A 57,671-nucleotide genomic window follows, 5' to 3' on the forward strand; every position below is an offset into this window, starting at 1 on the left:
AACGCGATCCAGTACCTGAAAAAGCGCGGCTTGACGGGGCCGATCGCGGCCCATTTCGGCATCGGTTACGCGCCCGACGGCTGGCAGAATCTCGAGGACGCGTTTCCCAATTATCGGGACGAAGCGCTGGTGGATTCGGGGCTTGTGATCGTCAGCGAAAAGGCCGACGCGCAGGGGCAGAATCGCCGTTACGACCGCTTTCGCGAGCGGATCATGTTCCCGATCCGCAATGTCAAAGGTCAGGTGATCGGCTTCGGCGGCCGGGTGCTGGATGGCGGCGAGCCCAAGTATTTGAATTCGCCGGAAACGCCTCTATTTAACAAGGGCAGCGAGTTGTATGGGCTGTTCGAGGCGCGCCTGGCCATTCGTGAACAGCACTACGTGCTGGTGGTCGAAGGGTACATGGATGTGGTCGCGCTGGCTCAATTAGGGTTCCAGAACGCTGTCGCCACGCTGGGTACCGCCTGTACGCCGATTCATGTGCAGAAATTGATGCGGCAGACCGATACGGTCATTTTCAGCTTCGACGGCGACTCCGCGGGCCGGCGGGCCGCGCGCCGGGCGCTGGACGCGTGTCTGCCGCATGCGGCGGACAACCGGACGATCCGCTTCCTGTTCCTGCCGTCCGAGCACGATCCGGACAGCTACGTGCGGGAATTCGGCACGGAAGCGTTTGCCGAACAGGTCGAGCGGGCCATGCCGCTGTCGCAGTTCATGCTTAACGAAGTGCTGGCCGGCAAGGAGCTGGACCAGCCGGAAGGCCGGGCGCGCGCCCTGTTCGACGCCAAGCCGCTGCTGCAGGCGCTGCCGGCCAACGCGCTGCGCGCCCAGATCATGCATATGTTCGCCGACCGGCTCGACGTGCCGTTCGACGAGGTGGCCGCGCTCTGCGAGGTGGATTCCCGGATCGCCGCCGCCGCAAGGCAGGCGCCGGCCCGCAAGGACCGCCGCAGCGTGACCGGGATCGAGGAAAAGACCCTGCGCAACCTGGTGATGCATCCCCGGACGGTCGCCGGGCTGGACGAAGACTCGGAGCAAGCGTTACTGACCATTACACGCCACGGCGAGCTGTTTGAGGAAGTTACGACGCATGCCCGCGCGCTGGGCGACGCCGCGGAGTTCCAGTTGCTGTCGGATCTCTTGAGAAACGGCGCCAATGCCCCGACTTTCGAGGAAATCTTTCGCAAAATTCTGGACTATGATGAAAACGTTCGGGATTTGTTGCTGAAGGATCCGACGGATGCGGCCGTCATAGAGGAACGGCGCGAGCAGGAACGGATTGTCGGCGAGGAGTTGAAGGCGGCGATCCTGAAGATGCGTTACGACGCCTATTGCGAGCGGCTCGAGCAACTGTCGCGGCAATCCAGGCATACCGCCGAGGAATTTGCGGAATTGACGGATCTGAATCAGAAACGGGCTGACATGAAGCGTCAGCTCGGGCTGTAGCAGGGGCGGGCTGGACCTAAGCTATAATAAAAGGTTTTCAGCGGTTTGTTTTCCAGGCAAAAGGCGAAAGGCGATTGCAATGGCAAAGACTACAGGCGGAAAGAAAGCGGCAGGCACAGGCTCTGATGAGCCGACCACGAAGGTCACTGGGGCCAGGTCCGTTTCTTCCGCGAAAAGAGGGTCTGCCGAGGTCGCCGTGAGCGTGACACCTGTTGCCCGGAAGAAATCCTCGACTTCTTCCGCTGCGAAAGCGGCGTCGGTGAGTACGGTGAAAGCCGCCAAGCCGGTCACGAAGCAGCCGAGTACCAGAAGCGCAAGGGAAGCGGTTGCCGCCCAGGACGATGCGGTAGCGCGCGAGTCTTCAGTATCCACGGTTCTACCGGCTGTTGTCCAGCAGCCGCGAGTCGAGACTACAGCCGGTACGGCGAACTCCATGACGAAAAAGCTGAACGAAGTATCCGTCGATGACGACGCAACCCCGAGCGAGGAAACTACTGCAGCTCCGGGCAAAGGCGACAAGGCCAAGGCACGCGACCGCCGCGCGAAGGAAAAAGCGCTGCTGAAAGACGCGTTCGCGTCCTCCCAACCGGGCACCGTCGAAGAGCTCGAAGAGCGCCGCTCGAAACTGCGCGCGCTGATCAAGCTCGGCAAGGAGCGCGGCTTCCTGACCTACGCCGAAATCAACGACCACCTCCCGGACAACTTCACCGAGACCGAGGCGATTGAAGGCATCATCAGTACGTTTAACGACATGGGTGTGGCCGTCTACGAACAGGCCCCCGATGCGGAAACGCTGCTGCTGAACGACAACGCGCCGGCGGCTTCGTCGGACGACGAAGTTGAAGAGGAAGCCGAAGTTGCGCTGTCCACGGTCGATTCCGAATTCGGCCGCACTACCGACCCGGTCCGCATGTACATGCGTGAAATGGGCACGGTGGAACTGCTGACGCGCGAAGGCGAAATCGAAATTGCGAAGCGCATTGAAGACGGCCTGAAGCACATGGTGATGGCCATCTCCGCATGCCCGACGACAATCGCGGACATCCTGGCCATGGCCGAGCGTGTCGCGAACGAAGAGATTCGTATCGACGAACTGGTCGACGGCCTGATCGACGCCAACGCGGAAGACGCGGACGGTTTCTCCGCGCAGGAAGCGGAAGCGATCGAGAGCGAAGACGAGGAAGTCGAAGAGGAAGAAAGCGAGGGCGAGGAAGACGACGACGGTGCTGCGCAAGCCACCGCCAACGCCGCGCAAATGGAAGCGTTGAAGCGTGCCTCGCTCGAGAAGTTCGCCATGATCAGCGAATGGTTCGACAAGATGCGGCGTGCTTTCGAGAAGGAAGGCTACAAATCGAAGTCGTATCTGAAGGCTCAGGAAACGATCCAGAACGAGCTGATGACCATCCGCTTCACCGCACGCACGGTCGAGCGTCTGTGCGATACGCTGCGCGCCCAGGTGGATGAAGTGCGTCAGGTCGAGCGTCAGATCCTGCATACGGTGGTCGACAAATGCGGCATGCCGCGTGCCGAGTTCATCGCACGTTTCCCGGGCAGCGAGACGGACCTCGAATGGGCCGACAAGATCGTGGCCGAGGGCCATGGTTACAGCGGGATTCTCACGCGTAACATCCCGGCGATTCGCGAACAGCAACAACGTCTGCTGGATCTGCAGGCGCGCGTCGTGCTGCCGCTGAAGGACCTGAAGGAAACCAACCGCCAGATGGCGGCCGGCGAACTGAAGGCGCGTCAGGCCAAGCGTGAAATGACCGAGGCCAACCTGCGTCTCGTGATCTCGATTGCGAAGAAGTACACGAACCGTGGCCTGCAGTTCCTGGATCTGATCCAGGAGGGCAACATCGGCCTGATGAAGGCGGTGGACAAGTTCGAATATCGCCGCGGCTACAAGTTCTCGACGTACGCCACGTGGTGGATCCGTCAGGCCATCACGCGTTCGATCGCGGACCAGGCGCGCACGATCCGGATTCCGGTTCACATGATCGAAACGATCAACAAGATGAACCGCATCTCGCGTCAGATTCTGCAGGAAACCGGTCTCGAGCCGGATCCGGCGACGCTGGCTGAGAAGATGGAGATGCCGGAAGACAAGATCCGCAAGATCATGAAGATCGCGAAGGAGCCGATCTCGATGGAAACGCCGATCGGTGACGACGACGATTCGCATCTGGGCGACTTTATCGAAGACACCAACACGGTGGCGCCGGCCGACGCTGCATTGCACGCCAGCATGCGCGATGTCGTGAAGGACGTGCTCGACTCGCTGACGCCGCGCGAAGCGAAGGTGTTGCGTATGCGCTTCGGTATCGAGATGAGTACGGATCACACGCTCGAAGAAGTCGGCAAGCAGTTCGACGTGACGCGTGAACGGATCCGTCAGATCGAGGCTAAGGCACTGCGCAAGCTGCGTCACCCGAGCCGCTCTGACAAGCTGAAGTCGTTCCTCGAAGGCAACTGATCGAGGGGCATCCGGCTACTGCCGCGGATACAGGGGCTTTCCGGTCGTTTTGCTGACGCGAAGCGGTCACGAAAGCCCCTTTTTCGTGTAGTATGTCGGCCAATCAGCGAATAGGCCCGGCCTTTTTTAGACCGGGTCTTTTTGTTGGTTTCAAATCATCTTAGGGCCGGACGCCGTGCTGGTTGCAGGCAGCGGACTCATAATCCGCCTCCGAAAGGACACCGTGGGTTCGACTCCCACCCGGCCCACCAGGGCATTCAGCGGCTTTCGATCTTAAAGTCTGCCCGCACATTACCCTCCGCTTCGCAATTCACCTCTATCGGGTCGGTCTGACCTTGTCTTCGCGGCGCTTCCAAACGTAGTGCTCCGTCATCACGAGCGCCCTCTGCCTGATGTCGCGCCCGTCATGCGTCGAAATACCCACCCCAACTCAACCACGACCATCACAGGTAGGGTTATCGCGGATAGCAACCATCGAACAGGTGGCTATAGTTCGTAAACTGAAAAAAAATACAGAGAGCGAAAAAAATATCACTTCGCTCCTGGATGTGGAGAAGACATGACGAAACCCGGTGCCAAACGTGACGCCGAAGACAGTCTCGCCATCCGTGCGGCGTGGTTGCACTACGCCGCGGGCATGACCCAGGCGGATGTCGCTGCGCGGCTTGGTGTCAGCAATGTCAAGGCGCATCGGCTCATCACGCGAGCCAATGAGAGCGGCGCCGTGAAGGTCACGATCGATGGCGACGTGGCCGAATGCATTCTGCTGGAAGCGGCCCTTTCTCACCGCTACAGCCTGTCCCAATGCGAAGTCGTGCCGGAATTGCACGAAACCGGCCTGCCGTTGCGCGCACTCGGCATTGCCGGCGCGCACTTTCTGCAACGCGAGATCGCCGCCCGTCAGGGTGGAACCATCGGTATCGGCCATGGCCGCACGCTGGCCGCGCTAGTGGCCGAGATGCCGCGCATGGACGCCGGCAAGGTCCGGTTTGTTTCGCTGCTGGGCGGCGTCACACGCGATTACACCGCAAATCCCTACGACGTGATCCACCGTCTGGCGGAGCGAACCGGCGCGATGTCGTATGTGATGCCCCTGCCGTTTTTCGCCAATACGGCGGAAGACCGCGAAGTCCTGCTGGCGCAACGCGGCGTGCGCGAAGTGTTCGATATCGCCGCGCATGCGGATCTGATGATCGTCGGCATTGGGACGGTGTTGCCCGACGCGCAGCTCGTTGCTTCGCAGATGATCGCGCCGGATGAAATTCGCGAGGTGCGCGATGCAGGCGGCCACGGCGAGGTGCTCGGTCACTTCTTTGATCAGCACGGCAAGTCGGTCGAAACCTCGCTGGCCGCGCGCACCGTGGCGCCGCAACTTGCCGATCTGACCGGGCGGCGCATCGTCGCCATCGCCGGCGGCCTCGAAAAAGTGGACGCGATTCGTGCTGTTCTCAACAGTGGCCTGCTCAGCGGCCTGATTACCGACGAGGCCACCGCGCTCGCCCTGAACGACGGCGCTATCAAGGTGGGGGCGTCATGATGGCCAACCCCGGTGGTGATCTGGTGATCGGCATCGACGCCGGCACTTCGGTGATCAAGGCTATCGCATTCGATCTCGCAGGACGGCAGATCGCGGCTGCCTCGGTGCCCAATCATTACACGACGCATGCCGATGGCGCGGCGTTTCAGTCGCTCGACCAGACATGGACCGATTGCGCGCAGACGCTGCGCAATCTCGGCGCCAAAGTCGAAGGACTCGCGCAACGCACGAGGGCGATTGCCGTGACAGGGCAGGGCGATGGTACGTGGCTCGTCGGCGCTAACAACCGGCCTGCCACCGACGCCTGGCTGTGGCTCGACGCGCGCGCTGCGGATACCGTGCGGCGGTTGCAGCAAAAGCCGGCCAACCGGGCCCGCTTCGAAGCCACCGGCACAGGACTGGCGGCATGCAGCCAGGGCGCACAGATCGCCCATATGGCGGTCACCATGCCCGAGGTGCTGGACCGCGCCGAAGTCGCGCTGCATTGCAAGGACTGGTTGTACCTCAACCTCACCGACGTGCGAGCGACGGACCCGTCGGAGGCGAGCTTCACGTACGGCAACTTCCGCACGCGCCAGTACGACGACGTCGTGATCGACGCGCTCGGACTAACGGCGCGGCGCGGGCTGTTGCCGGAGATCGTCGACGGCACCGAACTCATGCATCCACTGACGTCCGAAGCGGCTGCGGCCACGGGGCTTCTGGCCGGAACGCCGGTGTGCCTCGGATTCGTGGATATCGTGATGACGGCGCTCGGCGCGGGCATTCACACCGCCAACGCCGATGGCGCGACCTGCTCGATCATCGGCTCGACCGGCATGCATATGCGAGCGGTGCAGAACACCGCCGTGCGTCTGAACGACGAGGGCACAGGCTACGTCATCGCGTTGCCGGTGCCGGGCATGTCGGCGCAGGTGCAGTCGAACATGGCGGGCACGCTGAACATCGACTGGATCCTGAATCTTGCTTGCGATCTGCTCGCGGAATTCGGCACGGAGTTGTCGCAAAGCGACCGCGTGAAACGCATCGACGGATGGCTGCAATCCAGCCGGCCGGGTGCGCATCTGTACCACCCCTACATTGCCGATGCGGGCGAGCGTGGACCTTTCGTCAACCCCAATGCGCGCGGCAGTTTCATCGGCCTCACCAGTGAAAGCCGTTTCCCCGATCTGTTGCGCTCGGTGGTGGAAGGGCTCGGGATGGCCGCGCGGGACTGTTATGCGGCCATGGGCGGCGCGATGCCTGCAGAGTTGCGCCTGACAGGCGGTGCGATGCGTTCGCGCGCAGTGCGCTCGGTGCTCGGGGCGGTGGTGGGTGCGCCGGTTCGTATCTCGCAGCGCGAAGAGGCCGGCGCGGCGGGCGCGGCGATGATGGCGGCGGTCGCGCTCGGCGCGTATCCCGACATGCAGGCGTGTATCGCCGAATGGGTTACGCCGCTGCTGGGACAACCCGAGGCGCCGGATCCCGCGCTGATGCAAACCTACGCGCGCGCGTTTCCGGCGTACCAGAAGGCGCGACGCGCTCTGGAACCGGTGTGGGAGGACATGGCGCAGCAGGCTAAAGCCAGGTGCAGTCCCGAAGCCTGTGCATCCGACAACGCGGTCGAACTGAGGGCGGTGCAATGAGTGACAGTCAGATGATCGACCTCGTCGTGGTGGGTGGCGGCATCAACGGCGCAGGCATTGCACGCGATGCAGCCGGTCGGGGATTGTCGGTGGTGCTGTGCGAGAAAGACGATCTTGCGCAGGGCACCTCGTCGCGTTCGGGCAAACTGGTGCATGGTGGGCTGCGTTATCTTGAGTACTACGAATTTAGACTGGTTCGCGAAGCCTTGATCGAACGGGAAGTACTCCTCAACGCAGCGCCGCACATCATCTGGCCGATGCGCTTTGTCCTTCCGCACAGCCCTGATGATCGCCCGGCCTGGCTCGTGCGTCTGGGCCTGTTCCTGTATGACCATCTTGGCGGCCGCAAGAAGCTGCCCGCCACACGCACCCTCGATCTGCGGCGCAGTCCTGAAGGCGCGCCGATCAAGGACCAGTTCCGCAGAGGCTTCGAATACTCGGACTGCTGGGTCGATGACGCACGTCTTGTCGTGCTCAACGTCGTCGATGCAGCGCAGCGCGGCGCACAGATCCTCACGCGTACGGCGTTCGTGTCGGCTCAACGCGAAAACGGCGCGTGGCGCGTCGAGTTGCGCGATACGCGCAACGGTAAAAGCCGCATTGTGATGGCGCGTGGGCTGGTGAATGCGGCCGGGCCGTGGGTGGCGGACATCATCGGTCGCGTGACCGGTGGCCAGTCGACCCGCAAGGTGCGCCTTGTTAAAGGCAGCCATATCGTCACGCCGAAGTTCTGGGACGGTCCGCACTCGTACCTGGTGCAGAACCACGACAAGCGTGTGATCTTCGTCAATCCGTACGAAGGCGACAAGGCGCTGATCGGCACCACGGACGTTCCGTGGGACGGCGCGCCGGAGAGCGTGTCGATCGACGACGCGGAGGTCGATTACCTGCTGGCCGCGGTGAACCGCTATTTCAAGCAGCCATTGCGACGCCTGGACGTCGTGCAGAGCTTCTCCGGGGTACGCCCGCTATACGACGACGGCAACGGCAATCCCTCGGCGGTGACGCGCGACTATGTGTTCGATCTCGACGCCAACGGCGGCGCGCCGCTGCTCAATGTGTTCGGCGGCAAGATCACCACGTTTCGCAAGCTGTCCGAGGCGGCGATGCAACATCTGCGGCCGACATTCCCCGCCATGGGACCTGACTGGACCGCGACCGCCACCCTGCCCGGCGGCGAGATCGAGGACGGCGACGTGCCGCGGTTCATCGCGCGTCTGCAACGCGAGTATCCATGGCTGCCGCGCGAATTGACGGGCTACTACGCGCGGACCTACGGTGCACGCACGGCTCAGGTGATCGACTCCGCCCAATCTCTCGCCGATCTCGGCCGTCAGTTCGGGCCGAATTTTTACGAAGCCGAAGTGCGTTACCTGGTGGAGCAGGAGTGGGCCGAAACGACGCAGGACATCCTGACGCGGCGGACCAAGCACGGACTGCATATGAACGCCGAGCAGACGGCAGCGTTCGGCGCCTGGTTCGAAGGACTCGACCGGAAATCCGCTTAAGCCGGACCACGACGAACCCACATCAACACGAGATAAGAGACACGAGACGAACATGGCTTTCACGCTCGCACTCAACACGAATCCGCTGGTGAACCGCTTCGCGGAACCGGACGATCTCATCGACGCCATTGCGTACCAGATGAAGATCCGCGACGTGCAGCTCACGCACGAGTTCATCAACCCGTCGTGGCCCGCGGCAGTGACGCGGCGTCTGACGCGCCAGATGCGCGCAGCGATGGCGCGCACCGGCGTGCGCATCACGTCGGGCATGACCGGGCCGTATGGGCGGCTCAACCATTTCGGCCATCCGGACGCTGACGTGCGGCGCTATTACGTCGACTGGTTCAAGACCTTCGCTGATATCACAGCGGAGCTTGGCGGCCACTCAATCGGCACACAGTTCGCCATTTTCACGTATCGCGACTACGACGACGCAGTGAGGCGCGAAGCCTTGATCCAGACCGCGATTGACTGCTGGTCGGAAGTGGCGGAACACGCGAAATCGGCGGGATTGCAGTACGTATTCTGGGAACCGATGTCGATCGGACGCGAGTTCGGCGAGACGATCGCCGCGTGCCTTGCGCTGCAAAAGCGGCTGAGCGCCGCCGACATGGCCGTGCCGATGTGGATGATGGCCGATATCGATCACGGCGACGTGACGAGCGCCAATCCCGACGACTTCGATCCCTACGCCTGGGCGCGCGCGGTGCCGCGCGTCTCGCCGATCATCCATATCAAGCAGTCGCTGATGGACAAGGGCGGGCACCATCCTTTCACCGCCGAGTTTAATGCTCGCGGCCGTATTCAGCCTGAACCGCTGATCGCCGCGCTTCACGACGGCGGTGGACGGCACAACGAGATCTGCCTCGAGTTGTCGTTCAAGGAACGCGAACCGAAGGACCGGCAGGTGGTCGAGCAGATTGCCGAGTCGGTCGCGTTCTGGGCGCCGCATTTCGACACCGGCGTGTCCGATCTGAACCTCTAACGGAACGAGGCTGCGATGCACGGAGCAATGATCGAAGACGCGGACCAAGGCATCGCACTTCGGCCACCTGACGCGGCGACGTCACCGGTCAAGGCGCGTGCATCCGGCCCGCTTTCGTTGTGGTTTCGTAGTTCTGAAGTTCAGGAGGTGTCCTCATGAGCGCAGTTGCATTTACGGTGAATAAACGGCCCCGTCACACTGCTCGCGCAGTGACCGCCGTCGTGGCGCTGGTGGCCGTGGTCGTGGCGATGGCTTTCAGCGTCAAAGTCGTGAAGATTGGCGCAAGCGGCGATGCGGAAGCGAAGGTTTTCGATCCCGCTGCCTATGGCACGGCGCAATTTCCGAAGACGCAGGCGGCGATCGAGAGCCGCGCAGTCAGTGCCGATACGCTGGCCGCGGCAATTACCAAGGATCAGGATGCGGCGGGCAAACAATACGGTGTGGCAGGCGGCGGCGTAGGTCCCGAAATGTCGGTCAAGTTCACCGGCGTGGCGGATAAGGACGATTCCGGCATCTATACCGTCAAGGTGCCGAACCTGCCCGACTCGCTGAGCATCCGCGTGCAAACCGGTCCGGCCATCAACGGCACCGATCTGCGCGACGCTACCGGCACCATCAGCTTCGAGCAGTTCACCAATCAGATCGACTACCAGAACGCCGGTTACGCGATCAACACGGCAATGAAGAAAGCGGTTCTGGCGAAGATCGATACCAGCAAGCTGGCGGGCAAGACCATCTCCGTGGTGGGCGTGTTCCAGCTGGTCAACCCGAATGGCTGGCTCGTGACGCCGGTCAAACTGGACGTGAACTGATGAGTGCGCTCCAGAGTGAACCGCTGGCGAGCGACGTGTTGCTGTCGGCGCGTGACGTCGTCAAGTCGTACGGCGGCGTGCATGCGCTGAAGGGCGTCAACTTCGATATCCATCGCGGCAAGGTCACCACGCTGTTCGGCGAGAACGGCGCGGGAAAATCGACCTTGATGAAGATTCTCGCGGGCGTGGAAACCCCCACGTCGGGAACGATCGAACTCGATGGCGAGCGCGTAGCGTTTGCTTCGGCGAACGATGCGCGCGATCACGGCATCTCGATCATCCATCAGGAACTGAGTCTTGCGCCCAACCTGAACGTGCGCGACAACATCTTCATGGGACGCGAGCTGCGCGCCGCGACGGGTGTCAATTTTGCCGAAGAGGCGCGCCAGGCGCGTGCCCTGATGGCAGACCTAGAAGAAGAAATCGATCCATTGACGCGCGTCCACGACTTGCGTCTTGGTCAACAGCAGGTGGTTGAAATTGCACGCGCTCTATCAGTGCAATCGCGCATCCTGATCATGGACGAACCGACTTCTGCGCTGAGCGCTTCCGAAGTGGAAGTGCTGTTCAAGGTGATCCGCGACCTGACGAGCCGTGGCGTGTCGATCGTGTATATCTCGCATCACCTCGAAGAGGCGTTGCAGATCACCGACTACGCAGTCGTATTGCGTGACGGCAGGATCACGGCCACGGCCGAAGCCAAAGACATCGACCTGGCGTGGATCGTGCGCCACATGGTCGGAGAAAATTTCGATCTCGGTTCGCCGCCGACCGGCTACACGTTTGGCGATGTCGCGCTGTCGATCAAGGACGTCAGCGTCGCCGACGCATCCGGCTCCGATATGTCGGTCGTCGATCATCTCTCGCTCGATGTGCGGGCCGGCGAGATCGTGTGCATCTATGGCTTGATGGGCGCAGGGCGCACGGAACTGCTCGAGGCGGTCGCGGGCCGTTTTCCGACCCGCGGCGGGCAGGTTTTGCTCGAAGGCGAGGACGTCGCGTCGCTGAGCATTGCGGGGCGCATTGCGAGAGGTCTCGTGCTGGTGCCCGAGGATCGTCAGCGCGATGGACTGGTGCCGACGATGAGCGTCGGCAGCAATCTGTCGCTTGCGAGCATCGGTACGTTCGTCCGGGGCATGCTGCTGTCGTTCCCACGCGAACGTGAACTGGTCGATCAGTCGATCCGCAATGTCCGCGTCAAGACGGCCGGCGCGGGCGCGAAGATCGGCTCGCTGTCGGGTGGCAATCAGCAAAAGGTCGTGATCGGCAAGATGCTCGCCACGCACCCGAAAGTCATTTTGCTCGACGAACCTAGCCGCGGCATCGACATTGGCGCCAAGGCCGAAGTTTTTCGCCTGCTGAGCGAGAGCGCCAAACAAGGCCTCGCGGTGGTGTTTTCCACGTCTGAAGTAGGTGAATGCCTGAGCATCGCGCACCGGATCGTCGTCATGCGACGCGGCAAGATTTCCGCAGAATTCGGCACCGATGCCACCAAAGACCAGATCATGGCTGCCTCGGGCGAAGCCGTGGTGATCTGATCGTCGAAATGCCTGGAGACCTGAACATGAATCACTCTGCCAAAACTTCCCCATCGCACCGCACCGGCTGGTTCGGCGACGGTTTCGACCTTGGCAAGATGCTGCTCGAAGGTCGCGCGTTCTTTGCGCTGATCGTGATAGTCACCGTCTTTTCGTTTCTGTCACCCTATTATTTCGCACTGGAAAACTTCCTGACGATGGCCTCGCACGTGGCTATCTACGGCATTCTCGCCATCGGCATGCTGCTTGTGATCATCAATGGCGGCATCGATCTGTCGGTGGGTTCGACGCTCGGGCTTTCCGGGGTGGTCGCCGGCTTCTTTCTGCAGGGTGTGACGCTGAACCTGTTCGGTGTCGTGCTGTATCCGGCGGTGTGGGTCGTGGTCGTGCTGTGCTGTCTGCTCGGCGCGTTCATCGGTCTCGTCAATGGTGTGCTGATCGCGCGTTTCAAGGTGCCGGCCTTCGTCGCCACGCTCGGCGTGATGTACGTGGTGCGCGGCCTCGCACTCCTCATGACCAATGGCCTGACTTACAACAACCTTGGCGGTCGTGAGGATCTGGGCAACGTCGGCTTCAACTGGCTCGGCTTCGATCGACTGTTCAACGTTCCGGTCGGCGTGCTGATCCTGGCGGTCATCTCGATTCTCGGCAGCCTCATGCTGACCCGTACTGCGTTTGGCCGCTGGCTCTATGCGTCGGGCGGCAACGAGCGCGCCGCGCAACTCTCCGGGGTGCCGGTGAAGCGCGTGCAGATCAGCGTCTACATGCTGTCTGGCGTCTGTGCGTCCATCGCCGGGTTGATCCTGTCCTCGCAGTTGACCTCAGCGGGTCCGACCGCCGGCACGACCTACGAACTGACGGCCATTGCCGCGGTGGTCATCGGCGGGGCCTCGCTGATGGGCGGCACGGGCAATATCCGCGGCACGCTGCTCGGCGCTTTCGTGATCGGTTTTCTGTCCGATGGACTGGTGATCATCGGCATCTCTTCATATTGGCAGACGGTTTTCACCGGCGCAGTCATCGTGCTCGCGGTGTTGCTCAACGCCATTCAGTATCGCCGCCGTGTCAAGCGCCCAGCGCCGGCCGCCGGTCAACCGACTTCTCCGTTAGGCGGCGGCAAGGCTTGAGTCGCGCTATCGGCCAGCAAGAAGATGCCGGATTCCGGCGCTATTACTAACTGAAAACAGGAGACTTACCATGAAGAGCAAAAGAAGAACTTTGGTACTCGCCGCCGCCGTTGCACTGGCGGCGCCGCTGTTCGCAGGGCAGGCGCATGCGGCGGGCGGACTCGTGACGATCATCGTCAACGATCCGTCCAACCCTTACTGGCTCACCGAAGGCAACGTCGCCGCCGCCGAAGCGAAAAGGCTCGGCTACACCGCGAACGTGGCAGCCTCGAAGGGCGACACCAACGCGGAAAGCCAGCTCATCGACACCGCGATCACCAATAAGTCCGTCGCGATCATTCTCGATCCCGCGAACGCGAGCGGTTCCGTCGGCGCCGTGAAGAAGGCTGTCGCCGCCAACATCCCGGTGTTCCTCGTCAATGCCGAAATCAACCAGGAAGGGTTGGCCAAGGCGCAGCTCGTATCCAACAACGCCCAGGGCGCAGCGCTCGGCGCGCAGCAATGGGTGAAAGACGTTGGATCGAAGGGTAATTACGTCGAGTTGCTCGGCTCGCCTTCCGACAACAACGCTGCGACGCGCTCGAATGGCTATACATCGGTGCTCAGCCAGTATCCGGACCTGAAGAAGGTTGGCTCGCAAGTGGCGAACTGGGACCGTACGCAAGGCTTCAACGCCATGCAGAGCCTGCTTCAGGCGCATCCGGATATCGTCGGCGTGATCAGCGGTAACGACGAAATGGCACTCGGTGCGATTGCGGCGCTCAAGCAGTCGGGCAAGCTCGCGAACATCAAGGTAGGGGGCTTCGACGGCTCGCCGACCGCAGTGGCAGCAGTCAAGGCAGGCGAGTTGCAATACACGGTGCTGCAGCCTGTCGCTACGTTTTCCGTCAAGGCAGTGCAGGAGGCCGACGAATTCCTGAAGACCGGCAAGACAGGCGCCAAGAATGAAAAGCAGCTGTTCGACTGCGTCCTGATCACGAAGGCGAACGTGGACAAGTACACGTCGGCCTTCACGTTGTCGAAATAATAACGCGCTAAACATGTAGGAATCCGAAATATTATTGCGGATTTTGCATGTAATCGACCCGCGCGCCGGCGTGACTCGAAGCATTCCGGCGCGACTCACCTCATTTCGAGTGTATATGTCCGCATGAAGAAACAATCATGACCCATTCCGCTTTCTGGATCGGCACCAGTTGGAAGATGAACAAGACGCTGGCGCAGGCGCGCGCGTTCGCCGAGGGTTTGCTTGACGCCGACGCTCGCGCCAACGCCGACTCACGGCTGCAGCGCTTCGTCATTCCACCTTTCACCGCGATCCGCGAGGTCAAGACAATCCTCGCGAACACGACGGTGAAGGTCGGCGCGCAAAACATGCATTGGGCCGATCGCGGCGCGTGGACCGGCGAGATTTCGCCGTCAATGCTGGTCGATTGCGCGATGGATCTGGTTGAACTCGGTCACTCCGAGCGGCGCGAACATTTTGGCGAGACCGACGAAACGGTGGGGCTAAAGGTCGAAGCGGCGGTCCGTCATGGACTGACGCCGCTGATCTGCATTGGCGAGACACTCGCCGACCGCGAACGTGGGCGCGCTCCTGAGGTGCTGGCAGCCGAGGTCCGGGGCGCATTGGCGCGCTTGAGTCCGCAACAGCACGCCGCCCCGATTTTGCTCGCGTACGAGCCCGTCTGGGCCATCGGCGAACACGGCATACCGGCCAGCGCCGACTATGCCGACGCGCGTCAGGCCGAGATCATTTCGGTGGCGCAAGCCGTTCTTGGCCGCCGCGTACCGTGCCTGTATGGCGGCTCGGTCAACCCGGACAACTGCGCCGAACTTGCCGCTTGCGCGCATATCGACGGACTGTTTATTGGACGTTCTGCCTGGGACGTCGCCGGCTATCTCGACATCCTGGACCGCATCAGGGCAGTGCTCTGACCTGACCGCATGCGTGTAACTCAAACATCACGGAGTTGAACATGAAACTTGCAATTGCGGGCGACAGCGCTGGGGCGGCACTGGCCCAGGTGCTGGCCGAATACCTGAAGGACCGTTATGAAGTGTTCGAACTGTCGACCAACGAAACGGACCCAACCGAGCTCTATGCAGAACTGTCCGATCGGGTCGCTACAGGCGTCATCCATGGCGACTACGACCGCGCCATTCTGATTTGCGGCACCGGTATCGGCGTGAGCATTTCGGCCAACAAGGTGCCGGGCATCCGTGCTGCGTTGTGCCACGACACCTATTCTGCGGAACGGGCGGCGCTCTCGAACAACGCGCAGATCATCACGATGGGCTCGCGCGTGATCGGCCCTGAGCTGGCCAAATCCATCGCGGACGCCTTCCTCGCGCAGACGTTCGACGAGCACGGCCGAAGCTCGGGTAACGTGGCGGCGATCAACCAGGTCGATTCGAGGCACCGTCGGTAGACGCCTTTCCGCTCGCCAGATAACACGCGCGCCTTCGGACACGGCGTAATCGGATCGGAGACAGGATGGAGAAGTATCTGCTGGGCCTCGACAGTGGCTCGACCGCAACCAAGGCTGTCGTCTTCGACACCACGGGTCGGACCGTGGCGGTGGGATCGCGGCGGGTCGAGCAGCGGCAGCCGCGCGCCCGTCATGTCGAACGCGACATGGAAGAAACCTGGGCCGCGGCGAGTGGCGCGATTCGTGACGCACTTGCGCGCGGCAAGGTGTCCGCGAGCACCATCGCGGCGGTCGGCGTAACGGGGCACGGCGACGGGCTGTACCTCGTGGATCAGCATGATGCCCCACTCGGCCCTGGCATTCTGTCGCTCGATAGCAGGGCGGTCGCCGTTCGCGATCAATGGCGCGACGCGGGCGTCTTGCCACGGGCGTTGGCGCTAACCGGCCAGCAGCCGTATCCTTACGCCGCGGTCAGCCTGCTTAAGTGGATCCAGCTCAACGAACCTGAGCGTTACGCAAAAATCGGTCATGTGCTGTTTTGCAAGGATTGGCTCCGCCTGCGTCTGACCGGCCTCGCGGCAACCGACCCAACAGAAGCCAGTTCGTCCTTTACCGACGTCCGCACGCAGCAGTACAGCCGCGAGGTGCTGGATCTATACGGCCTCACGTCGATTGGCCGCGCGTTGCCGGAAATCGTGCCGTCTACTGTGTCCGCCGGACGTGTCACCGCGCAGGCCGCCGCGCAAACCGGTTTGATGGAGGGCACACCCGTTGCCTGTGGATTGCACGATGTCACCTCGAGCGCCGTGGGCATGGGCATCACTGAACCTGGCGTGCTGTCCATCACGGCAGGGACTTTCAGCATCAACGAGATCCTCTCCGATCGCCCGCAAGCGGATCCGCGCTGGTCGTGCCGCAACGGCACACGGCCTGGCCAGTGGATGAACATGTCGATTTCGCCGGCGTCGTCCAGCAACGTGGACTGGTTCATGCGCGAGTTTTTCGCTCACGAAGCGCAACAGGCTGAACAACGCGGTTGCTCGCTGTTCGATCTGATTGAAGACGAATTGCAGATTGCGTTCGCCGAACCGAGTTCCGTGATGTTTCATCCGTTTCTGTTCGGATCGCCTTTCGAACAGGCCGCGAGCGCGTCGTTCTTCGGCATCCGCAGTTGGCACCGTCGCGCCCATCTGGCGCGTGCGGTGCTCGAAGGCATGATCTTCAATCATCGATATCACGTCGAAGCCCTAACCAGTGTGTTTCCCGCGAAGCGGGCGGGCCTGACCGGCGGCGGTTCGGCGAGTCCCATGCTGGCACAGATGTTTGCCGACGTTCTAGGAATGCCGATTGATATTCCCGACAGTCAGGAAGCCAGCGCGCTCGGCGCTGCGCTCTGTGCCGGCGTGAGTGCGGGGGTGTTCGTCTCCCTGCCGGAGGCGGGCGAGCGCGCATGCCGCATCCAGCGGACGCACGGGCCAGACCCGGAACGTCACGGCCGGTTCAACGAGGTGTACGAGCTCTACCTGCAGCTCATTGCAAACATGAATTCATCGTGGCCGGCGCTCGATCGCGCAGCCATCACACACTCATGACGAGCCAGACGATGACTCAACGATCCCGTGAATTTTTTCTCGAACGGCTGACGCAGCAGAGCCGTGTCAGCGTGCTGATTGTGGGGGGAGGGATCAACGGCGCAGGGCTATTCCGTGATCTGTCGTTGCAACAGGTCGATTGCCTGCTGATCGACAAGGCGGACTTTGCTTCAGGCGCGAGTTCTGCGCCGTCCCGGCTGATTCACGGCGGGCTTAAGTACCTGGAAACCGGCGAGTTTCGCCTTGTTGCCGAATCGACGCTGGAGCGCAACCTGTTGCTGAAAAACGCGCCACACTTCGTGCTGCCGCTGGAGACAGTCTTGCCGATCCATTCGTACTTTGGCGGCGTTGTTGCGTCCGTGCTGCGGTTTTTCGGCGTCCGGTCGAAGCTTGCCGATCGCGGCGCGATCATTTCGAAACTCGGGCTGATGATCTACGATTTTCTGGGCCGTCATGACCGCACGATGCCGCGCCACCACGTCGCGTTCAGAAATCGTTCGCTTCGAAACTTACCGCTGCTCGATCCCGCGATCAAGGCAACGGTGACGTATTTCGATGCACAGGTGACACAGGCCGAACGATTGAACTACGAACTGGTTGCCGACGGCCAGGCCGCGTGCGACGAAGCCGCAGCAGCGAATTACGTCACGGTCGATCATGTGGACGGGGAGACGGTGTGGCTACGCGACCTGGTGTCGGGGAAGGGCTACGCGGTCAAACCTGCTGTCGTCATCAATGCCGGCGGCGCGTGGATCGACAGTGTCAACCGGTTGCTGGGCATCGAACGAAAGTACATTGGCGGGACGAAAGGATCGCACCTGATACTAAGGCATCCTGAACTACAGGCTCAGCTACGAGGCCGCATGGTTTACTTCGGCTCCAAGGACGGTCGCATATGCCTCGTTTACCCGTTTATGGGTCAGCTTCTGGTTGGCTCGACCGATCTGCGCGTGAGCGATCCCGACCAGGTTCGCTGTGAGGACAATGAAGTTGACTATATGCTCGGTGTACTGCGGGAGATTTTTCCCCGATTGAAGCTCGACGTATCGGACATCACGTTTCGCTACAGCGGTGTGCGGCCGTTACCTTTTTCCGATGCGGCAAACCCGGGCGACGTGAGTCGCGATCACGTGGTTCATGTCGATCTTCTGCCTGAAACCCGCATTCCTTTGCTTTCGCTGGTGGGTGGCAAGTGGACGACCTTCCGGGCATTCGCCGAATCGGTTGCCGACGATACGCTCAGACGCCTCGGACGCTCACGTAAGGTCAGTACTCGCAACGAACCCATCGGTGGCGGCCTTAACTTTCCACTTGCTCCGGTGGACCGGGCTGCATGGATCGACGAACTCGCTGCGCGCTGCGGTGTTTCGGTGGAACGCGCTAGAACTTTACTCTCGCGGTACGGGACACGTGCGTCCGCGATTGCTGAGTTTTGCTCGCCGGCGAACGATGAGGTTCATGATGAGCCGCTCACCAGTGAGCCAGATTACACGGTCCGGGAAATTCAATACCTCTGTGAGCAAGAAGCCGTCACGCGTCTTTCGGATCTACTTTTTCGCCGGACGACGATTGCGCTTTCCGGTCAATTGACCGGCGCGATGCTCGCCGAAACTGCGGCGATTGCCGCACGTGCGCTGGGATGGGAATCGGTTCGCGTACAAGAGGAAATCGAGGCAGTCTGCGATGTCGGTCGACGGCGTCATGGAATGGTACTTCGCGATGCCGAGCTTGCGCATTAGCCCGGTCATCGAAGGGGGCCTTCCACAGCAACCGAAGGCGTTGTTCATTGGCACGTGCCGGTGATCGGGAATCGAGGCCCTACGCCGGCTCGCAGTGGTCCGTGCCGTTCATGCAGGTGCCACATAATAAATCCCCGTTGCCTCTAATACTGTATAAATGTACAGTATCGGCAATAACGCGAGAACGGAGATTCACCGACATGCCTGCTTTATCGTCTCGGGCGCATCATGCCTGACCAACTCTGGTTGCCGGGGCTGGAGGCGCCGCCCGTCCCAACAGACGGCCTGTTCTTCGCAGTCATGCCCGACGTCAATACAGCGGGCAGCATCGCGAAACTCGCACAGCAGATCTGCGGTGAGACCCGCTCGAAGAGCAAGCCGCTTGCCGCCAACCGCCTCCACGTCACGCTGCAGCATCTTGGGAATTTCGCAGGTGGTCTGCCGCAAGAGCGAGTCGATGCCGCGATCAAAGCCGCCGCGTCAATCAGAATGGAGCCGTTCAGCGTCGAGTTCGACCATGCTTTGAGTTTTGCATCGAAACCTAGGCCCGGACCCGTGGTGTTGGGAGGCGGTGAGGGCGTGGTCGGCCTCCACGCGCTCCACGAGGCGCTAGCACGGGCATTGCAAAACGAAGGATTCGGCGATCGCGCCGTTGTGCCGAACGCGGCGCATTACACGCCACACGTTACGCTCGCTTACGGCATGCCCTGGATCGCGGCCCGTCCCGTTGACGCGGTCAGTTGGAACGTGCGCGAGTTTGTCTTGATGCACAGCCTGCTCGGCCGTACCCGGCATGTTGCGCTGGCGCGGTGGCCGTTGGCAGGATAGGCGAGATACGACGGGGTGGTATCGCTCGCAATCTGGCGGTGGGGGATCCACCGCGCCTACTCATCGTATCGAGGCAGGTGAACTTCGACAGAGCGGCATACGCCAGCAGTACCGACCCGCGTGGCCCCGATCAATGGGGTGAACTGAACTTCATCAACCACATAGCCGCCGCCGCACCAAGCGATGCTACCGCGGTCGTGCTGAACAACGCTGCGGTGCCCATGCCCGCGTCCAGCAGCAGGCCGCCTAAAACCGGACCGCAGATCGCACCGACGCGGCCAATGCCCATGGCCCATCCCACACCGGTGGCGCGCAGGTGCGTTCCGTAAAAGCTCGCACAGAACGAAACGGTGCACATCTGGGCTCCGATGCTTAGCATGCCGGCCACAAAGGCGGTCACGCAGAGCAATGTGCCGGACCCTTGTACTTGCCCCATCAGGAAAATCGCAACCGCACCGCCACCGTAGGCGCAGCCGATGACGATCGGCGGGGCAAAACGGTCTGCGAGTCGTCCGATTCCAACGCAGCCGAATACCGCACCCAGATTCAGCATCGACACGGCGATGACCGCCAAGCCGACGTCGGCGCCCGTGCTTCTCGCCACCAGGGGAATCCAGTTGATCAGAAAATAGGTGAGTAGAAGGCTCAGGAAAAGCGTTGCCCAGAGTAGTAGCGTTCCCAATGCACGACGGTCGGCAAAGAGGCCGGCGATCGAGATGCGCTCCGGTGGCGACAGCGCCGTCAGATCGACATCCCAGTCGCGGTCATTGCCGAGGCGAGTCAGGATGCGCTGCACTTTGGCGTGTTTTCCACGGCGGGCAAGATATTCGATCGACTCCGGAACGACTGCCATGAAAACCGGCATGATCAGAATCGGCAAGGCGCCACCCGCGATGAAGGCGCTTTTCCACCCCCATTGGGCAACGAGCTTTCCACAAAGCAGTCCACCAATCACGGCGCCTACGGGGAACCCGCAGAACATCAACGACACGAGCGACTCGCGGCTTCGCTTCGGCGCATACTCGGAGGCGAGCGAGATAAAGCACGGCAGCGCGCCGCCGAGTCCAAGACCGGTTCCAAAGCGCATCGCTACGAGTGAGTGAATGGACCCGGCTAGTGGTGTCAGCAGCGTTCCCACCGCGAAGATCAGCACGGAAATAAACAGCCCCGGCTTGCGGCCGATGCGGTCGCCAAGCGGTCCCAGCGTAAGTGCCCCGACGAAGCTGCCCAACAGACCCGCGCCGAAGACCGGTCCGAACGACGATGCCGGGATGTTCCACGCGTCAGCAATATGGGGCGCGACGAATGCAATGGACTGCGTATCAAATCCGTCGATCATTGCAATGGCCGCGCACAACACCATGATGACGATTTGCAGGGAGGAAAGCCGGCTGACATCGATAGCCGACTCGGGCGAGACATGATGGCTGCTGCTCATCGTAATCCTTTTTATATGCTGTCGACGCTAGCGCAGCAGTGCCGGAGGAGCGCTGCGATGCATCGGCGGCCCCGTGTGCACGTAGTGCCCGCCGACACTCAATTCCGCTTACGAACCCGTTGATATGGGTGCTCCCCCATTGAGCGCCAATTCGCGCTTGATGACGCGTCGTTCGATGAACCACACGCCCGCATCGTTCCGGCGCAGCGTGTCGAAAAGGTCATTGATCCGCGTTTGCACCGTGCCCTCCGGAAGGCGCTGTTCGACGGTCACCTGTATCGCTGTTGTCTGCACCAGGGTGGCGTCGTCTTCCTCTTCGATCCGCAGGTTGGACCAGATGTGCCTCGTCTTGCGGCCGTATTCCGCATGGCGCCTTTCGCAGTCTCGTGCGATCGCGTCCCGTCCGATCAACTCTTGCCCTCCAACATGCAATACGCCGCGCGGCGAGAACAATGCCGCCAGCGAATCGCCTTCGCCACGGTCCGCATACCACGCAAAATCGCTCAGCAATCGTTCGATTGCGTGGATATCATCGTGTTCCACAGCTCAATCCTCCTAAGTTAATGACGGCGGTGAAGAGACGTCTAAATAAGGTGCGTTGGTGAATGAGTGTCTCTAGAAGCGGAGTGTCATACCCACGCGTCCTAGCGTTTGCGTACTGCCCGATGAGGTTCCACCTGAGCCGATGATGGTTGCCTGCACGTTTGCCGAATCGCCACCCGCCCATTGCCGCACCAACGTGGCATAGATGAAGGTGTTCCTGGAGAGGTCATGCGCAAGCGTCAGTCCCACCTGATTGGCTTTGTTCTTTTCTAGAACCGCGTTGCCCTGGTCAAACTGATAGTCGAGTACGACCTTATCGACGGAGGTGAGCGGGTAATAGCCGCCTACCTCATAGACGTTCACCTGGCCACCGGTATAGGTGTTTTCGGTGTTGGTAAACATGGCGTCAATGTACCCACCGTTGAACACCGCCACGCGGCCTCCCACGCCCCAGTTTCTGATGCCGTTATTGCCGTCGTTGATGCCGGGGAATTTCGTATAGGTGTACGCCGCGTCCAGCGTGACAGTGCCGTTGGTGTAACGCATCCCGTAACTCTGCGTGCTGTCCTGACTGGTGCTACCCGCCTGACCGCCGAATGCATACATCGCGCCGAACCGGAAGCCGCCATAGTTCGTACTCTCGTAGGCAACCGAATTGTTCGTGGTGATGGACCCGGCCGTTCTGTCGAAGTCCATTGCGCCATTGGGCAAACCCAGCTTTGCAAAGGGCCCTTGCTGCGTAAAGTAGACCGGGCTAATACGAAGCTCGGCCCCCCAGCGATCGATGGTCATGTACTTGAACATGAAATCGAACTGGTTGCCCAGCGTGAGCGCACCGAGCTTATCGTCCTGCAAGCCCACCCAGGATTCTTTGCCGAACAATAAGCCGTTCGTCATCGCACCTGTGCCCGAATTGAAGTTATCGACCAGCTTGAAGATGGCCTGTGTCCCGCCGCCCAGATCCTCCACGCCTCGCAGACCCCACACGGTCGGTACCATGGTTCCGCCCTGGAAGAACAGGTTGCCTTTGCCGCTCTGATTGGATGTATAGGTCAGGCCGGAATCAATAATGCCGTACAACGTCACGCTGCCCTGCGCAAAGACAGATGGGCTCGCAGCAGCACCTAACAGGCAAACTGATACTCCCATCAGGATTCGTGCGCGAGCTTTGCCCCTTCCTGAAAAGCCGGCGCTCGCAGCCCTGTGGCGTTCCGTGTCGCGTCGGCGTTCTCTTCGCTCAGCACGGGACAAAAAAGCAAAAATCGGCAATACGAATTTCATTATCACATCGGTCTCCTAACCACATCTAATTTGAGTATTAATATATTTGGGGAAAACATCTCTTCTGTACGCGTAAAGCACGACGCCCTGCGTTCCCGATCGTTCAGGAACGCAACAACACTTCCATGATTGAGATTCAGGCGATTGCCGGCGCGTTAGCCGGCGTCCGCCTTCAGACCGACGCTTTCGACTGCAAAGACGGCACAGATCTCGTCGACTTCCGACTTATCCCCGCTAATCCCTATTGCACCCACAACGTCGTTGTTTTCATCGCGCACGAGCACACCGCCGGGCACGGGAGCAATGCGTCCACCAGAGATATCGCCTAGCGCCGCAAAGAACGCGGGGGCGGCTAGAGCGCGCTCCGCGAGTACGCGGCCACCCAACCCCATGCCGAGCACTCCCCACGCTTTGGCCTGAGCGATCTGCGGGCGAAGAATGCCGGAACCGTCTTCGCGCTTTAGCGCCAGCAAATGTCCTCCGGCATCCAGGACCGCTACCGTCAACGGCATACAGTTGATCGCCCGTCCTTTCTCCAGCGCCAGATCGACGATTCGGGATGCTTGACTCAACGATAGAGCTGGCATTGTTGAACCTTTGAAATAAGTTGATTGATTTGCGCCGGCCCGGTTAGTCGGATGCGTCCTCGGCCACGACCTCTTCGGGACTATCGAACAGACCCGAGTCGACAACAGGAACTTCGACAGGCGGCAGACCGACGAGGAACAGGGTCATCTCGCGCGTCGCGCTCACGCTCAGCGCTTCGTCCGACTCAACCTCCAGTGCGCTTAAATAGCTGATCGCTTGCCCGTGTGCCATCCCATCGCCTTCAAGGACCACAAGCAAACGGCGCCCGCGCGGATCGGAGGAGTGCCACGCGGCGCCGGGCTGTAGCCTGATCATTTCCATCCAGACGCCTCGCTCCGAGAACGCACCCATAAACTTACGGTCGACGCCGCGCTGCCCGCCGAGCGGGAGCCAATTGCAGGATTGTGGGTCGACGACAATGACTTTTTTGTAGCGGGGGTGGGGATATCGCAACTTCGAACCGAACACGTGCTCCCATATCGCACTTAGCGCCCAGTCTTTTTTTCCATTCGGTTTGCGGTAGAACGCCCCTTCAAATTGGCCGATCTCCGCAAGTTCATCCCGGGCCTTGCGGCGCTGTTCGATACTCATGAACCCATAGCCCGATGCTCCGCCAAACTGCAGAACGAGTTGCCGGCGTTCTCCGGGCAACGCATTGCCAAGCGGGTCCTCTTGTGGTCCGTAGGCGAGCCCTTCGGGGAAGTAGCCAATCTCGTTCTCGCGAAGTACGCCGGCGCGACCGAGATTCATGTCGCCGCGAAGGGGAAGACGAATCTGATCGAAGTTGTGCCGATGGACCGGCATTGAAAAGTCACCGTCCTGCCTGCCGACGATGTACATGAAATTGTCCGGCGAATCGGGTTCGCCGCTAAGAAGATGCTTGAACAGCACCACGCCGAGCGGGTGGTCGTTCATCCAGTTGCTATCGTCAAACGGTACTATCTTCATCGTATGCTCTGCCTTTAGTTACGTAATGATCTGTCGCGTTGCATCAGGTCAGCTTGTGCGCCGCTTCCGTCACGTTCAGGGGTTTGCGCGAGCGCGGTTGCAAGACAAGGAATCCCATCGTCAATGCCGCAGCGGCAGCGCCGAGCGACGTCATACCTGCGATGATGAACAGGGACGGTGCGCCGATGCCCGCGCCAAGCAGCATGCCGCCCAGCAGCGGTCCGACGATCGCGCCCACGCGCCCGGCCGCCATCGAGCAACCCACACCCGTTGCCCGCAAAAAGGTCTCGTAGAAGCTTGCCGCCAGGGCCACCGTGCACAGTTGCGCGCCAAAGCTGAAGAGCCCCGCCAGGAAGGCGGCTACGCAGAGCGACAAGCCCGAATGCACGGCATAGCCGATCGACGCAATGGCTGCTGCGCCCGCACCGTACGCACAACCAATCACGATCGCCGGGCCGAAGCGGTCCGCGAGGCGACCTAGCGCTGTGCTGCCGAGGATGCCGCCAAGATTCAGCATGGAAACCGCGATGACCGCGCTTTCGATGCCGAGTCCGTTGCGCCGCGCCACCATCGGAATCCAGTTGATCAGCAGGTACAACATGAACATGCTCAGGAAGGTCGTGATCCAGAGCAGGATCGTGCCGGGCGCACGGCCCTCGGTCAGCAAGCTCGCGACAGACGATCGACCATGTGCGGTCGCGCCGACTTCGCCGTTCCACAGATCGGCACACCCCATCCGCGTCAGAATGCGGGTAATCGCCGCGTGATCTCCACGCAACGCGAGAAAACGGGCGGACTCCGGAACGAAGAAGGCGAACAGCGGCAGAATCAGGAGCGAAAATGCCGCTCCAACCGTGAAGACGCTGGTCCAGCCGAACGCCGGAATGAGCTTGGCCGAAACCAGTCCGCCAATTACCGCGCCGAACGGGAAGCCGCAGAACATCAGTGCGACGAGCGTGGCCCGGCGCGCCGCAGGGGAATATTCCGAGGCCAACGAAATGAAATTTGGCATCGCTCCGCCGAGGCCGACACCGGTAAAAAAGAGCGCGGCGACGAGTGTCGCAACGGATGTCGAGAACGGCGTTAAAAACGAGCCTATCGCCACCAGTAAGACTGCGCACAGCAACGTCCACTTTCGGCCGAGCCGGTCGCCCGCCCGGCCGAAGACCACTGCGCCGATCAGTCCGCCCAAAAGTCCTGCGCTGAATACCATGCCGATCACAGCGGGCTGAATGTGCCACGCGCTGACGATTTCGGGGGCAACGAACGCTATCGACTGCATATCGAAACCGTCCATCATGGCGACGAGCGCGCAAAATCCGATGACGACTCGTTGAAGGCGGCTGACGGTCCTCGAGTCGATGATCGCCTCCAGATCAAGCGTTTTGTTCAGGTTCACATGTCCTCCTATTTTTGGCGCGAGCACCCGCTAAACGTGGCACTCGCGTCATTCATGCATCTATTCGACAGACAGGGTCGCGCCGCCAAGGCGTCGAACGGCAATGCCGGATTCCCATCTCCCAACCGGCACCAACATCGGATACCTAAATGTTTGTACCTGGGTTCTGTCTTAACACGGGTGGCTGTGCAAGCACCCATGTTCCACGCGATGCGCGGATCGTTCGACATTAGTCACGTCATGCATGTTTGTCTCGGTTTGTAGTTTTGTCCGTGGCTCGAGCTATACGGGTTAACCGTTATCTGGTCACACCGTGACGGTGTGCGTATAGTTCACTGAATATAGTTCATCGAAACATGAAGGTTGGCCTCGCAGTAGATCTCCGTATTACAGATCGTTTCGTTCCGCCATGACCCGTCTCCAACGGTGGGGCCAGTGTAGGGAGCCCAACCGCGGCTGTCCATGCAGGGGACTACATTTCTAATATTGACGACATGAATATCTATTCCGTCGATCTCAATCTCCTCAAGGTGTTCGAGGCGATCTATGTCGAGCGCAGCGTGAGCCGCGCAGCGATTCGGCTAGGACTGACCCAACCGTCAGTCAGCCACGGACTCATGCGTCTGCGCTCGCTATTCGGCGATCCTCTGTTTGTGAGGTTGAACGGAGGGGTTGAACCTACGGTAGCGGCTACCCGTATTGCACCGTCGATACAGCAGGCGATGCGCAACCTGCAGGTGACCCTCGACGAAGGGTCGCGCTTCGATCCCAGCAGCGGCCGCCGCACCTTTCTCATTCACATGAGCGATTTCGGCGAAGTCGTCTTTCTGCCGCCGTTGATGCGTGAACTGAAAGCACGGGCGCCGGGCATTCGCATCGAGACCTGCCAGTTGGACGGCATCGAGCTGACCCACGCGCTGGAAAGCGGGCAGATCGATTTCGCGTTAGGCCATCTGCCGATGCTGGCCGATCAGTTCCAGTCCGAATATCTGTTTGCCGAGGAGTACGGGATTCTCGCGCCATCGTCGGGGGCGCCTGACGCGCCGTTCGACGCTGCTTCCGATCAGTCGGAGTTCGTCGTCGTTACGTCGCATCCGGAAACGCTGAAGATTCTTGTCGCACATGGGTTGCAGGACCGCGTGCGGCTGTCGGTTCCGCACTTCATGGTTCTGCCGGCGATTTTCGCGGCGACAGGGTTTGCCGCGGTGGTGCCGCACTACGTCAGCGAAGTATTCGACAAGATCGATCAGAAGCATGCATACCGCTATTCGACGCTCTCGGGCTCACGTCATGAGATGAAGATCAGCGTGTACTGGTTTCGCCGCTATTCAACCGACCCCGGCAACATCTGGTTGCGCGACCTGATGATCGAACTGTTCAAAACGTCCACCCGAGCGCGCAAAGGACAGATGCGATCGGTGCGGTAAGAGAGATACCCATACCAATTTAGTGAAGGAGAGCTTATGAACGACTCGCCTGAAAAACTCTGGCAACCCTCGATGCTCCCGGAGCGCGGCGACGCTGCTGAGCAGGTCATGGAAGATATCCGGCGACGTATTCTCGGAGGGCAGTTAGCACGCGGCGAGAAATTGCCTTCCGAGAGGCAATTGGCCGAAGGTTACGGCGTAAGCGTTTCCACGATCCGCGAGGTGAAGCGCGCACTCCTTAAGGCGGGGCTCATTGAGATCAAGCAGGGCAAGGGAGCGTACGTCACCGCGTCAACTGAGGAACTGATTGCCACGTCGCTCAACTCGATGATCGAGCTGGAGCGGATCGGCATTGTGCAGGTGCTAGGCGTTCACGGTGCATTGAATGGCTACGCAGCCGAACTGGCGGCGACAAAGGCGACCCGGGAAGACGTTAGCGCCATGCGTAAGTCATTGGCTGAAATCGACCACAGCGTTAGTCCGGAGGCCATTGCGGAAGGACTGATACGGTTTCTCAATGCACTGGTGGCCGCATCCGGCAATCCTTTGCTGATAGCGCTTTGCCGGTTTCTGGCGAGTGTGCAGATCGGCCTGGTGAAGGAGATCCAGGGGCGGCGATTCGAAGCCTGGCGCAAAACGGCTGCACGTCTCGCCAACGAGCGGCAGCGTCTGGTCGATGCAATCGAACTGGGGGACACAGAGGGCGCGCGTGCCGCGGCGCGCGCTTACCACGAACGCTCCATGAAGGTGATCACCGCCCTGCCGAGCGCTAATACACCCCAGGTGTCCGACGTCGCACTCTCGACATTGTTTGTGTCGCTGTTGAAACACCAGTCTCAGTGATGTGCCTCGCGACTGTCACTGAGTCACCTCGACGCACGGACCCACCGATGCCGTCGCACGGTGTCGCAGCCATCGCTCCAGATGCCGAACGATTGCAACGACATTCTCCCTGCCCATAATACTGTGATGATCGCCCGGCACGTAGATCACTTCCAGTTCATCGACCAGCGCGCCCCAACCAAGGTCGGGTTCGGCGAACTGCCGTGAGAAACCGTCATCGCCGCAGCAAAGCAGCACGCGCCCCGCATAGGGCGCCGGACGGTAGCTCCGCAGCGCTTCGTCGTTCGCATCGGTCACGGACAGCAGCGTGCGCAACTGCCGGTCACCCGTGCCCGGTGGTAGCAATCCCTGCTTCATGGCAGCCTCCAGCACACGTGATCCATGCGCGTCTACGGCGACGTCACGCAAGCCGTCCCAATCGAAAGAGAGCGTGGGCATCAGGATGCCAAGCATCACGGCGTCGTCGCTCAGCCACTGTCGGGTCGCCATCTTGCCGTACGTACCATTGCGATAGAGCGGGCGAGCGCTGGCATTTTGCGCGCGTGCGTCAAGCAACGCCAACAGTTCGATGTACTCGTCCCGGTGCCTGAGTTGCTGGGCCATTTCATAGGCAATGCACCCACCCATCGAATGCCCCACCAGTCGATAGGGCCCATGCGGCTGCACGGATTTCATCAAGTCGATGTAGTCGGATGCCATCGCTTCGATGCGCCGCAATGGCGCCGATTCCCCTTGCAGGCCACCCGCCTGGATGCCATAGACAGGCTGTTCGGCGCTCAGGCTACGCGTCAGTTCGGCATAGTTGGTGGTGTGTCCGCCATAGGGATGGATACAAAATATCGGCGTGGACGATCCCGAGGTTCGCATGCCGACCAGCTGATGACTGCGTGGTGTCCGGACGGTCCGCAAAGAGGCAGCGAGCGCCTCGACCGTCGGGCTTTCCAGCAAGGCCGCAGCAGAGAGTTGATGGCCGAAAATCTGCTCCACCTGCAAGATGACGCTCAGCGCGGAAAGCGAACTTCCTCCGAGCTCGAAGAAGTTGTCGTTGAGCGCGATGGACGATACGCCTAACACTTCCTCGAACACCTTGATTAATTGGGATTCCACAGCATCGCGTTGAACCATGATGGATGGATGCCGGTCTCGCGTATCGGCTGGGAGTATGGGGTTCTCAGGACGATCCGCCACCTCAGGCAAGGTTCCCCGTGCCGGCGCTTGTGTGCGTTCTTGCGGCCAGAACCGCCGCTTCTCAAACGGATAACCCGGCAATGCCGCGCGACCGCGCGGCGCGCCTTCATGCAGCTTCTCCCAGGCCGGAACCGCGCCGGCGACCCAAAGCCGCCCAAGGCCCATTGCCAGTGCGCCACGGTCGGACCACCCAGGCGCGTTGGAGAGCGTCGGCGCTGCCACCCGGACATGCGCGCCGTTCGGATGTCGCCGGATAATGGAAGTGAAGGTCTGCCCTGGACCCACCTCAAGGAACATGGGGTCCGCTGCCTGCAGCAGGGTCTCCAGTCCCTCGGCAAACCGAACCGTTTCGCGCATATGACGCACCCAGTGGGCCGGATCGGTTGCCTGCTCATGCGTGACCCACGAGCCCGTCACGTTCGTGACGTACGGAATACGCGGCACTCGCAACTCGACTTCACTGACAATCGTCCTGAACTGTTCGAGGATCGGGTCGAGCGTGGCGGAATGAAACGCGTGCGAGGTCGCCACACGTCGGCAGTGCAAGCCGGCGTTTTCCAGGCGGATCTGAACCGCTTCGATTTGCGCGTTTGTTCCTGCTAGCACGCACGAACGCGGCGCGTTGACAACCGCCAGATCCACGCCGCTGCTGACGAACGGCGCGACCTCTGCCACCGACGCCTCCACGGCCAACATCGCTCCGCTGGGCAGTTGTTGCACCAGTTGTCCGCGTGCGGCAACCAACTTGAGCGCGTCTGCCAACGACATGACGTCGGCGAGACATGCAGCGACGTATTCGCCGAGACTGTGTCCCATCATCGCACTTGGGCGAATGCCCCAATGCGCCAGTTGCTGAGCCAATGCATACTCCACGACGAACAACGCCGGCTGCGTGATGGACGTTTGCATCAGGCGTTGCTGCGCGTCGCCTGTTTCATCCGGTAGCGGATACAGTACCGTGCGGATGTCGAGATCCATCAGGGGTCGCAGAAGCCGGGCGCAACGATCGACACAATCGCGGAACACCGCTTCCGACTCGTAAAGATCGCGGCCCATGTCGACCTGCTGGAGACCCTGACCGGGGAAGATGAAGGTGATGCGTGCCTCGGCTGCGCACACACCCGTGCTGCTGCGTCCGGATGGTAGGGATGTCAAAGCATCGACGGCGCCGGATACGCTGTCGCACACCACAACGCGCCGGTGGCGAAACGGCGTGCGTCCCACCTGGAGCGTGTAGGCGACATCGGTCAGATTCGCGTCGGAATGGCTTTGCAGGTGACGGGCGAGATTGTCCGTCATCGCATTCAATGCAGGCTCGGATTTCGCAGACAACGCGAGTATCTGAAACGACGATTGATCGCGCTGAGCTGGGTTATGGCGTGGCGCCGCCTCTAGGATCACGTGCGCATTGGTGCCGCCGATTCCGAACGAGCTGACAGCCGCGCGCCGGGGCGAAGCGGTGGTGGGCCAGTCGCTCAAGGTATCGTTGACCCAGAACGGGCTGCTCGCAAGATCGAGCTTGGGATTGGGCGACTGGAAATGCAGGGTCGCCGGAATCTTGCCGTGATGCAGCGACAACGCGGCTTTGATCAGGCCGGTGACACCGGCCGCGGCGTCGAGGTGACCGACATTCGACTTCACCGATCCGAGCACACAGAATTGCCGCGCGTCCGTGTAGCGGCGCCAGGTCTGGGTTAGCGCACCGACCTCGATGGGGTCCCCAAGCGGCGTTGCCGTACCGTGAGCCTCGACGAATCCGATGCTGGCAGGATTCACCTTGGCGCGCTGAAGCGCCCGCTCGATCACTTCGGCCTGGCCCTCCGTGCCTGGTGCAGTGAAGCCCACTTTGGCGTTGCCATCGTTGTTGATGGCCGATCCCTTGATGACTGCCCAGACATGATCGCCGTCCGCCAGTGCAGCAGACAGGCGCTTCAGGACCACAATGGCGCCGCCGCTGCCGCGTACCGTGCCCTGCGCACGCGCGTCGAACGGACGGCAGCGTCCATCGGCTGCGAGGATGTGGCCTTCCTGATGCAGGTAACCGCTGCCATGCGGCACCTCGATCGAGACGCCCCCGGCCAGTGCGATGTCGCATTCGCCCAGCATCAGTTGCTGACAAGCCAGATGGACGGCGACGAGCGAGGTCGAGCACGCGGTTTGTACGGTCAAGGCGGGACCGCGCAAGTTGAGCTTGTAGGCGAGACGCGTGGAGAGAAAGTCCTTCTCGTTCAGGATGGTGGTCTGAAACAGCTCCGCAGCGCTTTGCGGATTGGTGTCCAGGTAATGAAGCAGATAGCCGGACCGTCCTGTTCCGCCGAACACACCGATCGTGCCGGCATAGTCCGGGTTGGCATAACCCGCGTGTTCGAGCGCGTGCCAGCCGGTTTCGAGGAAGAGGCGCTGCTGCGGGTCCATCAACAGGGCTTCTTTCGGCGGGTAACCGAAAAAGGCGGCGTCGAATTTTTCCACGTCGTCGAGCACACCCTTGCGTTTGACGTAGCGCGGATCGCTCAGCAGGGCGGTATCGACGCCTGCTGCAAGCAACTCCTCGTCGCTCAAGTCCTTGACCGATTCGATACCGGCAACGAGATTGCGCCAGAAGTCCGCGACGTTCGCCGCGCCCGGAAACCGGCCGGCCATGCCGATGATGGCAACGTCCGTGTCCACGGTTTGAACGGCCGAGGCAGGCGACGCTTCTCGCGCTGGTTGAACCACATGTGTCCGCGAGACAGATTCGCTTTGTTCCTGCGATGAGTCACGCAGATAGTCCGCCAACGTGCGGATGTTCGGAAAGCGGAACAGATCCATCGTCGCTACGCTACGCCCCAATACTTTTTCCAGCTCCATTTCGACGCGCACGAGATCGAGCGAATGACCGCCGACCTCGAAGAAGTTGTCGTCGATGCCTACGGCTTGCAGTTGCAGAACCGTTTTCCACACATCGGCAATCTGCTGCTCGAGCGTATCGCGCGGCGCGAGCATATCTTGCGTGGCTACGCGCTCGCCTGGATCGGGCAATGCGGCCCGGTCGATCTTGCCGTTCGGCGTCAACGGCCATGCGTCGAGTAGCATGATCGCCGACGGGACCATGAACTCCGGCAGTTTTCCTTGCGCATGGGTGCGGATGTCGTTGGCCGTCGTGGCGCTCGCGTCGTGCGCAATCGCATAGGCCAGCAGCGACGGCGCATTGCCCGCCGTGCCGCGCGCAATCACCAGCGCTTCGCGCACGCCGGCACACCCGGTTATCACGGCCTCGACTTCGCCCAACTCAATCCGGAAGCCGCGAATCTTCACCTGGTGATCGAGACGCCCCAGATACTCCAGCGTGCCGTCGGGCAGATAACGGGCAAGGTCCCCCGTCTTGTACATGCGCGAGTCCGAACCCTCAAACGGATTGGCGACAAAGCGTTCGGCCGTGAGGTCAGGGCGGTTCAGATAACCACGCGCCAAACCGACGCCTGCGATATGAATCTCACCCGCTATGCCGACCGGTACTTGCTGCAAGTGCGCATCGAGCAGATAGATCTTCGTGTTTGCAATAGGGCGTCCGAGCGAGACGCGTTTCGTATCTGCCGGCAGATGAGCCATGGTCGCGCAGACCGTTGCTTCGGTCGGCCCGTAGGCGTTCAGAAAGCGGCGCCCGTGGGCCCATCGTTTGACGATCTCAAGACTGCATGCTTCGCCTGCCGCTGCGACAGTGCGCAGGGTCGGCACGTCTTCCGGCTGCAACAAGGCCAGCACCGATGGCGGCAGTGTGATCACCGTGACCGCGTGGCGGGCGATCGTGTTGATCAGGGCGGAACCGGGCATGACGTCCGCTTTCGGCGCGAGGCAAAGCGCAGCACCCGCGCACAACGCTGTGAATATCTCCGAGACGGAGGCGTCGAAGCTAGGCGACGCAAACTGCAGGACCCGGCTACTCGGGCCGATCTCGAACGCGCTGATCTGCGCCTGCACCATGTTCGACAACCCGTAGTGCTCCAGCATCACACCCTTCGGACGCCCAGTGGAGCCGGAGGTGTAAATGACGTATGCGAGGTCCGTCGGCTTCGACGGCGAGTCCAGATTGTGTGCGGACTCGGCTGCGATGTCTGCCGCGTGCGCATCGACGCACACCCTTCGCACATTTGCACCCGGCGCCAGCGTGGCGGAACGCCGATGCGTAAGCAGCAACGTCAGGCCCGAATTGTCCTGCATGTACGCGAGACGCTCCGCGGGATACGCGGGATCGAGCGGCAGGTAGGCGCCTCCCGCCTTCAATACGGCGAGGATGCCCACCACGAGTTCCGGGCTGCGCTCCATGCTCACACCCACCGGCTGTCCCGGCTTCAAGCCATGATGGTGCAGATAGTGGGCAAGCCGGTTGGCGCGCTCGTTGAGCTCCGCATAGGAGATGGCCCCCGCTTCGTGCAATAGCGCGACGGCTTGCGGCATCTGCTCTGCCAGTCCTTCGAAGAGCCGATGCACGGGGGTCTGCAGGAACGGCGTTTCGGTAGCGTTGCAGACCGCGTAACGAGTGCGCTCTTGCGTGGTTAGCATCGACAGGTGCTGAAGCTTTTCTAGCGGCGTGCGGACGGCGCTCGCGATTAGCGCCTGGTAATGATCGACCAGATATCCGATGCTCTCAGCGTCCCAAAGCGCGGTGTTGTACCAGCACACGGCGCGTAGCCGGCCGTCGACCTCTTCGACCACGAAGTCGAGATCGAATTTGACGCCGTGCTGTTCCAGCGGATACGACTCCAAGGGTAGGCCAGCCAGCTCGAGCGAGGCGCCGCCCAGGCCCATGCGGGCGGCAGCCACGCCTCGCATATGCGCCAGATGGGACTTCTGATACGTGAACGACACCTGAAAAACCGGGCTTCGACTGGTATCTCGCGTTACGCCCAGCCGCTCCACCAGCAACGGAAACGGGAAATCCTGATGTTCCTTCGCACCGACCAGTACGGTGCGGACGTGCTTCAGGAAATCAGCGAACGTGCCGTCGCCGTCTGGCCGTGCCCGCAACGCACACGGACTCGCGAAGTAGCCGACCGTGCGCTCGTAGCCTTGCGGCGGCCGCCCGAAACGCGGCGAACCGACAACGATGTCGTCCTGACCGGTATAGCGGTACAGCAGCACGTAAAATACCGCGAGCAACACGGTGTAGAACGTCACGTCCTCGTCACGCGCGAGTGCCCGGATCTGCTGCGTGAGCGCTTCGTCGAGTTCGAACGAATGACCGGCGCCGACATGGGTCTGCACGCGTGGGCGCGGCCGGTCCGTGGGCAGGTCCAGCACCGGGAGCCGGCTGAGTTCCGTCTGCCAATACGCCCAATGCTGATTGCCCAGCGAAGAGTCGAGCATGTTTCGTTGCCACTCGACATAGTCGACATAAGCCAGTCCGGTGGGCGGCAGCTCGGCGGTTTTTCCGGCGACACGTGCCTGATACAGCAGTCCCAGCTCCTCCATCATGACGATGAGCGACCACGTGTCGCTCGCGATGTGATGGCTGTTCAAAAACAGCACGTGTTCGTCGGGACTACGAGAGAAAAGGCGAGTGCGAAAGACTGCTCCGCTTTTCAGATCGAATCCCGCGTCGGCCTCTCGCGTCAGGCGGGCATGCAGTTCGGCGGGCGCCCACTGCGAGGCGTCCTCGTGCAGGAAGTCGGGCCGGCCGTGGGCATGAATCATCTGGACCGGCTCGCCCTGCGGCGCCGCATACGTCGTGTGCAAGACAGGGTGTCGGTCGATCAGGTCTTGCAGGGCAGCGCGAAAAACATCGACGTCGATCGCATGGCGGATCGTCCAGGCCATGGGCAGTCCATATTCCGCACCGGACGGATTCAGGCTCCACAAAAACCACATGGCTCGCTGGCCGCGAGAGAGGCTGGCCGTGACGGGTTGAGCTTCAAGGCCGTTTGCGGCGGGAAGTGCTATGTGCTGTGGGCGTTCTGTTTGCATGTCGAAAGCGATTGCGAATCTTGTGACTGTGTCATCAGCATGACGAATTGCTGATGCGTGGCTGGCGGTGAGCGTGTGTCAGGGAATGCGCCAGCGATGCTGATGCAGGTTGACGGGAGATCGTGACAAGAACCCGTCTGATGCTCGAATGCGTCGAAGCCCTGCCGCGCACACCCTGTGGCCCTGATTCAAGGGGCGGACTTATTCGGCTTGTCCTCTTCAACTTATTACGGCATGGCAGGCACGGACTTTAGGACATGCCCCATATATATAAATTGCCCATCGCGGGACAGCTTATTTTTCATTGGCGGCATCCTGTCCGAGATCTCAGGCCGAGCTCGAGCGCGTCGGCGATGTACGATCGGGACGCGATGTGTCCCGAACCGTGCTTATCATCCTCTTCACACAACCGTCGATGCGACGGCAGGTTCGCCGGATGCCGCAACGAAAACACGGCAGTCGGCAAGGTACTCATGTGAAAGGAACCGCTATGGTCAACAACACCTCTCCGCTCGAAAGCCTCGCGGCATTCGCAATCGTTTTTGCCGTGGGCATTGTGTCGACAGTGGCGCTCGGCAAGTACATCGACAAGGTGCGCCGCGATGCCCAAACGGCTGCTGCTTGCCCGGATTAGAGGGAGATCAGAACGTGTTGGAGAAACAGACCAATGTGTTGAGACAAGCCGTCGACTGGCTGCGGGACGCGGATGGCCTGCTCGTGACTGCCGGTGCGGGCATGGGCGTGGACTCGGGGTTGCCGGACTTTCGCGGTAACGAAGGTTTGTGGCGCGCCTATCCCGCGTTGGCCGCGGCGCGACGCAGTTTCGAATCGATGGCCAATCCGAGTGCCTTCGACGAAGACCCGACGCTCGCGTGGGGTTTCTATGGACACCGTCTGAGCCTCTATCGCGAGGTAGAGCCTCATGCGGGCTTTGCCGTGCTGCAACGCTGGGTGGCCCGTATGGAGCATGGCGGCTTTGTTTTCACCAGCAACGTCGACGGTCAGTTCCAGCGTGCGGGTTTCGCCGCGAACCGCGTTGCCGAGTGCCACGGTTCGATTCACTCTCTTCAATGCACGGTGCCGTGCTGCTCGCGTATCTGGCCTGCCACGGATTTTGTTCCACAGGTCGATGAGCTGGCGTGCCGTCTTACCGGTCAACTGCCACGTTGCCCCGAATGCGGCGCGCTCGCGCGGCCCAACATTCTGATGTTCTGGGACACCGGCTGGTTATCGCAGCGAACCGACGAGCAGGAGGTGCGCCTGCAGCGCTGGATTCCATCGGTGAAGCGGCTCGTGGTGGTCGAACTCGGCGCGGGTACCGCGCTTCCGACGATTCGCCGTTTCAGCGAACGACACGGGCCGCGTGTCATTCGCATCAATGTGCGCGAACCGCAGATTGATCCGGCATGTGGCGTGGGGATTCAGGGCGGTGCGCTCGCAACACTGATCGCGCTTGATGACGTTTTGCGCGAGCAGACGGAATGAAGCGATGCGCGCCCGCTCTTGAGTGAAGTGGGACGGCTCCTGCTTTATGGCTGATAGCGTTCCGCCAGCCTGCGGTAATCCGCGGCGAATTCCTCGCGCAACGACGCCGGCGCGAGGATTTCGACATTGGCACCCAGCGAGCGCAACCACCAGCGCAGTTTCAAACTGGGAACAACCGTGCCGGACACTTTCAACCGGCCATCAGGCAACACCTCGAGCGCCTGGTCGAGCGACATGGGCGTTTCTTTAAGGTGGTTGCCGGCGTTGCCATCGAATGCGATGCTTAGATGCACCGGCGGTTCGGTCAAGAAGTTGAATGCCTGCTCGGCCTCGATATAAGTGCGCAGCTTAAAATCGTCCGGATACGCGAAGTCTTTACCTGACTCGACGGCTTCGATGATCCGGTCGAGCCGGTAGAGGCTCCGTAGCCACTGGCTCTTGCCCTTGTCCTTGCGCGGAATGAAGGCGGGGTCCTGGGCGACCATATACATGACGCCGGCGGACTCCACGAGTGCCAGCGGCCAGAGCGCCTTCGCTTTAACGTCTTCATCGTTGGTCTTGCCTGCCGGGCGATACTTCAACAGCACCTCCCGTTCGAAGAACGTCGCGGTGGCGATGATGTGGAAGATATCCTCGCGCAGCTTCGGGCGAATCAGCGCGAACGTACCGTCGACGGAGTCCACCTTGTCCGGCCACGCCCGATACACCCGGTTATCGATCTTCTCCTGCGACATGCGCAACTCGGCCGCCTTGAAGAGCGGCTCGATATCCTTGGTCACAGCGTCCGGCAGCTTGTTGCCCGCAAAGCGCTGCAGGATGTGGAAGGCCACGGCCTCCGCGGCCGACATCAGGCTCGCACTGTCCCGCGCGCCATGCATCCATTGTTTGCGCTGCCAGAGAATTTCGCGGCCGCCGGATGTCGTCGAAAGAACGAACTTGTCTTTCTGCAGCCCCTCTAGCCGGCGGCGCACTTTCTTCGGATAAGGGATGCGGTGCCCGCGCTCTTCCAGCCGCTCGATCACGCTGGGTGTTGCCATCCAGGGGGGACTGTCACGCTCTGAAGGCAGGACACGCAGAATTGCTTCATCAAGGCTATCGGTCATTAATCTTGTGCTCTCGTTCTTGTTTACGTTGTGCTGACGCCCGCAGCATCAGGTGACATTCTAAGTGCGATCGGAACAATGTGTGGAGCGCAACCCACGTAGGCAAGCTGCCGGCTACCGCCCAATGTCCGGCGCGACGGCGCGGCAACTGATCGGCGGTGCCGGCGAACAGGACCATTTCAGTGCGTGACGTTTCCAACGACCGCACCATCGCGCGGTTCGCGCCCAGACAGTTCCAGCAGAATGCGCCCGGCGCCGGGCGCGAGGGATTGACGAGGTGCAGGACCATATCGGCGCCCTCGGCGTTTGGGCTATGGGCGATCTCCCAGGACACCAAGCCGTTTAGCGCGGGCAATTCATTCATCCGCGCTTTCACGATGGATTCGTCGAATCCCCATAGTCGCAACGCAATGCGCAAGCTTCCGTGGTTGCGGTGTGTGATGTCGAGTGTGGGCATTGTGTCGAAGCGAAACGAGCGTGACGGAACTGACATGGGAATGTGACCTCCAGGCTAAGTGATGGATAGCATTTTGCTGATCGATCGAGTCAAATCGTGTCCCTGTGGACTAACGATCGATTCGATCAGGAATGACGCAAGACCCGCGCGCATGCGCGATACTCGGTCGGCGTTGTTGCGAGATGTTTGCGGAAGAGCTTCGCGAGCTGTCCGCCGCTGCCGATGCCGCAGCGACGCGCAATCTTGTCGACAGGTAAGTCGCTATCGAGAAGTAGGCGGCAACTCATGTTGAGGCGCACATGCAGAAGATAGTCGGATGGCGTTAGCCCCATTTCCTCCTTGAAGCGCCGCAGGAAATTGCGCTCGCTCATGGCGGCAACCTGTGCTGCGTCATCAATCGCAATGGAGCGGTTACCGTTTGCCTCCAGCCATCGCGCCGCTGCCTGAATCTTTTCGCTGACCCTGACCGACGAACTGTCCCCCACACTCGCGGTGAACGGTGTCTCCATGGGCGGCGCGACACAGTCGACGATCTGGCGTGCAATCTCGGCGCCCAGATCTTCCTCGACCACGCCGAGCGCGATATGCAGAGGACGTGTGGGTGTCGCAAAGCGGTCGTCCCCCTGGTTGTTCCACTTGACGGGTTGGGCGTGCTCGAAAGAGCGGCCGCGGGTGAAGGGTTGCGCACATCCGGCCGCTTCGAGCAGCAAGCGGCCCTCGGCGATGGGAAATACCCGCTCGCCGCACGAATACGTCTGGTGTAACCACGTGATCAGGCGTTCGTCGCGCATTGCATTGCGCGCACCCACTCCGCCGGCAATGAAGAGTGCACGGAGGTTGTCTGCGCGATGACGCACATCCATACTTTCGGTCCAGACAAAGACGGACGAGGACGTGGCGATCCGCCCACCAGCGGCGGACAGCAGGCAGACTTCATAGCGAGGCGCGCCGTTGCGGCCGGCATGGGATAACGTATTCGCCGACTGGAAGACTTCGATGATCGACGCGGTTTCAGGCAGCGCGAAGCCATTGAACAAGACGATGCCAATGTGCTTGATAGTGCGGGTGTCCGGCAACACGGGTGGCTTTGGCATCATGCTGCTTCGAACGGCGGAAAAACATTCCATCTGATCTTCCCTAAAGATTGCGTGACCTCTGGCTGACCTGGAGCCAGATTGCTTCACCTGGCAATGTTCGGTTCATCCCGATCACGCGAAGTCGGCAAGGCGAGAAGATATCGACCACTTCGGACAACTGCTGTCCCATTCGATTTCTGGGTTTGGCCGTCGTGTTGAGACACGGTTTGTCTCAATCAGGAGGTAGTGGGATTGCTCCGAGTGGGCAATTTCAGCGTGGAGAGAACAAAAAAAAGCCTGCCGGACAGAAGTGCGGCAGGCAAAGCATCCAGGAGGTAGGTTCGCCGGGGCGGTGTTCCTGAGAGAACCCCCTGGATGAGTCAATGGACCACATCGACATGATTCGAGTATAGGTTGGCAAGCGGGCGAGATCGACGCACCGGCGTCTACGGACCACGTGTTGGCCGGGCAAGACGAGCCATCTTTCTATATATCCAATCCAGATTCCCGTAAAACGATATGCAATCCTATGAATACGATTTAATTCCACCAGGAGATACTGGGTGGCTACTCAAGCCAGGACGTTGACGGTTTGCGCCGATGTGAGAGGCGATGAACCATGATACGTTTTGATACCGCTTCGCATACCTATTTAAAGAGAGCCGTATGCTGATTGCCGCTTCCGTCATTTGTGCCGTAGGTATTGCGGCGATCTTTGCTTTCGCGCGGCGGGTCGACCCGCATACCGGCAGTCTGAAGCTGAAAAAAGGCCTGCTCGCCCCTGGGAGGCGGCAGGCGAAGGCTCAGCGGGCGCTACGGGGGTAGCCCCTGAGATGACCAGACACGATCATAGATCGACAGGGACCGACCGCGGTGAGCGTGGCGGACGAGACCACGCATTTGGCAGCATGCGACGCTTAAGAGTATCTGTATCGCAATGTATCGCAGAACGAAAGAGGGCGGAACGCCTACAGATCGTCGGGTGCCCTTCCATCACCGACGGAGAATCGTTCGTGGATGAGCAAGGCCACGCAATTGCTATAGATTTCGGCTACGGCCTGAGACCGATAGTTGAGATTCAGATGATCCAGAAACGCGTTGCCCAATGTTTTGGCATCGAACGCTTCTGCGCTGACGTTCGCCACACGAGCTGCCAGATCTTTGGCACGGCTGGCGAGAGAAACACGTTGCACCAGGCCGATGAAGTGGCCGTTAACATGCATCCAGAGATGGGTCGATTCGACCAGATGCTCGACCGTGAGCCATCCGCCGCTCAGATGACGCTTAACCAATTGAGACACCACGAGATAGGTCAGGAATTCGGCCTGCGCGCCAATGCTGGGATAGGATGACAAAGGCATCATGAAATTGACTCGGTCGGAACGGCCCATCAATCGTTGAACAGAGCGGCTTGCGCGAAGTCGACTGCAGAACGAAGGCTGGTCGGCTCGTGGGGAAGTGGGCAAAGACTCTGGGAGAGTCTCGGCCGACACGCTGAACCTCGAAGGTCCGACGCGATCATAGTGTGAAAAAATTGCGCGGCGACGTGAGCGGCGGAAGAGGCCACGCTATTGACTGAACACGACAAAAGAGAAGGCCCGATCCCGACGTCCGCAGCCAATACCATGTTCCCGCTTGCCGATACCGGCGGCTAAGGCTGACCCCGCACAAATGGATGGAAAGAAAGGCGGCGGATAAGGCCCAAACGTTGTCCTACCCAACGTGCTGCATTGCAGCGTACGCTGCATGATCTGCTTAGCCTACGCTCGTCTTGTGAGCGAACCACACAGCACGGGATGACATGAATATCACTCTTTCCATTCTCTCCAAGCTTTGCTTTGCGTGGGTTCTTGTTTACCTCGTATTCAGCTTTCAATCGGCCTTATGGGCGGGCGCAAGACATAGTCGCGGATGGGTCTCCCTTGAGTTTCAGCCGTATCGTGCCCGTGGCAAAAGGGAAACCGCGAGGGCAAGATTGCTGCGGCGCATGGCGCTGTTGGCGGCTGTGGCATTGCCGCTGGGGATCGTCTCGACGGTGGCGGGCCTGATGACATCGTAGAGATTCCGTGACCCTTTACGAGCTAACAGCGCGTATTTATCGACGTGTCTACCTGTCGCAGGGGCGAAGAAAGGTTAGATCGCGGCTCCCCTGCAATTTTACGTGTCATTGTCAAATCTTCCCGGATTTTTCAAGTTTTGGCATTCTTGTCGCGCATTTTCGCGTAGACTCCGGTCGTCAAAGTATCCCCGCCGTTCTGTATTGCGCGGCAAGGGAAGTTCATGGAGCTGCGCGCCCGAACTGCCCTCGTCGCTGCTCAGCGGCCGCCCATGTTCATATGAAAATCGCGATACTAGAATCCGATCTCAAAGCACTTGATTGCGCACTCGAAACGTTGTCATCCGCCGGGCACATCTGTTTTGGCGTGGTGAGCGACAAAGCATTACGCGAATTGCTGGGAGAGGTGTCCATTGACCTGGTCATGCTCGATTGGGCCGCTCCGGATTTCGCTCGATACGATACGCTGTGCTATCTCTCCCGTCATAGGTCCGAAACGCCAGTCATCCTGTGCGTCACACCGCTTACGTCGGAAAAGGCGATTCTCTCCGGGATTGAGCGCGGCGCGAAGATCTGTCTCGAGAAGCCAGTGAACACCGACCAGTCCCTCGTGCATATCCACGCCTTGGAATGTCACGGCCATTCGTACCCCGCTTTCGCTACTTCCTGAACTACCCGCACGCTCTCCGGCGAACCGACTGCTGACGATCGTCTCGGCTCAGTGCAACGCACTTTCGGTAAAGCATTGCTGTATCCGTCAACATGATGGTGGATTCAGCCATTCCGTGCCCGGCGTGATCACAGCCGGATACCATCTGGTGGTCGATTGCGCAGCTAAGCGTCTGTCAAAGCATGTGTCTAATTGCTTGTGATTAAACGTTTGTTATCCTAAGTTACACAACCTGCCGCAACGACGTGTAATTCGGGGTAGCTATAGCCCGCCACTCCGATTCTGCAACTGACGACGTCATGGATGTGCAAGAGATGGATGAGTTTCTTCCGGCATATTTGATCCGCGAACAAGCAGCGGTGGGCGCACTTGTGATGTTTGGCGTACTGCGCATTATGGGCGCGGCCGTCGCCGTCTCGAAGGGCTGGCGCATCGCGGCGGTCGAAAGATGCTTCATTGCGATTGCGGTGCTGTATTGCTTTCCGCAATTGTTCGATCTACTGACGCAGTTGTATCGGGCGCGCGTCGCGGCTGCAGAGTTCGAAGGCAAAGCGATCGGGTGCGCGGTCGCACTCTTCTGTGCGCCTATTCTCAGTCATCGGCTGGGTTTCGAATAACTGTGGATCATTGGGTACATGCCCACACGGCGAGCGCCGAAACGTTATGCTGACGCAGTCGACCGGCGCTTGATCAAGCGATACTCAGTCGGCGTGGTCCCTAGATATCTGCGAAAGAGCTTCGAGAGACGCCCGCCGCTGCCAATACCGCAGCGTCGCGCTACCTTGTCGACCGGTAGATCGCTTTCAGCAAGCAGGCGGCAGCACATGTCCAGCCGGACGAACAGAAGGTAGTCAGAGGGCGTCACGCCCATTTCCGTCTTGAAGCGCCGGAGGAAGTTGCGCGAACTCATAGAGACGACTTTGGCGACGTCATCGATCTTGATTGCGCGTTCACCATTCATCTCGAGCCAACGTGCCGAGCTGCGTATTTTCTCGCTGACACCGACTGATGCGTTTCGGCAAACGATCGCCGTGAACTGCGTTTCCAGCAGCGGCTCGATACCGCTGGCGATGTTGTGTGCGATTCCGGCGCCGAGATCGCTTTCGACTACCGCCAGCGCAGCATGGAGCGGATGGATAATCTCGGGAGACGGCCGGGATTTTAGTCCGTCATGCAACACCTGAGTGCGTGGCGCGCCGCGACGCGGATCGGCTGCGGTCGGTCCCAACCCGGCTGCGTCGAGCAGGAGGCGTCCTTCGGCGATTGGAAATATCACTTCCGCGCAGGGGGAAGTGCGCCGCAGCCAGTCGACGAGGCGTCCATCGCGAAGCGCGGCATGCACACCCGTGCCGCCTGCGATGAACAGTGCGTGGAAATGGTCGCCATCATGACGCGTGCCGATCGTCTCGGTCGAGAGCAAGGCGGACGAGGAACTCGATATCCTGCCGCCAGTGGCCGACAACAGGCAGACCTCGTATCGAACCAGGGAACTCCGGGTAGTCTCGCCCACGGCATTGGCTGACTGGAAGATCTCTGCGACCGCGGCTGCGTCGGGCAATGCGAAGCCGTTAAACAGGACAATGCCAATGCGCTTCACTGGGCAGCCGTTCGGCATGACCTGAGATTGCGCGGCATGCTGCCAGTCGCGAGCCGGATAACCTGCCATCTGAGCATCCCCCGAAGATGGTGACCTCCTCCGGCGATAGCGCCGGTGCTTGTTCGGCGGCCATGCTACACACAGAATCCAGACAACATGAATGCATGGCTGAATTGGCTAATACGTTGGCGGGGATGGGCGAATTGGTTAGGAAAGCAGAGTGTCGTTCCGGTGCGCCGGTAGAGGAAATACGCTACCCTGGGCGACCTCGCCATACGGTGATGAAGAGAAACAGCTCGGCGCCGTTAGTAGACTTCGGCCGAACTGAAGCTGACGCCTTTCACATTCCCGGGGGCGGGAAGCGGAGGGCGGTCGAGATTCCACGCGATGTTGACGTCAGGATCGTCCCACTGCAACGTCCGTTCGTGTTCGGGAATCCGGCGTTCGGTGGCCTTGCACAAAATCTCTGCGACTTCCGATAGCACCACGAAACCGTGCGCAAAACCGGGCGGTATCCAAAGCTGATGGCAATTCGCTGCCGATAGCCGTGCGCTGACCCAGCGGCCAAATGTGGTCGACCAACGTCGCAGGTCGACAGCGACATCGAGCACCTCGCCCGATACGACCCGGATCAGTTTGCCCTGCGGGCGCTGGATCTGATAGTGCAGGCCGTACAGGACGTTGTTGGGCGAAACAGTGTGGTATTCCTGGGAGAAGGTGTAGCCGCGCGCCACCTTTTCGTCGAACTCGTGTTGGTCAAAGCTTTCGAAAAATGCGCCGCGAGCGTCGCTGGAGATGTGTGGCTCGATCAGCTTGACGTCGCGAATCGATGTGTGTTGAACCTTAATGGTCATGACGGCGATCAGGCTGAAAACAGAAAGGCAGCGAAAAGCACTGCGTATGACGCTTGATCTTACCAGGCTGCCTGGGTTCGTTTCCGCCAAATCAGTGGAGTAGAACGCCATGCGGCGCAAACGCTACACACCTATTGCAATGCCGCATATTTTCCGGATCCGTGATGCCGTTGGCGGACTAGCGCTAGCAGTCTTCTTCCTATACGACGCGGCTTATGCGCGGCCGATGCATTAATTACCGCATCGGAAAAATTGCCCCGCATAGAGCATAAGCACATCTTCGGGTGAGTGTTCACGCAACGTTCAGCAGCCACGCATAGTCCGCGCAGCCGCGTGTCCAGCGCCTTAGCGTGTGTCCTTAAGCAAAACCATGAGTGGCGCGAACGGCATGGCGTGAACGACCACCTGGGGTCCTGTGGGCTAATCCGCCAACATGTTGGCGCTTTCCGTCAGCCACGTTACGTCATTTGGCGGTCTATGTATGATGCGCTGCAACTCGCAAGAATTATCGTTGCGAATGAGACGTCGCTAAACCGCTTAACGCTGAGGGAGTTCTATGGTGTATGCAGGTCTCGACAATCCGGATAACGGAGCGGCGTCTGCCTCAGGGAAGAGGCGAAGACGCACGGTTCGAGACATTGGCGTTGTGTTGTTCGAAGGATTCTCGTTGCTCACGGCTGGTGTGATCCCAGAGGTATTCCAGGTGGCAAACGAGATCTGCGTTGCCCGATCGAGAGGGGATGTGCTGTATGACGTCCGTTTTTACTCGGCCGACGGGGGCAACGTGGCGTGTTCTTCATCGATCAACGTCTGGACATACGCCTGCGATGCACGAAACGCCATCGGCTTTGACGCTCTGTTTATCGTGGGCGGAGAGGGCGCGCAAAACGCGGCGCGTGACGAGCGAGTCGTGGGATGGCTCCGGGAGGTCCTGCCGTTGAGCGAGGTGGTGAAGCCGATTGGCGAGGGGCGCTTGCTGCTGGAGGCCGCAGGTGTTGTCAGTTCGGGACAGTCGCACAGCCCGAACGGCTGGCCGCCGAATCCGGCTGGGATTGCGGATGACGATGTGCACGAAGACGCCGATCGTTATGAGCCGGCCAAGACGGCGCTGATGCTGGTCAAGCGCGATCTTGGCATCGACGTTGCGCGGGAAGCCGTTGGGCGTCTCTCGCTCAATGGTTCCCCGATCGTCGCATCGGTATTGTCGGATTCGAGTACACCGACCCGGGCCGAGAAGGTGCGGGCGTCGGCGCGGTGGCTAAAAGAGAATTGTGGCCGGCCCATCTCCGTGAGCGAAGCGGTACGGGTGGCGGCGATGAGCGAGCGGAACTTCCTGCGGTGTTTCAAGCAGGAGATTGGCGTGACACCTTCGGAGTTCCTGTTGCGGACCCGTCTGGAGATGACGTCCCGGTTGCTGGCGGAGACGGATTCTCCCATCGACAGGATTGCGAAACGCTGCGGGTGGATCAACGGTGACCGGCTTGCGAAGATTTTCCGCAAACGGATGGGTCTCACGCCTTCGGAATATCGCTTGCGCACCCGTGGCTCGGTGCCCAGCGACGTCTCAGAGTTGAAAGGACCTTTGACCACGTAGTTTCTATCGATTGAGCGCACGTTGTCGGCTCGCCGGCGCATGAGAATAGGAGTACTTATCGTGTCATCGTTGAAAGATGAAGTCGGCCAAGACAACGGCGCTAGCGAGCCAGTCCACAAGGAAGAAGATCGTAGCGGCCGATTGAGGGCGTCAGCGCGTCTCGTGCCGGTCGTTCTGGCCGGTGGAGCCGGTTCGCGCTTGTGGCCGATGTCGCGCGAGCAATATCCGAAGCAACTGATTGGCGTGCTTGGCCCCGACTCGTTGCTGCAGGAAACCGTTGGGCGCATGAAGGGCTTCCCTTCCGAGGCGGGTGTGGCATGCGCGCCGATCATCGTGTGCGGGGACGAACACCGGTTCGTGACGGCGGAACAGCTTCGCGCAAGCGGCATCGATGCGCGCATCGTAGTCGAGCCGATGCGGCGCGACACCGCACCGGCGTTGACGCTCGCTGCTGCAGTGGCATGTGCGGACGGTGAGGACGCGATTGTGATTGCGATGCCGGCAGATCACGCAATTGCCGACGTCGTTGCGTTTCAGCGGGCTGTTGCGCTTGCCATGGAGTACGCGCAAGCCGGCGCGATTGTCACGCTTGGCGTGCCGCCGACGCGGGCTGATACCGGCTTTGGTTATATCAAGCTGGGTGCTGATCTCGGCGCAGGTGCTCAGCGGATTGAGCGCTTTGTGGAGAAACCCGCATTGGAGCTTGCTACGCAGTACCTCGCGTCGGGACAGTACTGGTGGAACAGCGGGATTTTTGTGGTGCGAGCAAGCGTATGGCTCGAGACCATTGCCAAGCTGCAACCGGCGATGCGTGACGCGTGCGCGTTGGCGTTCGTGCAGGGGATAAACGAAGGTCAATTTTTTCGACCGAGCGCCGACGCCTTCAAACAGTCGCCGTCCGACTCGATCGACTACGCGGTTATGGAACGACTCGGATCGGATGAGGAACTGCCGTCGGGTGTGGTCGTGCCGCTCGAAGCAGGCTGGTCGGATCTTGGTTCATGGGATGCCGTGTGGGATGCGCTGGACAAGGATGGGGATGGCAATGTCGGACGCGGCCGTGTGGTGTTCGAAGGGGCGACGTCGAGTTTCGCGCATTCGGAAGGGCGGCTGGTTGCGTGTGTGGGGGTGACTAATGTCGTGGTGGTGGAGACAGCTGACGCGGTACTGGTAGCTGATCGCTCACGCGTGCAGGACGTGAAAGGCCTGGTGTCGCGAATTCGCGCCCAGCAGGCGCCAGAAGCTGAAACGCACCGTAAGGTGCGTCGCCCTTGGGGCTCATACGACTTGATCGATCACGGCGACCGCTTTCAGGTTAAGCGGATCGTTGTGCAGCCGGGCGGTCGCCTCTCGCTGCAACTGCATCACCATCGCGCCGAACACTGGATTGTGGTGAGCGGCACGGCGCGCGTCACCTGTGGCGAAGAGCAGTTTTTGCTGTGCGAGAACCAGTCCACCTTCATTCCGCTGGGCGTGCGTCATCGCCTCGAAAACCCGGGCAAGTTGCCGCTCGAACTGATCGAAGTTCAGTCGGGATCCTATCTCGACGAAGACGACATCCTGCGCTTTGACGACACATACGGGCGTGCCTGAACGGCGTCTGACCGAGTTCGTATTCATCGAAGGAGGCTCGAAATGCCTGGCTTACAAGGTTTGATCGCTCGGCTAGTGGATGTCGCCCTCATCGTCGCCGGCGCCATGCTGGCGGCGCACGTACGGTACGAAGATTTCGGGCAGAACCGGCTGGATGCCGCTTTCATCACGTTTTCGGCGGCCTTTGCACTCGCGACGTTCCCGGTATTCGGGTTGTACGACTCGTGGCGCGGACGTTCCATGGTGAGCCTCGTGGGCAAGCTGGCGCTCGCCTGGATTGTCGTGCAGCTTTGCGGCCTTGCGCTGATGTTCTGCGTACACCGCACCGATTTCATCTCGCGCCTATGGTTCGCGTACTGGACGGGCATCACAGGTAGCGCGCTGATCGCCTTGCGGGTGACGACGTACAGCGTGCTACGCGAAGTACGCCAGGCGGGGATGAATTTACGCCACGTGGTAGTGGTGGGACACGGTAAGCATTGCGAGGACGTGTTGCGCAAGATCAACGCTTCGCCCTCCGATGGTTTCCTCATTTCGGAGGTGTTCGACTCGCGCAGGATTTGCGGAAGCGTGGAGGGAGGCGACGGTCAACAGGACGACCTGAACGCACTGCTGCAATACGTGCGCGCCAACGATGTGCAGGAGGTGTGGCTGGCTATGCCACTCACCGAGGAATCAATAATCCTGCGCGTCGTGAACGGATTCCGCAACGAACTGGTCAACGTGCGCTTCATTCCGGATGTGCAGAGCGTGGCGCTATTCGACAGCGGCATGATCGATCTGATCGGGGCGCCTGCCATTAACCTGATGGCGTCGCCGTTACCGCCGCACGCACTGGTGAAGAAAGACATCTTCGATCGTGTCTTTGCCGCTGTGGCCTTGCTTGCCCTGGCTCCGGCGATGATCGTCATAGCGGTCGCAGTGAAGCTCTCGTCGCGTGGGCCGGTGTTTTTCAAGCAGTACCGCAAGGGTGCGGATGGTCGCGTCTTCCAGATCTACAAGTTCCGCTCGATGCGCTCGCATATGGAAAAGGCGGGTGTAGTTACACAGGCGACCAAGGGCGATCCACGTGTGACCAGCGTCGGCCGGTTCCTGCGGCGCACGAGTCTCGACGAACTTCCGCAGTTCATCAATGTGCTGCGCGGTGAAATGTCGGTCGTAGGGCCGCGTCCGCATGCGATCGAGCACGACGAAATTTATCAGGAAGTGGTGAATGGATACATTCATCGCTATCGCATCAAGCCGGGCATCACCGGTTGGGCACAGGTCAACGGCTTCCGTGGCGAAACCGATCGACTTGAGAAGATGGAGAAGCGGGTTGAACACGACTTGTATTACCTGCGGAACTGGTCATTTGTGCTCGACATGCGGATTGTGCTTGCGACCGTAGCGAAAGGGCTGGTCGGCAGTAACGTGTACTGAGTGCGTCTTGAAGGCAGCAGTGCGGTCGATACAAGTAGACGTTTTCATAATGCATCGTAAAGCGATGTGAGTTTAGGGCTAACGGATGAATTACGCGGAAGTTGTTCTAGTGACGGTACCAGGAAAGTGCCGCGAGAAGATCAAGCGCGCCAATCGGGCCTATCGCCTGCGAGCATTAGCACTGCTGGCATCGTGCGCTGCGTTGTCGGCCTGTTCGGTTGCACCCGGCATGCGGATGCAAACGCCGGCGTCGATCCCGGTTAGTGCCGGAAGCGGTAAGAATCCGCCGGAGCGGGCTGACGTGCCCATCACGGAAATCACGATCGATCTGATCAAGCAGCTAAGAAATCAGGCGACGATTCCCTCCGTCTCCGCGGACGCCGGCCTCTTCGCAACACCGACACCGTACCTGATTGGTCCTGGCGACGTGTTGCAGATCACGGTCTGGGACCACCCGGAACTGGTGGAGGCCCAGGGGCCGCAGGTTTCGACGCCAAGCTCGCGGGCGTACGACCCCGCACCGGGGCATATCGTGGATCAAAACGGTGATCTTCAGTTTCCCTATGTTGGAAAGATACACGTTGCTTCCCTTCAGCCTGATGACGTGCAGAAGAAGTTGACCGCCGCGCTTGCGCAAGTGTTTCGCGATCCGCAGGTGACGGTCAGTGTGGCGTCGTTTCGCTCCAAGCAGGTGTATGTAGACGGCGAAGTGCGCGTGCCCGGTTCGGTTCCGGTAAATGACGTGCCCATGACGCTGTACGAGGCGGTCAGTCGTGCAGGCGGCTTTAGTGCGACTGCGGATCAGAGCCACATGGTGCTCGTGCGGGGTGCGAATTCGTACCGCATCGATCTCTCGGCGATGATTGCACGCGGTGAGAATCCGTCTCGCATCATGTTGCGCAATGGAGACTTGCTGCGTGTACTGCCTCGCGATCAGAACGGCGTCTATGTGATGGGTGAGGTGAATAAGCCGCTGACCGCCCTTCCCATGCGAGACGGCTCGCTCTCGCTCAGCGACGCCATTTCGCAAGCGGGCAGTATCAACTCGAATACGGCCGACGCCGCTCAGATGTATGTCATTCGTGGAGCCTTGAACGCGGAGCCGCACGTATTTCATCTTGATGCACGCTCACCGGTTTCGATGGTGCTCGCCAATCAGTTTCAGCTTCAACCGAACGATGTCGTCTACGTCGACGGCAACGGCCTGGTGCGGCTGAATCGCGTGTTGAGTCTGTTGTTGCCCGCAGTCAATGCTGGCCTGACAGCCGCCGTGCTGACCAAGTAATTCGATGCGGGCATTGCTTCGATGCTGCGATCGCTTCAGGCGCGCGATTTGGCAAGCCGCTTGGAAATGCACCGGGATAGTTGAGAACGATCTCGATAGCGAATATTGGATATGGAGCTGAATCATGACACGTAAAGTTGCGTTGATTACCGGTGTGACGGGGCAGGATGGATCGTACCTGGCGGAATTGCTGTTGGACAAGGGATACGAAGTGCACGGCATCAAGCGTCGTGCCTCGTTGTTCAATACCGATCGAATCGATCACCTTTACCAGGACCCGCATGTATCGGACCGCCGGTTCGTCTTGCATCACGGCGATCTTACGGATTCGACGAGTATCGTGCGCGTTATTCAGCGAGTGCAGCCGGACGAGATCTATAACCTCGCGGCACAGAGTCACGTCGCGGTTTCGTTCGAGGAACCCGAGTACACGGCGAACGCAGACGGGATTGGCGCGTTACGTATCCTCGAGGCAATTCGCATCCTGTCGCTTGAGAAGAAGACCCGGTTCTATCAGGCATCGACATCCGAGCTGTATGGTCTCGTCCAGGAAATCCCGCAACGGGAGACCACCCCATTTTATCCGCGTAGCCCGTACGCGGTGGCGAAGCTCTACGCGTACTGGATTACCGTCAACTATCGGGAAGCCTATGGCATGTACGCCTGCAACGGGATACTTTTCAATCACGAGTCACCGGTACGTGGGGAGACGTTTGTCACACGAAAAATCACACGTGCGCTCTCGCGAATTGCCGTTGGCTTGCAAGACTGTCTGTACCTCGGAAATCTCTCGGCCCTTCGAGACTGGGGCCACGCGCGCGATTACGTCGAGATGCAATGGCTGATGCTCCAGCAAGAGCAGGCGGAAGACTTCGTCATTGCGACGGGGGTTCAACACAGCGTCCGGACGTTCGTCGAGCGCGCCGCGATGGAGCTCGGCATCGTCCTGCGTTTCGAACGTTCAGGCGTCGACGAGATCGCGGTCGTGGAGGCGGTTCAGAAACCCGAGGTCAAGGTCAAGCCGGGTGACGTGATTGTGCGTGTCGACCCACGCTATTTTCGTCCGACTGAGGTCGAAACCTTGCTGGGCGACGCCACGAATGCGAAGACGAAGCTGGGATGGACCCCGAAAATCTCGTTCGAGAGCCTGGTTAAGGAAATGGTGCAGGGAGACTACCAGGCGGCAAAACGCGATGCCCTGGTCAAGCTCGCAGGCTTCGCGACCTTTGCGTACAACGAGTAACAAAATGAGCAAAGAAATCAGGACCTTTGTGGCCGGCCATAACGGTATGGTAGGGCGCGCCGTTGTTCGACACCTGGCAGCGCTGGAGTTCTGTACCGTTGTCACTCGCAAACGGGACGAACTCGATTTGACCGATAAGCATGCCGTCGAATCTTTCTTCCAAAGCGAGGATATCGATCATGTGTATCTCGCCGCAGCGAAGGTTGGGGGCATCAAGGCCAATTCGGTCTATCCCGCCGAGTTCATTTACGACAACCTGATGATCGAAGCGAATGTGATCGACCAGGCATATCGTGCGGGTGTGGAAAGGCTCATGTTCTTCGGTTCGTCATGTATCTACCCGAAATTTGCCGACCAGCCGATTTCGGAGCGTGCGCTTCTGTCGGGCTATCTGGAGCCGACCAACGAGCCCTACGCGATCGCAAAGATTGCGGGGCTGAAACTCTGCGAGAGCTATAACCGGCAGTACGGAACGGATTTCCGTAGCGTAATGCCGACCAATCTCTACGGCCCCGACGACAACTACCATCCGGAGAATAGTCACGTTGTGCCGGCCTTGATACGCAGAATGCACGAGGCCAAAGTGCGGGGCCAGGCGTCGGTGATGGTTTGGGGAAGTGGAACGCCTCGCAGAGAACTGCTGTATGTGGACGATCTGGCATTCGCGGCCGTCAAGATCATGCAGATTGCGTCCGAGGAATGGAAACAGGAGTGCGAAGCGTCGACATCGCACATAAACATTGGGACGGGCATCGATTTGTCGATCGCAGATCTGGCCCGGAGCATTGCCAGGGTAGTGGGATACGAGGGTGAAATCCGCTTTGACCCGTCGAAGCCGGACGGTACGCCCCGCAAGCTGCTGGATGTGCGGCGCTTGCATGCGCACGGAATCAGGGCGACGACAGAGCTTGAGGATGGCCTGGCTGTCGCATACGCGGATTTCTGTGAGCGACACGGAGAGCAGGTATCTGCGTAAAGCGCACGAAGCGGAATCGTGACGGCCGATGCGAAGGATCTCGCATCGCTTCAGGACTCGCCCGCTACTTCGACAAACAAAACATGCATTCCGTTCGGACGTTGATGATGGTGGGTGGGTTAAGCGTTGAACGAGAGGTTACCGGGAAGACTCGATGATTCGTTCCATTTTGACTATTTGCATCGGAAACATATGCCGTAGCCCGATGGCCGAAGCGTTGCTAGCGAGCGAATTGCCGAATTGCGTTGTGCAGTCAGCGGGTGTAGGTGCTTTGGTGGGGCAGCAGGCCGATCCTCTCGCGCGCGAGTTGATGCAGATGAAAGGGCTGGATATCGAACATCATCGGGCGAGGCAATTGTTGAGGTCGCATTGCATGAGCGCGGATCTTCTGCTTGTGATGGACCTTGAGCAAAAGCGTTACGTGGAAAGATTCAGTCCGTGGTCGAGAGGGCGAATATTTCGTTTGGGTGAGTTTGATAATTTTGACGTCCGCGACCCCTTTGGAAGGGGGCGTGCGGAATTCGTCATCGCGCTGGATTCAATCGAACAGGGCGTGCGAGCTTGGGCGGCCAAGATTGCAACTTCCAATGGATGGAATAAAGAGTCGGAAACGAGAAAGCCTCTTTGTCACGAGTAGCCGCACGCCGGACGTGGTTGCAACCAGCCATTGAGGCCGTTCGATCGGCACACATTCAGTAACTAACATATTTAAGCCAAGCACATGCAAGAAGCAGATGAATTCCTGACCAGCCAGCGCACTTCACCACCCGACGAAGGTACGAGCCTCGGGGAGCATTTGGCTTCGCTACTGGAGTATCGAAATGTGATTCTCGGATTTGCGCTTGGTATGGCGGTGCTAGGCCTGGTGTACGCGCTGATCGCCAAACCGGCATACGAATCGAATATTCTGGTTCAGGTTGAAGAGAACGGCAATTCGATCGGTTCCGCTTTGGGCGATCTGGCCAGCATGTTCGAGTTGAAGACGGCCTCGACCACCGAAATCGAGATTCTGCGATCGCGCATGATTCTCGGCCCTACCGTCGACGCGGTGCATCTGGATATCGACGCCAGACCGAAATACCTGCCGCTGCTCGGCCGGTTTTTAGCATCGCATCTTCCTGTGCCCGTCTCCGCCGCTGCGCGTTTCAACTTGCCGTCGTACGCTTGGGGCCCGGAAGCGATCGAGGTGACGAAGATGGAGGTGCCGTCGGCATATAACGGCGCAATCTGGACGCTCGTTACCCAACTGGGCGGCAAGTACAACCTTCTCTCACCAGACGGCGACCTGGTCGTGGAAAATGCTGAGGTCGGCCGGGAAATCCAGGCTACCACGTCGGCCGGCCCCATCGCCATCACGGTGAGCCGCCTGGTTGGCCGGCCGGGCAGCAAATTCCAGCTGGTTCGTTCCAAGCGGCTGGACGTCATCAACCGCCTTCAGAATTCGTTGAACATCTCGGAGCAAGGCAAGGACTCCGGAATCATCAGTACCGTCTGGCGTAGCGACGACCCACGCAAGACGCAAGCTGTCCTGAATGAAATTGGGCGATTGTACGTCAAACAAAATATCGACAGAAAATCCGCCGAAGCCGACAACATGATTCAGTTCCTCGATCATCAGCTTCCGGGGCTCAAGGAAAATCTGAAAGAGGCGGAAACCAAGTACAACAACTACCGAACAAAAAATGCCATCGTCGACCTTCCCCTGGAAGCCCAGACGTTGTTGAACGAAGTCGTGCAGGCGGAAGTTCAGAAGAGCCAGCTTGTGCTTCAGCGCGATCAACTGCTTCAGCGATTTACTCCGCAGCATCCAAACGTCGATGCGGTTAATCGGCAACTGGACACCGTCAATGCGCAACTCGACAGCTTCAATCAGAGACTGAAGGCGATCCCGTCGAACGAACAGGATGTCGTGGGCTTGGCGCGGGACGCGATGGTCTCGCAGGAAATCTATACGACGTTATTGAACAACGTCGAACAGCTTCGTGTCCTGAAAGCCGGCAAGACAGGTAACGTCCGTCTGTTGGATGACGCCGAAAACAATACGGTGCCGGTATGGCCGCGGCCCGGCTTGATCATGCTGGTGGCGACGACGCTCGGCTTGTTCCTGGGAGCCGGCGCAGCGTTTGGACTCAAGGCGCTTCGCAGCGGCATCGAAGATCCGAACGAGGTGGAAGAAAGGTTCGGCCTTCCGGTCTATGCGACGGTTCCGCATAGCGATCAGCAGTCGTCGCTCGGACGTATCGAGCGGTCAGCTGCGACTGATGCTCCCCTGTTGGCGAATTCCTCGCCTAACGATCTTGCGGTCGAAGCGATTCGCGGCTTACGCACCGCGTTGCAATTCGCAGAGTTCGATGCCAGGAACAATGTCGTGATGCTGACCGGCCCGGCACCGGGCGTCGGCAAGTCCTTCATTTCGATCAACCTGGCCGTCTTGATGGCGAACACCGGCAAGCGGATTCTCCTGATCGACGGTGACCTTCGTCGTGGCTATTTGCACCGTTACGTTGGGGAGACACGCGAATCCGGATTGACCGAGCTTATCCGCTCAGGCGGCGACCGTACTTCGATCATTCGGAAGGACAAACTGGTCAAAGGCCTGGACTTCATCCCTACCGGCCAACTGCCGCCGAATGCCGCAGAACTGCTGTTGCATCCGAACTTTGAAGCGGTCTTGAAGGAACTGTCGGCCGAATACGACAACGTGATTATCGACACCTCGCCAGTGTTGGCGGTAACGGATCCGGCCATTATCGGACGGCTGGCGGGGGTCACGTTACTGGTATTGCGCTTTGGCGCAAACCCGGTAAGAGAGGTCGAATTGGCGGTGAAGCAATTGCGGCAATGCGGCAGTCCGCTGAAAGGGGTGGTGTTCAACGACTTCCCGTTGAACACCGGCGGTTACGCATATGGAAAGTACAAGTATGCGTACCAGTACGAGTACGCGCCGCGTCATTGATCGCAAAGCCTGACATGAAAGGTGGGTCATGTCGGGCACACAAACGGGTTCAGCATGTCGGCACAACGTATTGTCAGGGCGTTCTTCGCGCATGGCCTCGGTCAGGCCGTGAGTGTGTTTGCGCAAGTCGTATCGGTTCCTTTGTTTCTGTCCGTATGGGGTGCGGCGAAGTATGGAGAATGGATCCTTATCTCGACGATCCCCACCTATCTGGCATTGAGCGATCTTGGTTTGTCCACCGTCGCGGCAAACGAAATGGATCAACGCGCGGCAGTGGGGGACTACGACCGCCTTCAGGTCATCTACCGGACGCTCACCGCGACGGTTGCGCTGTTTGTCTTTGCCGTATTGATTGCGTCTGGATTGGCATGGTGGACGTTCGGAGGAGGATTTCATGTCTTCCGGTTCATGTCGTCGAACGAGGTGCGGTTCGTCGCGCTGATTCTTATCGGCGACGTCTGCTTAAGCGTTATGTATGGCCCTCATACGGCTGCGTTGCGCAGCGCCAATTGCTACGCGTTGTCGGTCGGCATCCTGAATGTGACCCGATTCATGGCGCTCACGCTCGGACTGGTTGCGCTTTTGATCTTCAAGACGCCCATTGCCGTTGCCTTGGGTATGCTCGCCGCACGGCTGATCGGCTATGTGGCACAGCAGATCGTTAAGAATCGATATTGCCCATGGGCGACCTTGTTCCCGCTCACGATCGATTGGAGATGGCTCAAGAAGTCACTGATCCCGTCTTTGGCGTTCCTGGGGTTTCCGTTGAGCAACGGGCTGAATTTTCAGGGAATCTTGTGGGTCATCGGGACCGCGCTAGGGCCGGCGCAGGTCGCGGTGTTTTCAACGATGAGAACGCTGACCCGGGTTGCCGTGCAAATGATGAACCTGCTGTCCAACTCGGTGTGGTCAGAGGTATCGAAGCTATTCGCTGTCGGCCGAAAAGGCGACGTAAAGAAGATCAAGCGCAAGCTGACACTCGTGACAATCATGGTGGCGACCGCGGCGGGCATCGCGATGAGCCAGTGGGGTGGACGATTCTATGCAGCGTGGACGGGAAAGCACATAACCTTCGACGCGCCGCTCTTCGACGTGCTGCTGCTCTCGATGGTCGCGAACTCGCTATGGCAATCGAGTTCCATCTTCGTTATCGCGATCAACCGTCATATGCGGTTTGCCTTTGCCTATCTCGTTGCCGCGATTGGGGCTATCGCCATCGGGCTATTTGCCGTTCGACATGGTGGGCTCGTCTCCGTTGCGATTTGCCTACTCGGACTCGATGTATTTCTGGTCGCGTTTGGTGAATACGAAGTCTCTCAAGAATACAGCGAGAAAAGCCATGAAGGTGCTGTTCTTAACGGGTAGTGTCGGGGACTATCACTCGGCTCGCCTTAGAAACATGGGCGATCGTCTGTCGCGCGACGGTGTGGATTTTCAGGTTTTGGTGATGAGCCGCGAATCCGCAGACTATCTTCATCGTAGCGCCCATGGCGTTGGGCATGACCGGTGGGAAAGTCGATGGCGATATCTTGGAGGAAAGGGGGAAAAGCGCACAAGCGTGAAATTTTCGCTTCGACTGTTCATGGAAATCTCGCGGGAAAAGCCGGATCTGATCGTGACGATCGGATACAACTTCCACTACTCCGTTGTCGGACTGGTTTACCGATTGCTCAAACGGCACCCGAGGATTGTGTTTTGCGCTGACAGCAAGTTCGACGATGGCATGCGGCGACCCGGTCGCGAGTTCTTTAAGGCATTGCTTGCACGCATGTACGACGGTGCGATCGTGGCTGGTCGCCGCCAAAGCATCTACTTCCAGTTCCTGGGAATTCCCGTGGAAAATATTCGAGTCGGCTACGACGTCGTGGATAACAGTCTTTTTCGGCAGGCGGCCCAGGTTGCTCGTCAGCGTGAAGCCGAATACCGGGTTCAGTTGGGCTTGCCGGAGAAATATATCGTTTGCGTTTCGCGGCTTGTTGCGCGCAAGCGGGTCGACAAGGTGATCGATGCGTACGCACGCTCGCAAGCGAGGGCGAGCGGGGTTTGCCTGCTCGTCATCGGCTCAGG

General features: G+C 60.0%; 46 protein-coding genes and 1 tRNA gene (2 of these 47 only partly in view). 34 read left to right on the forward strand and 13 right to left on the reverse strand.

Annotated elements, in window-relative coordinates:
* The 16 genes from dnaG to BUS12_RS02865 form a co-directional block, all read left to right on the forward strand.
* A protein-coding gene (dnaG, locus tag BUS12_RS02790) for a DNA primase (RefSeq protein WP_074294144.1) crosses the window boundary here: on the forward strand, positions 1 to 1,446 show its 3' portion. The gene continues 420 nt to the left of window position 1, outside the view; the window shows 1,446 of its 1,866 coding nt (coding positions 421-1,866); the start codon falls outside the window, past its left edge; it ends in the stop codon at positions 1,444 to 1,446.
* A gap of 79 nt (positions 1,447 to 1,525) precedes the next feature.
* Positions 1,526 to 3,919 (forward strand): RNA polymerase sigma factor RpoD, encoded by a 2,394-nt coding sequence (gene rpoD, locus BUS12_RS02795; protein ID WP_074294145.1) that lies wholly within the window; start codon positions 1,526 to 1,528, stop codon positions 3,917 to 3,919.
* 163 nt (positions 3,920 to 4,082) lie between these two features.
* Positions 4,083 to 4,170: transfer RNA gene (locus BUS12_RS02800), tRNA-Ile, on the forward strand.
* Between the two features lie 308 nt (positions 4,171 to 4,478).
* Positions 4,479 to 5,456: a sugar-binding transcriptional regulator gene (locus BUS12_RS02805; RefSeq protein ID WP_074294146.1), complete on the forward strand. Its 978-nt coding sequence runs from the start codon at positions 4,479 to 4,481 to the stop codon at positions 5,454 to 5,456.
* The gene (locus tag BUS12_RS02810; protein ID WP_216352689.1) at positions 5,453 to 7,081 is read left to right on the forward strand and encodes an FGGY-family carbohydrate kinase; all 1,629 of its coding nucleotides are present in this window, start codon (positions 5,453 to 5,455) and stop codon (positions 7,079 to 7,081) included. Before BUS12_RS02805 ends, BUS12_RS02810 begins: the two co-directional genes overlap by 4 nt.
* Positions 7,078 to 8,589 (forward strand): glycerol-3-phosphate dehydrogenase, encoded by a 1,512-nt coding sequence (locus BUS12_RS02815; protein ID WP_074294148.1) that lies wholly within the window; start codon positions 7,078 to 7,080, stop codon positions 8,587 to 8,589. Before BUS12_RS02810 ends, BUS12_RS02815 begins: the two co-directional genes overlap by 4 nt.
* Positions 8,590 to 8,641: 52 nt before the next feature.
* Positions 8,642 to 9,574, forward strand: coding sequence for a sugar phosphate isomerase/epimerase family protein (locus tag BUS12_RS02820; RefSeq protein ID WP_074294149.1), 933 nt, complete (start codon positions 8,642 to 8,644; stop codon positions 9,572 to 9,574).
* Between the two features lie 155 nt (positions 9,575 to 9,729).
* Entirely contained in the window at positions 9,730 to 10,386 is a 657-nt protein-coding gene (locus tag BUS12_RS02825) for a DUF2291 family protein (protein ID WP_074294150.1), read from the forward strand.
* Entirely contained in the window at positions 10,386 to 11,924 is a 1,539-nt protein-coding gene (locus tag BUS12_RS02830) for a sugar ABC transporter ATP-binding protein (protein WP_143788240.1), read from the forward strand. The genes BUS12_RS02825 and BUS12_RS02830 overlap by 1 nt, the downstream gene beginning before the upstream one ends.
* A 26-nt stretch (positions 11,925 to 11,950) precedes the next feature.
* Positions 11,951 to 13,051: an ABC transporter permease gene (locus tag BUS12_RS02835; protein WP_074294152.1), complete on the forward strand. Its 1,101-nt coding sequence runs from the start codon at positions 11,951 to 11,953 to the stop codon at positions 13,049 to 13,051.
* A 70-nt stretch (positions 13,052 to 13,121) separates the two neighbouring features.
* Positions 13,122 to 14,078 (forward strand): D-ribose ABC transporter substrate-binding protein, encoded by a 957-nt coding sequence (locus tag BUS12_RS02840; protein ID WP_074294153.1) that lies wholly within the window; start codon positions 13,122 to 13,124, stop codon positions 14,076 to 14,078.
* Positions 14,079 to 14,215: 137 nt separating this feature from the next.
* A complete protein-coding gene (locus tag BUS12_RS02845) occupies positions 14,216 to 14,989 on the forward strand; it encodes a triose-phosphate isomerase (RefSeq protein ID WP_074294154.1) in 774 nt (257 codons plus the stop codon).
* Between the two features lie 41 nt (positions 14,990 to 15,030).
* Entirely contained in the window at positions 15,031 to 15,483 is a 453-nt protein-coding gene (derI, locus tag BUS12_RS02850; protein WP_074294155.1) for a D-erythrulose-4-phosphate isomerase, read from the forward strand.
* Between the two features lie 65 nt (positions 15,484 to 15,548).
* Positions 15,549 to 17,075 carry an FGGY-family carbohydrate kinase gene (locus tag BUS12_RS02855; RefSeq protein WP_074294156.1) on the forward strand — a complete coding sequence of 509 codons (1,527 nt, stop codon included), beginning with the start codon at positions 15,549 to 15,551 and terminating at the stop codon, positions 17,073 to 17,075.
* A gap of 11 nt (positions 17,076 to 17,086) precedes the next feature.
* Entirely contained in the window at positions 17,087 to 18,814 is a 1,728-nt protein-coding gene (locus BUS12_RS02860) for a glycerol-3-phosphate dehydrogenase/oxidase (protein WP_074297014.1), read from the forward strand.
* A gap of 228 nt (positions 18,815 to 19,042) precedes the next feature.
* Entirely contained in the window at positions 19,043 to 19,642 is a 600-nt protein-coding gene (locus tag BUS12_RS02865; RefSeq protein WP_074294157.1) for a 2'-5' RNA ligase family protein, read from the forward strand.
* 130 nt (positions 19,643 to 19,772) lie between these two features.
* Here the strand turns inward: BUS12_RS02865 and BUS12_RS02870 are convergent, their stop codons facing one another.
* From BUS12_RS02870 to BUS12_RS02895, 6 genes are all read right to left on the reverse strand, one after another.
* Positions 19,773 to 21,080 (reverse strand): MFS transporter, encoded by a 1,308-nt coding sequence (locus tag BUS12_RS02870; RefSeq protein WP_074294158.1) that lies wholly within the window; start codon positions 21,078 to 21,080, stop codon positions 19,773 to 19,775.
* A 108-nt stretch (positions 21,081 to 21,188) separates the two neighbouring features.
* Positions 21,189 to 21,623 (reverse strand): nuclear transport factor 2 family protein, encoded by a 435-nt coding sequence (locus BUS12_RS02875; protein WP_074294159.1) that lies wholly within the window; start codon positions 21,621 to 21,623, stop codon positions 21,189 to 21,191.
* 72 nt (positions 21,624 to 21,695) lie between these two features.
* Positions 21,696 to 22,904 carry a porin gene (locus tag BUS12_RS02880; protein WP_083640212.1) on the reverse strand — a complete coding sequence of 403 codons (1,209 nt, stop codon included), beginning with the start codon at positions 22,902 to 22,904 and terminating at the stop codon, positions 21,696 to 21,698.
* A 155-nt stretch (positions 22,905 to 23,059) separates the two neighbouring features.
* A complete protein-coding gene (locus BUS12_RS02885; protein WP_253189987.1) occupies positions 23,060 to 23,476 on the reverse strand; it encodes a GlcG/HbpS family heme-binding protein in 417 nt (138 codons plus the stop codon).
* Between the two features lie 58 nt (positions 23,477 to 23,534).
* On the reverse strand, positions 23,535 to 24,440 hold the full coding sequence (locus BUS12_RS02890) for a hypothetical protein (RefSeq protein WP_074294162.1): 906 nt from the start codon (positions 24,438 to 24,440) through the stop codon (positions 23,535 to 23,537).
* Between the two features lie 43 nt (positions 24,441 to 24,483).
* On the reverse strand, positions 24,484 to 25,839 hold the full coding sequence (locus BUS12_RS02895; protein WP_074294163.1) for an MFS transporter: 1,356 nt from the start codon (positions 25,837 to 25,839) through the stop codon (positions 24,484 to 24,486).
* 494 nt (positions 25,840 to 26,333) lie between these two features.
* Between BUS12_RS02895 and BUS12_RS02900 the strand changes: the two genes are divergently transcribed.
* Positions 26,334 to 27,266: a LysR family transcriptional regulator gene (locus BUS12_RS02900; RefSeq protein WP_083640213.1), complete on the forward strand. Its 933-nt coding sequence runs from the start codon at positions 26,334 to 26,336 to the stop codon at positions 27,264 to 27,266.
* Positions 27,267 to 27,302: 36 nt separating this feature from the next.
* A complete protein-coding gene (locus BUS12_RS02905) occupies positions 27,303 to 28,109 on the forward strand; it encodes a FadR/GntR family transcriptional regulator (protein ID WP_074294165.1) in 807 nt (268 codons plus the stop codon).
* 15 nt (positions 28,110 to 28,124) lie between these two features.
* Here BUS12_RS02905 and BUS12_RS02910 read toward each other — a convergent pair whose 3' ends face one another.
* Positions 28,125 to 35,237, reverse strand: a complete 7,113-nt coding sequence (locus BUS12_RS02910; RefSeq protein ID WP_083640214.1) for a hybrid non-ribosomal peptide synthetase/type I polyketide synthase — start codon at positions 35,235 to 35,237, stop codon at positions 28,125 to 28,127.
* A gap of 490 nt (positions 35,238 to 35,727) precedes the next feature.
* On the opposite strand from BUS12_RS02910, the gene BUS12_RS38655 reads away from it, so the two are divergent.
* Together BUS12_RS38655 and BUS12_RS02915 are read left to right on the forward strand one after the other, a co-directional pair.
* Entirely contained in the window at positions 35,728 to 35,871 is a 144-nt protein-coding gene (locus BUS12_RS38655) for a hypothetical protein (protein WP_171991583.1), read from the forward strand.
* A 17-nt stretch (positions 35,872 to 35,888) separates the two neighbouring features.
* Complete coding sequence (locus BUS12_RS02915) at positions 35,889 to 36,722, forward strand: SIR2 family NAD-dependent protein deacylase (RefSeq protein WP_074294167.1); 834 nt, start codon at positions 35,889 to 35,891, stop codon at positions 36,720 to 36,722.
* Positions 36,723 to 36,766: 44 nt separating this feature from the next.
* Here the strand turns inward: BUS12_RS02915 and BUS12_RS02920 are convergent, their stop codons facing one another.
* The 3 genes from BUS12_RS02920 to BUS12_RS02930 form a co-directional block, all read right to left on the reverse strand.
* Complete coding sequence (locus tag BUS12_RS02920) at positions 36,767 to 37,825, reverse strand: helix-turn-helix transcriptional regulator (RefSeq protein ID WP_074294168.1); 1,059 nt, start codon at positions 37,823 to 37,825, stop codon at positions 36,767 to 36,769.
* Entirely contained in the window at positions 37,815 to 38,318 is a 504-nt protein-coding gene (locus BUS12_RS02925) for a hypothetical protein (RefSeq protein WP_074294169.1), read from the reverse strand. Before BUS12_RS02925 ends, BUS12_RS02920 begins: the two co-directional genes overlap by 11 nt.
* Before the next feature lie 89 nt (positions 38,319 to 38,407).
* On the reverse strand, positions 38,408 to 39,379 hold the full coding sequence (locus BUS12_RS02930; protein WP_253189988.1) for a GlxA family transcriptional regulator: 972 nt from the start codon (positions 39,377 to 39,379) through the stop codon (positions 38,408 to 38,410).
* A 645-nt stretch (positions 39,380 to 40,024) separates the two neighbouring features.
* Between BUS12_RS02930 and BUS12_RS38660 the strand changes: the two genes are divergently transcribed.
* Positions 40,025 to 40,183: a hypothetical protein gene (locus BUS12_RS38660; RefSeq protein ID WP_171991558.1), complete on the forward strand. Its 159-nt coding sequence runs from the start codon at positions 40,025 to 40,027 to the stop codon at positions 40,181 to 40,183.
* Positions 40,184 to 40,326: 143 nt separating this feature from the next.
* Here BUS12_RS38660 and BUS12_RS02935 read toward each other — a convergent pair whose 3' ends face one another.
* Positions 40,327 to 40,722, reverse strand: coding sequence for a hypothetical protein (locus BUS12_RS02935; protein WP_253189989.1), 396 nt, complete (start codon positions 40,720 to 40,722; stop codon positions 40,327 to 40,329).
* A 437-nt stretch (positions 40,723 to 41,159) separates the two neighbouring features.
* Here BUS12_RS02935 and BUS12_RS02940 point away from each other — a divergent pair, with 437 nt between their 5' ends.
* From BUS12_RS02940 to BUS12_RS02950, 3 genes are all read left to right on the forward strand, one after another.
* Positions 41,160 to 41,417, forward strand: coding sequence for a hypothetical protein (locus BUS12_RS02940; RefSeq protein ID WP_074294171.1), 258 nt, complete (start codon positions 41,160 to 41,162; stop codon positions 41,415 to 41,417).
* Positions 41,418 to 41,694: 277 nt separating this feature from the next.
* On the forward strand, positions 41,695 to 42,084 hold the full coding sequence (locus BUS12_RS02945) for a response regulator (protein WP_074294172.1): 390 nt from the start codon (positions 41,695 to 41,697) through the stop codon (positions 42,082 to 42,084).
* A gap of 314 nt (positions 42,085 to 42,398) precedes the next feature.
* Positions 42,399 to 42,701 (forward strand): hypothetical protein, encoded by a 303-nt coding sequence (locus BUS12_RS02950; RefSeq protein WP_074297018.1) that lies wholly within the window; start codon positions 42,399 to 42,401, stop codon positions 42,699 to 42,701.
* Between the two features lie 44 nt (positions 42,702 to 42,745).
* Here the strand turns inward: BUS12_RS02950 and BUS12_RS02955 are convergent, their stop codons facing one another.
* Both BUS12_RS02955 and rfbC read right to left on the reverse strand, forming a co-directional pair.
* On the reverse strand, positions 42,746 to 43,750 hold the full coding sequence (locus BUS12_RS02955) for a helix-turn-helix domain-containing protein (protein WP_074294173.1): 1,005 nt from the start codon (positions 43,748 to 43,750) through the stop codon (positions 42,746 to 42,748).
* A 236-nt stretch (positions 43,751 to 43,986) separates the two neighbouring features.
* Positions 43,987 to 44,535: a dTDP-4-dehydrorhamnose 3,5-epimerase gene (rfbC, locus tag BUS12_RS02960; RefSeq protein ID WP_074294174.1), complete on the reverse strand. Its 549-nt coding sequence runs from the start codon at positions 44,533 to 44,535 to the stop codon at positions 43,987 to 43,989.
* 703 nt (positions 44,536 to 45,238) lie between these two features.
* On the opposite strand from rfbC, the gene BUS12_RS02965 reads away from it, so the two are divergent.
* The 10 genes from BUS12_RS02965 to BUS12_RS03010 form a co-directional block, all read left to right on the forward strand.
* Positions 45,239 to 46,129: a helix-turn-helix domain-containing protein gene (locus tag BUS12_RS02965; protein ID WP_253189990.1), complete on the forward strand. Its 891-nt coding sequence runs from the start codon at positions 45,239 to 45,241 to the stop codon at positions 46,127 to 46,129.
* A gap of 141 nt (positions 46,130 to 46,270) precedes the next feature.
* Positions 46,271 to 47,722, forward strand: a complete 1,452-nt coding sequence (locus BUS12_RS02970; protein ID WP_074294176.1) for a mannose-1-phosphate guanylyltransferase/mannose-6-phosphate isomerase — start codon at positions 46,271 to 46,273, stop codon at positions 47,720 to 47,722.
* 42 nt (positions 47,723 to 47,764) lie between these two features.
* A complete protein-coding gene (locus BUS12_RS02975; RefSeq protein WP_074294177.1) occupies positions 47,765 to 49,144 on the forward strand; it encodes an undecaprenyl-phosphate glucose phosphotransferase in 1,380 nt (459 codons plus the stop codon).
* A gap of 85 nt (positions 49,145 to 49,229) precedes the next feature.
* Complete coding sequence (locus BUS12_RS02980) at positions 49,230 to 50,429, forward strand: polysaccharide biosynthesis/export family protein (RefSeq protein WP_074294178.1); 1,200 nt, start codon at positions 49,230 to 49,232, stop codon at positions 50,427 to 50,429.
* A 124-nt stretch (positions 50,430 to 50,553) separates the two neighbouring features.
* Positions 50,554 to 51,672, forward strand: coding sequence for a GDP-mannose 4,6-dehydratase (gmd, locus tag BUS12_RS02985; RefSeq protein WP_074294179.1), 1,119 nt, complete (start codon positions 50,554 to 50,556; stop codon positions 51,670 to 51,672).
* 4 nt (positions 51,673 to 51,676) lie between these two features.
* Positions 51,677 to 52,648 carry a GDP-L-fucose synthase family protein gene (locus BUS12_RS02990; protein ID WP_074294180.1) on the forward strand — a complete coding sequence of 324 codons (972 nt, stop codon included), beginning with the start codon at positions 51,677 to 51,679 and terminating at the stop codon, positions 52,646 to 52,648.
* Positions 52,649 to 52,802: 154 nt separating this feature from the next.
* Positions 52,803 to 53,285 (forward strand): low molecular weight protein-tyrosine-phosphatase, encoded by a 483-nt coding sequence (locus tag BUS12_RS02995; RefSeq protein WP_367117593.1) that lies wholly within the window; start codon positions 52,803 to 52,805, stop codon positions 53,283 to 53,285.
* 84 nt (positions 53,286 to 53,369) lie between these two features.
* Positions 53,370 to 55,604, forward strand: coding sequence for a polysaccharide biosynthesis tyrosine autokinase (locus tag BUS12_RS03000; protein ID WP_074294181.1), 2,235 nt, complete (start codon positions 53,370 to 53,372; stop codon positions 55,602 to 55,604).
* A gap of 54 nt (positions 55,605 to 55,658) precedes the next feature.
* Positions 55,659 to 56,969: a lipopolysaccharide biosynthesis protein gene (locus BUS12_RS38665; RefSeq protein WP_171991584.1), complete on the forward strand. Its 1,311-nt coding sequence runs from the start codon at positions 55,659 to 55,661 to the stop codon at positions 56,967 to 56,969.
* Positions 56,944 to 57,671 carry the 5' portion of a glycosyltransferase gene (locus BUS12_RS03010; RefSeq protein ID WP_171991585.1) on the forward strand. The gene runs 421 nt beyond the window's last position, so only the first 728 of its 1,149 coding nucleotides appear in the window; it begins with the start codon at positions 56,944 to 56,946; its stop codon lies beyond the right edge, outside the window. The genes BUS12_RS38665 and BUS12_RS03010 overlap by 26 nt, the downstream gene beginning before the upstream one ends.

Source organism: Paraburkholderia phenazinium (assembly GCF_900142845.1).
GTDB lineage: Bacteria > Pseudomonadota > Gammaproteobacteria > Burkholderiales > Burkholderiaceae > Paraburkholderia > Paraburkholderia phenazinium_A.

Coding starts and splice junctions, on each gene's coding strand:
- rpoD (WP_074294145.1), top strand. CDS start 1,526: ATGGCAAAGACTACAGGCGGAAAGAAAGCGGCAGGCACAGGCTCTGAT.
- BUS12_RS02805 (WP_074294146.1), top strand. CDS start 4,479: ATGACGAAACCCGGTGCCAAACGTGACGCCGAAGACAGTCTCGCCATC.
- BUS12_RS02810 (WP_216352689.1), top strand. CDS start 5,453: ATGATGGCCAACCCCGGTGGTGATCTGGTGATCGGCATCGACGCCGGC.
- BUS12_RS02815 (WP_074294148.1), top strand. CDS start 7,078: ATGAGTGACAGTCAGATGATCGACCTCGTCGTGGTGGGTGGCGGCATC.
- BUS12_RS02820 (WP_074294149.1), top strand. CDS start 8,642: ATGGCTTTCACGCTCGCACTCAACACGAATCCGCTGGTGAACCGCTTC.
- BUS12_RS02825 (WP_074294150.1), top strand. CDS start 9,730: ATGAGCGCAGTTGCATTTACGGTGAATAAACGGCCCCGTCACACTGCT.
- BUS12_RS02830 (WP_143788240.1), top strand. CDS start 10,386: ATGAGTGCGCTCCAGAGTGAACCGCTGGCGAGCGACGTGTTGCTGTCG.
- BUS12_RS02835 (WP_074294152.1), top strand. CDS start 11,951: ATGAATCACTCTGCCAAAACTTCCCCATCGCACCGCACCGGCTGGTTC.
- BUS12_RS02840 (WP_074294153.1), top strand. CDS start 13,122: ATGAAGAGCAAAAGAAGAACTTTGGTACTCGCCGCCGCCGTTGCACTG.
- BUS12_RS02845 (WP_074294154.1), top strand. CDS start 14,216: ATGACCCATTCCGCTTTCTGGATCGGCACCAGTTGGAAGATGAACAAG.
- derI (WP_074294155.1), top strand. CDS start 15,031: ATGAAACTTGCAATTGCGGGCGACAGCGCTGGGGCGGCACTGGCCCAG.
- BUS12_RS02855 (WP_074294156.1), top strand. CDS start 15,549: ATGGAGAAGTATCTGCTGGGCCTCGACAGTGGCTCGACCGCAACCAAG.
- BUS12_RS02860 (WP_074297014.1), top strand. CDS start 17,087: ATGACTCAACGATCCCGTGAATTTTTTCTCGAACGGCTGACGCAGCAG.
- BUS12_RS02865 (WP_074294157.1), top strand. CDS start 19,043: ATGCCTGACCAACTCTGGTTGCCGGGGCTGGAGGCGCCGCCCGTCCCA.
- BUS12_RS02870 (WP_074294158.1), bottom strand. CDS start 21,080: ATGAGCAGCAGCCATCATGTCTCGCCCGAGTCGGCTATCGATGTCAGC.
- BUS12_RS02880 (WP_083640212.1), bottom strand. CDS start 22,904: ATGAAATTCGTATTGCCGATTTTTGCTTTTTTGTCCCGTGCTGAGCGA.
- BUS12_RS02890 (WP_074294162.1), bottom strand. CDS start 24,440: ATGAAGATAGTACCGTTTGACGATAGCAACTGGATGAACGACCACCCG.
- BUS12_RS02900 (WP_083640213.1), top strand. CDS start 26,334: ATGAATATCTATTCCGTCGATCTCAATCTCCTCAAGGTGTTCGAGGCG.
- BUS12_RS02905 (WP_074294165.1), top strand. CDS start 27,303: ATGAACGACTCGCCTGAAAAACTCTGGCAACCCTCGATGCTCCCGGAG.
- BUS12_RS02910 (WP_083640214.1), bottom strand. CDS start 35,237: ATGCAAACAGAACGCCCACAGCACATAGCACTTCCCGCCGCAAACGGC.
- BUS12_RS38655 (WP_171991583.1), top strand. CDS start 35,728: ATGGTCAACAACACCTCTCCGCTCGAAAGCCTCGCGGCATTCGCAATC.
- BUS12_RS02920 (WP_074294168.1), bottom strand. CDS start 37,825: ATGACCGATAGCCTTGATGAAGCAATTCTGCGTGTCCTGCCTTCAGAG.
- BUS12_RS02925 (WP_074294169.1), bottom strand. CDS start 38,318: ATGTCAGTTCCGTCACGCTCGTTTCGCTTCGACACAATGCCCACACTC.
- BUS12_RS02930 (WP_253189988.1), bottom strand. CDS start 39,379: ATGATGCCAAAGCCACCCGTGTTGCCGGACACCCGCACTATCAAGCAC.
- BUS12_RS38660 (WP_171991558.1), top strand. CDS start 40,025: ATGCTGATTGCCGCTTCCGTCATTTGTGCCGTAGGTATTGCGGCGATC.
- BUS12_RS02935 (WP_253189989.1), bottom strand. CDS start 40,722: ATGATGCCTTTGTCATCCTATCCCAGCATTGGCGCGCAGGCCGAATTC.
- BUS12_RS02940 (WP_074294171.1), top strand. CDS start 41,160: ATGAATATCACTCTTTCCATTCTCTCCAAGCTTTGCTTTGCGTGGGTT.
- BUS12_RS02945 (WP_074294172.1), top strand. CDS start 41,695: ATGAAAATCGCGATACTAGAATCCGATCTCAAAGCACTTGATTGCGCA.
- BUS12_RS02950 (WP_074297018.1), top strand. CDS start 42,399: ATGGATGAGTTTCTTCCGGCATATTTGATCCGCGAACAAGCAGCGGTG.
- BUS12_RS02955 (WP_074294173.1), bottom strand. CDS start 43,750: ATGGCAGGTTATCCGGCTCGCGACTGGCAGCATGCCGCGCAATCTCAG.
- rfbC (WP_074294174.1), bottom strand. CDS start 44,535: ATGACCATTAAGGTTCAACACACATCGATTCGCGACGTCAAGCTGATC.
- BUS12_RS02975 (WP_074294177.1), top strand. CDS start 47,765: ATGCCTGGCTTACAAGGTTTGATCGCTCGGCTAGTGGATGTCGCCCTC.
- BUS12_RS02980 (WP_074294178.1), top strand. CDS start 49,230: ATGAATTACGCGGAAGTTGTTCTAGTGACGGTACCAGGAAAGTGCCGC.
- gmd (WP_074294179.1), top strand. CDS start 50,554: ATGACACGTAAAGTTGCGTTGATTACCGGTGTGACGGGGCAGGATGGA.
- BUS12_RS02990 (WP_074294180.1), top strand. CDS start 51,677: ATGAGCAAAGAAATCAGGACCTTTGTGGCCGGCCATAACGGTATGGTA.
- BUS12_RS02995 (WP_367117593.1), top strand. CDS start 52,803: ATGATTCGTTCCATTTTGACTATTTGCATCGGAAACATATGCCGTAGC.
- BUS12_RS03000 (WP_074294181.1), top strand. CDS start 53,370: ATGCAAGAAGCAGATGAATTCCTGACCAGCCAGCGCACTTCACCACCC.
- BUS12_RS38665 (WP_171991584.1), top strand. CDS start 55,659: ATGTCGGCACAACGTATTGTCAGGGCGTTCTTCGCGCATGGCCTCGGT.